Source organism: Rhizobium centroccidentale (assembly GCF_030182565.1).
In the GTDB taxonomy this organism is placed as follows: domain Bacteria; phylum Pseudomonadota; class Alphaproteobacteria; order Rhizobiales; family Rhizobiaceae; genus Rhizobium.
This window is the reverse complement of the sequence record NZ_JAQJCG010000006.1, coordinates 57,027-110,886: the sequence shown is the minus strand read 5'-3', so window position 1 is coordinate 110,886 and position 53,860 is coordinate 57,027. Positions and strand designations below refer to the sequence as shown.

The window sequence follows — 53,860 nt, the reverse complement described above, 5'->3', positions numbered from 1 at the left end:
GAGGATCGGCGCCAGGACGGCTATGGCGGCATTGATGGCTCCGAGCCCTGCGGTTCCGGGCATCGCCGCCTGTGCCGAGACGGCAGAGACGAAGGTGATGCTGCCTTGCTTCGAAAGATGCGGAAGGCAAGCCTGGGCGCAGGCGAAATGCGCCATCGTTTTCTGCTCGAAGCCTTTCCTGAGATCGGCGAGGTCGATCGTGGCGAAAGGGCCGGCGCCATTGCCGCCGCCCAATGCCAGGACGAGATGATCGACCGGTCCGAGTGCCTGGAAGGCCTCGGCAAGGCCGGCAAAGTCGGCAGCATCCATGGTCACGGCGGCAATATCGCCGTCGAGGCTCTGCTCAGCTGCCTGGAGCTTGGCGGCATCGCGACCCGTGATGGTAACGCGATAGCCTTTTTCGAGAAGATGGCCGGCGGTCGCAAGACCGATGCCGGAGGAGCCGCCGATAATGGCGACGTGTTGAGACGACATAGGTGTCTCCTTTCTGGGGTAGGGGAGTGTTGGGAGATGTGGTTCAGGCGAGGCCGGCAAGGCTCTGGCTGAGTGTCCGCAGGCGCTGTCGCGCCGTCGCGTCATAGGCTTGAGCAGAGGCGCGGGATGGGCGCAGTCCGTCGTAATAGAGGCCGGTGTGTCCTTCCAGAGCGGTGTCGGCGGCCAGATTGAGGATGGCATCGGCCCCTTGCTCGACAGAGCTTAGCGGTGCAACGCCTGCCTGACGCACCATGGTCGTATCCATATAGGTCGCCGGATGCAGGCAGTTGGCGGTGATGCCGGAGCCGGCAAGCTCCTCGGCGAGATCGAAGGTGAACATGATCTGCGCCAGCTTGCTCTGGCAGTAGGCGCGCACGCCGCTATAGCCGCGCGTCAGCATGACATCGGAGAAGTCGATGGCTTGCTGGCCGACGGAAGACACATTGACGATGCGGGCGGGAGTGCTTGCCTTCAACAGAGGCAGGAGCCGGCGCGTCAGCAGGAAGCCGGCGAGATAATTCACCGCAAAGCGCAGCTCGTATCCGTCTCGGCTTACCTGGCGCCCGGCGTCGCTGCCACTGGTGCCGATGCCGGCATTGTTGATCAGGACATCAAGGCGACCGTAGTCGCGCTCGATGGCGTCGGCCAGAGTGCGGACCTCTTCCAGCGAGGAAAGGTCGGCGAGATAATAGGCCGCTTTGCCGCCCGTATCCTGGATGCGGGAGATCAGTTCTTCCGCGCGGGTCTTGTCGCGACCATGAACGATCCCCGTCGCACCTGCTGCTGCCAGTCGTTCCGCAACTCGGCGCCCGACACCATCCGTCGAGCCTGTAATCAGGACCGTCTTGCCGCTCATATCCATAGCAACCGCCTTCTCGTTATCTGCATGATGGATATTTGGCAGCTTGTGAACGCGGCAAACAGTTCTGACTTTATCCTAGTATTGATCCTGCTATGATAAAGCATGACCATCAACCAGAGCCAGACCATTCTTGAAGCCAGGCGTCGCGAGTTCGGCGCCTTTCTGCGCTCCCGCCGGGAAAAACTGACGCCCGCAGGCGTCGGGCTTCCGGAAGGGTTTCGGCGGCGCACGCCGGGGCTCAGGCGCGAGGAAGTGGCGCTTCTCGCCGGTGTCGGCACCACTTGGTACACATGGCTGGAACAGGGCCGGGATGTCCGCCCCTCCACGGAGGTTCTGTCGGCGCTGGCCGACGCGCTACGCCTCGATCCGGCCGAGCGGCGGCATCTCTTTACGCTGAGTGATCGGCCGTCTGCGGAAGCTCCTTCGCGCGGTCCTGAGGATGTACCAGACGCTCTGCGGCGCATGCTTGCGAGCCTTAGGGGCCAACCGGCCTATGTTCTCGGCCGGCGTTGGGATGTGCTGGCCTGGAATGCCGCCGCAGTCGCACTTTTCGGCGATTACGCCCTGCTGCAGGGGGACGCGCGCAACAGCGTCCATCGGGTGTTTACCGATCCTGCGCATCGGCAGCTTCTTGTCGATTGGGAGATCGTGGCCGCGAATTCGTTGGCGATGTTCCGTGCCGATAGTGCCCGTTATGCCGGCGATCCCGACTTCGAGCGGCTGATCGCCACGTTGACGCAGGCGAGCCCCGAATTTCGCGCCTGGTGGCCGAGACAGGATGTGCTGCGACCGCTGACAGGTCACAAGCGTCTGCGCCATCCGGAGGGCGGCTTGATGACATTCGAATATACCGCGCTTGCCGTCATGGACCGTGCCGACATGAAGCTGGTCGTCTATACGCCGCTCGAAGAGGACGGGACGAGCGACAGGCTGAAACGGTTGTTGGGCCGCGCCGGCGCAGCCTAAATCCGGCTTTCTCCGAACCCCAACCATCTTTTTTAGCCCTCCAGATCGTTCTTCAGCTGATCGAGGATGGAGAGGGCATGGCCGGCATAGGCGCTGATCCAGCGATCATGGATTTGCTTGATCGGCAAGCTGTTCAGGTGGTTCCAGCGCTCGCGTCCTTCTTTCCTGGCGATCACTAGGTCTGCATCTTCAAGCACTTTCAGGTGCTGCATCACGGTGCAGCGGTCCATATCCGTGAAAGCCTCGCAGAGCGAGCCCGTCGTGCGCGGTGCATCCTTGAGCATGTCCAGGATTTCGCGCCGCCGACGATGCGCAAGGGCCTTGAAAATGAGATCGCTATCCGATTCGTTTGACATGTTATGTTTTTATAACATAATGAGGTCATTCGCAATGGAGCGATAACGACAAACAAATGATGGAGGAGATGCCATGACATTGAATGTTCGGATTTCAGGACGGATCGGCCGCAAGGTGGATGAAGTCTTCGATGCTGTCGTCAACCCGAAGAAGCTTTCGAGCTACTTCACCACTGTCGGCGGGGCGAGCGCGCCCCTAGTGGCGGGAACGACCGTCATCTGGTGGAAGAACGCCCCCGTCGAGGTCGATGAAGTGGAGACCAACAAGCGCATCGTCCTTCACTGGGAAGGCGGCACCGGCGAGGACGGCGTCCGTTACAGAACCAAAGTGGAGATGACTTTCGATGCGCTGGAGGATGGCGGCACGCTTGTCATCATCGAGGAATCGGGCTGGCGCGAGGACGAGGCCGGCCGCCGCAGCACCTATCTGAACTGCGAGGGCTGGACCCAGATGCTCTGCTGCATGAAAGCCTTCGTCGAATACGGTATCAATCTGCGTGAAGGGTTCTTCCTGAGTGAAATGCGCGGCGAACCGGCGGAAGCGCCGGATCGCTGAGTTCCGGCAAACCCGTATCGACGGTTGCTACCGCCCCGATCCCTTTCCTGGCTATCAGTCAGTGGCTCGGTGCCGATTGCGGCGCCGGGCCTATCTCTTTCCGGATTCAGCCACTCGGAAGTGCGGTTGATACCGTGCGATGGATATCCATCGCACGTTGTAGTAGGCTTCGGACAATCGGAAGAAGAGTAGCGTTGGTAGTGAGGGCGCTCAGGATGGGATGGGAAGATCACTTTTGTGTGTGGATAAGCTCAAAAGCCGGGTGAATGACAAAATCCTTTAAATAATAACAGATTCATTGCTGGCGGGACGGGGCCTGCGCCAAAATTGCCTAAATTTAGAATGATGGGAGCGCGCGTCACAACGGGCTTGTCGAAAGAAGTGTATACGGCAACTCGAGACGGGTCGTCGATATTACTGAATAAATACCCGAACAGTCGGAACCGGCGAAGATCACTATAAACAGGTAGAGCATGTCGAGCCCAATCGATCTGGAAAATGCCGATGAGGAATTGGAAGAACGTGGCGGTATCGTCGGTTTGTTGAACCGCTTCCGGGCGCTGATCGTCGCTTTCCTCACCGTCGCCGTCTTCTGCATCGCCGCCTATGCGATCTACGACCTGACGACCGAGGTGCGCTATGACGACGTCGTCCACGCCCTGACGACGACGAAGATCTCCTCGGTGCTGCTGGCGCTGTTGTTTACCGGCCTGAGCTTCGCCTCCCTGATCTTCTATGACCAGAATGCGCTCGAATATATCGGCAAGCGGTTGCCGTTTCCGCATGTGGCGCTGACCTCCTTCAGCGCCTATGCGGTCGGCAACACGGCGGGTTTCGGCGCGCTCAGCGCCGGCGCGATCCGCTATCGTGCTTATACCCGGCTCGGGCTGTCGCCCGACGACATCACCCGCGTCATCGCTTTCGTAACGCTCGCCTTCGGTCTCGGCCTGGCCGCCGTCGGTGCTATCGCGCTTCTGGTCATCGCCGATGAGATCGGCCCGCTGATCGGCGTCGATGGCTTGTGGCTGCGGCTGATCGCCATCGCCATTCTTGCGGCGCTTGCCTTCGTGGTCTATGCCGGCCGCAACGGCCGCGAGGTGCGCATCGGGCCGGTCGAGGTCCGGCTGCCGGATTCGCGCACATGGTCGCGGCAGTTCCTGGTCACCGCATTCGATATCGCAGCCTCGGCCACCGTGCTCTATGTGCTGCTGCCGGAAACCTCCATCGGTTGGCCGGGCTTCTTCGCCATCTACGCCATTGCTGTCGGTCTCGGCGTGCTCAGCCATGTTCCGGCCGGCTTCGGTGTTTTCGAGACGATTATTATCGCTTGGCTCGGCAGTTCCGTGAATGAAGACGCCGTTCTGAGCTCGCTGGTTCTTTATCGCGTCATCTACAACGTCATCCCGCTTGTCATCGCGATCGCCGCGATCTCGGTGGCGGAGCTGCGCCGTTTCGTCGATCATCCGGTGGCTTCCAGCATGCGCCGCATCGGCGCCCGCGTCATGCCGCAGCTCTTGTCTGCCTTTGCGCTATTGCTCGGCATGATGCTGGTCTTCTCGAGCGTCACGCCGACGCCGGATCAGAACCTGATCGTGCTGTCCGACTATCTGCCGCTATCGCTGGTCGAAAGTGCGCATTTTCTTTCGAGCCTTCTTGGGCTGGCAATCATCGTGGCTGCGCGCGGCCTCAGCCAGCGCCTGGACGGCGCCTGGTGGGTATCGAGCTTTTCGGCGCTGCTTGCCCTGTTCCTGTCGCTGCTGAAGGCCATCGCCATCGTCGAAGCCGGATTGCTGGCCTTCTTCGTCTTCAGCCTCGTCGTCAGCCGCCGCCTATTCAAGCGGCCGGCCTCGCTGCTCAACCAGACGCTGACGGCCGGATGGCTGACGGCCATTGCCGTCATCTGCATCGGCGCGATCGTGGTGCTGTTCTTCGTCTATCGCGATGTCGGGTACAGCAATCAGCTCTGGTGGCAATTCGAATTCGCCGACGAGGCGCCGCGCGGGCTTCGCGCGGCCCTCGGCATTTCCATCCTGTCCTCGGCGATCGCGATCTTCAGCCTTCTGCGCCCGGCGACGAAGCGCCTGGAGCCCGTGACCGACGATGCGGTGACGCGTGCCGTCGAAATCGTCCGCAAGCAAGGCGTGGCCGATGCCAATCTGGTGCGCATGGGCGACAAGAACATCATGTTCTCGGAAAAGGGCGATGCCTTCATCATGTACGGCAAGCAGGGCCGCTCGTGGATCGCGCTTTTCGATCCAGTCGGTCCGCGTCAGGCGCTGCCCGATCTGATCTGGCGTTTCGTCGAGACTGCGCGCGCGGCGGGTTGCCGCTCGGTGTTCTACCAGATCTCGCCCGCACTTCTGTCCTATTGCGCCGATGCGGGCCTGCGTGCCTATAAGCTCGGTGAATTGGCCGTGGTCAATCTTGCCAATTTCGAGCTCAAGGGTGGTAAATGGGCCAATCTCAGGCAGACGGCCAGCCGCGCGGTGCGCGATGGACTAGAATTTGCCGTTATCGAACCTCAAGATATACCTGAAGTCATGGATCAGCTTGCCCATGTGTCCGATACATGGCTGGCCGATCACAATGCCAAGGAAAAGAGCTTCTCGCTTGGCGCGTTCGATCCGGACTACGTGTGCTCGCAGCCGATCGGCGTGTTGAAAAAGGATGGTAATATCGTCGCTTTTGCGAATATCCTGATGACGGAGACCAAGGAGGAGGGGTCCGTCGACCTGATGCGTTTTTCGCCCGATGCCCCGAAGGGTTCGATGGATTTCCTGTTCGTGCAGATCCTCGAATACCTCAAAGGCCAGGGCTTTCAGCGTTTCAACCTCGGCATGGCACCGCTATCGGGCATGTCGAGACGGGAATCGGCGCCGGTTTGGGACAGGGTCGGTGGGACTGTCTTCGAGCATGGCGAGCGCTTCTATAACTTCAAAGGGCTTCGTGCCTTCAAATCCAAGTTCCATCCCGAATGGCAGCCACGCTACCTGGCTGTTTCGGGAGGTGTAAGTCCAATGATCGCGTTGATGGATGCCACATTCCTCATCGGGGGCGGACTTAAGGGGGTCGTGAGGAAATGATCTTGAAATACGCAATGTCATTGGCTTTCGCATGTATGGTGTCGATGGGCCTGCTGGTGTCGGGTCCGGCACGGGCGGAAGCCGACGATGCCAAATATGATCTGGGTATGATCCCGGCGCCGCACATCATGCGCCCACAGGGCAAGGTTTCGAACGAAGTCGTACTGATTTCCGATCTCGCCGGCTGGGGCGACAAGGAAAAGGCGGTTGCCGACAAGCTGGTCGCCAACGGTTCGCTCGTGATCGGTATCGATTATCCGTCCTTCCTGGCTTCGCTCAACAAATACGATGTCAGCCAGAATGATGGCTGCATCTACATCGTCTCGGATCTGGAGTCGCTCAGCCAGCAGGTGCAGCGTTCCTTTGCCGACAGCACCTATCAGCTGCCCATCATCGCCGGCGTCGGTGCCGGGGGCGCCATGGCGCTGACGATCGCCGCGCAGACCCCGGATGCGACGGTTGCCGGTACGCTGGCTGTCGATCCGACCGCGGGCATCGGCCTGAAGCAGGAGCTTTGCACGCCGGCCGAGAAGAAGACCGATGGCGACATGGTGTCCTTCGGCCTGCAGGAAGGTGCCTTGCCGAACCCGATCCTCGTGACGTTCACAGCCAATGCGCCGAAGGACGGGCGCGACCACGTCGAGGATATCCAGAAGGACCATCCCGAAGTCCAAACCACGGATTCGGACAATGCAGACACCTATGCGACGCTTGAGGCATCGCTCGCCGATCTGATGAAGACGATCGACAGCTCCAAGTCGCCTCTCGGCCTGCCCCTCGATGTCATGGAAACGACGCCGACCGAGGATACGCTCGCGATCGTCTATTCCGGCGACGGCGGCTGGCGCGACATCGACAAGGAAGTCGGCAGCTATCTGCAGGATCAGGGTATTCCGGTCGTGGGCGTCGATACCCTGCATTATTTCTGGACCGAGAAGGATCCGCAGCAGACTGCGAACGACCTCGGCCGGATCATCGACTTCTACACCAAGCGCTTCAAGGTCAAGCATGTGGTGCTGGTTGGCTATTCCTTCGGCGCCGACGTGCTGCCGGCGAGCTACAATCGCCTGCCTCAGGCCGAAAAGGACAAGATCGTCCAGATGTCGCTATTGTCCTTGTCGCAGAAGGTCGACTATGTGATTTCGGTCATGGGCTGGCTAGGCGCTTCGAGCGAGGGCAAGGGCGGCGATCCCGTCAACGATCTGAAGTCGATCAATCCGAAGATGGTGCAATGCGTCTACGGCAAGGACGATGACGAGGATGTCGCATGCCCGTTGCTGAAGAGCACTGGCGCCGAAGTGATCGCCATGGATGGCGGTCACCATTTCGATGACGACTATGAGGCACTGGCGAACTACATCATCAAGGGTCTGAAGAGCCGCCTCGGCGAATAATGCTCATGGCGCGCGGCATCTCTTGCTGCCGCGCGCCCTCTCCGTCTTTCTCTACTCATTGTCTCCAGCTGATTTTTCCCGAGCGTCCTGCCCAGCATTTATTTGCTTCTTTCGACGGCTGCCGTTAGTCGGGAAGGGCATATCATGAGCGCCGCGTTTGCGCGCAGGCGCTCAACGTCTTATCCAGAAAGGTCCGCTCTTGTCCGCTGCAACGAATTCCGCCTTCTCCAAGACCTATTCCGGCTTCCTGTTCGACATGGACGGCACGATCATCAATTCGATCGCCACTGCCGAACGTGTCTGGGGCAACTGGGCGCGCGCCCAGGGTCTTGATGTCGAGAAGTTCATGCCGACCATGCACGGCAAGCGCGGCGTCGATACGATCGGCCAGTTGAATCTGCCGGGCGTCGATCCGATTGCAGAGGCGCTGAAGATCACCGAAGCCGAGATTGCGGATGTCGAGGGTGTGATTGCGCTGCCGGGCGCCGTCGATTTCCTTGCATCGTTGCCGCCGGAGCGCTGGGCGATCGTCACCTCGTCGCCCTATCGGCTGGCGCTGGCGCGGCTGGATGCTGCCGGCATCCCGGTTCCGCGCTTTATGGTCACCGCCGAAGACGTGAAAGTGGGCAAGCCTGATCCGCAGGGCTATATCCTCGGCGCGCAGCGCCTCGGCCTCAGCCCATCGGAATGCCTGGTGTTTGAAGACGTCTTGGCCGGCGTCAAGGCGGGTGAGGCGGCCGGTGCGGATGTGGTGGTTATCACCGCGACGCATTCGCATCCGATCGAAACCGATCACACGATGCTGCGAAATTACGAAAATGTTCGTGCGCATGTGGATGGCGACGGAAAATTGTCGATCATCCGCAAGGACTGAAAGAGCGGACCTCTTTCTGCTAGGGCTGGATGTCGTTTTCGCGCTTTGCAACGGGCGGCCGGCTCATTATGTTTTCGTGATATCATAGATATTTGCGAAGATCCGATGAGCCTCAAAGAACTGAAAGCCCGATATCGCAGCGAGCGTCTCGCGGCGCGCGACGCTATTCCAACGGAAGATCGTATCGAAAAAGCCCTCGCCATGGCGGTGCATGGCGGACAGGCAATCGATGTCGGGCCAGGGGAGATCATCTCCGGTTTCCTGCCGATCCGCTCCGAAGTGGATATAAGGCCGTTGATGGCGCGGTTGCGGGAGCGCGGCGCGCGGCTTTGCGTGCCTGTCATTCTTGATCGCAACACCATCGTCTTTCGCGAGCTTGTCGCAGGCGCGCCCTTGGTTCCGGTCGGATTCGGAACCTTCGGACCGGGACCTGATGCGGCGGTGCTGGACCCGGACGTCATGCTCGTACCGCTTTCGGCCTTCGACAGAAGCGGCCATCGCATAGGCTACGGAGCGGGCCACTACGACCGCGCTATCGAGCGTTTGCATCAAAAAGGCTTGAATCCGCGGCTGATCGGCATTGCATTCGATTGCCAAGAAGTGCCATCAGTACCGGCTGAGCCGCATGATGTCCGTCTTGACGCGATTTTGACCGAGAGCGGACTCAATTTCGTTTCGGAAGTGATTGGATAGTGAATGCGGCTGCTTTTTCTGGGTGACATGGTTGGCAAGACGGGACGGACTGCGGTGTGGGACCGCCTGCCGGGCCTCGTATCCGACCTGAAGCTCGATTTCGTCATCGTCAACGGCGAGAATGCCGCCGGCGGCTTCGGCATTACCGAGGACATCTTCCTCGAGACGATCAACGCCGGCGCTGATGTCGTGACGACGGGCAACCATGTCTGGGACCAGAAGGAAGCCGTTATTTTCTGCGAGCGCCACGACCAGTTCCTGCGCCCCGCCAACTATCCGGTCGGCACGCCCGGCCGCGGCTCCGGCCTCTATTACGCCCGCAACGGCGCCCGCGTCCTCGTCGCCAACATCATGGGCCGCGTTTTCATGCATCCGGAGCTGGATGATCCCTTCAAGTCGGCAGAAGCCATTCTCGATGCCTGCCCGCTGAAAGAGCAGGCGGATGCCATCGTCTTCGATTTCCATGCGGAGGCGACGAGCGAAAAGCAGTGTTTCGGTCACTTCGTCGACGGCCGCGCGAGCTTCGTCGTCGGCACGCACACACATGTGCCGACCGCGGACGCGCAGATCCTGAATGGCGGCACGGCCTATATGTCGGATGCCGGCATGTGCGGCGATTATGATTCCTCGCTCGGCATGGAAAAGGAAGAGCCGCTCAACCGCTTCATCTCGAAGATGCCGAAGGGACGTTTCGAGGCGGCTTCGGGGCCAGCTACCATCTGCGGCGTCGGCGTCGAGATTTCCGATGCCACGGGCCTGGCCGAAAAGATCGCACCGCTGCGGCTTGGACCGCGCCTCGCGGAGACCATTCCTGACTTCTGGCGCTGATCGCTGCACTAAAGCGCGTCGCGATCTTTCAGATTCGCTTCTCACGCTTTAGGTCTTTGATTTTGTGCATGTCGTCGTCGCAAAACCGCTGCACACTTTTCCGCGACATGCTCTAGAGTCGGACGATTTTAGGTCGAATCGACCTAAAATCTGAATCCGTTCTAGACTCAAAGAAGCAGAGCGTGATGTCGTCCGAATCCGCCTACACTTTTCCGCATCACGCTCTATAATTCAGCATCACCATATGATGACGCGATTGTGAGCAATCGTGCCTGAATGTTGCTGGACCTGTTTCGGGTCGTGCTGCATCCTTCGGCCACTATCTGGCTTGGGGGGATGGCATGTTACAGCGATTTCCTGTCTTTGCCGTGTTTTTCCTGGTGATCGTCCTTAGCTGGAGTGTGGCCGACGCCCAGCAGAGTCCGGTTCGTCCGCAGCCCAGCCAGTGCCAGGCGATTGCGCAATCCCTGCCCAAGGCAACATTCGCCAGCTTTTCTTCTCGCGGCCCGACGCTTGCCAATGACCTGGTTAATGGCGACGTGAAGATCACCTTCCTCGGCCATGCCACGCTTTTCATCGAAACGCCGGGTGGCGTTTCCATCGCCACGGATTATAGCGGCGCTTATCCGCCACCTTACACGCCTGAGGTCGTGACGATGAACAAGGCGCATCCGAGCCACTACACGCTGACGCCGGACCCGGCGATCAAATATGTGCTGCATGGATGGAGCGACGTGCCCGGAGAGCCGGCAAAGATCCGCATGACCGTCGGTGACACGTTGATCCGCAATGTCGTCACCGATATTCGCTCCTGGGGCGGTGGCATCGAGGCCAACGGCAATTCGATCTTCATCTTCGAGGTGGCGGGCCTCTGCATCGGCCATCTGGGGCATCTGCATTTCGAGCTTACCGACCAGCAATATGCCGAAATCGGTCGGCTCGATGTGGTGATGGTGCCGGTCGACGGTGGCCTGACCATGGGCGCCGACAGCATGAGCCGCGTGGTCAAAAGGCTGCGCTCGTCGCTCATCCTGCCCATGCACCGTTGGGGTCCGCCGGTCGATCAGTTCCTGGCCCTGTTCGGTCCCGACTTCGACGTCGCCTATGCGCCGACACCGAGTGTCACGGTGTCGGTGAAGACCTTGCCGCGCAAGCCGCTGATCTATGTGCTCAAGGGGCTGTGACCATCGCGATCACCTTTGAGACCTTCTCGATCGCGACCGCTCTCCATCCCCATTATCCGGCTTTTTACTTGAATGAAGGCCGCTTCGCTCTTATAAGGCGGCCATTCCCAACAAAAGACGTGAACAGGGGTGCCATGGCTGGCCATTCACAGTTTAAAAACATCATGCACCGCAAGGGTCGTCAGGACTCGGTGCGTTCGAAAATGTTCTCGAAGCTGGCGCGCGAAATCACCGTCGCTGCCAAATCGGGCCTGCCCGACCCGACGATGAACGCGAGCCTGCGTCTGGCGATCCAGAATGCCAAGGCGCAGTCGATGCCGAAGGACAATATCGACCGTGCCATCAAGAAGGCTTCTGGTGCCGACACTGAGAACTACGACGCGATCCGCTACGAGGGCTACGGTCCGGGCGGCACGGCGATCATCGTCGAAGCGCTGACCGACAACCGCAACCGCACGGCGTCCAACGTTCGCTCGATCTTCACGAAGGCCGGCGGTGCGCTCGGCGAAACCGGTTCGGTGTCCTTCTCCTTCGATCACGTCGGTGAAATCACCTACAAGCCTTCCGCCGGCGATGCCGACAAGGTCATGGAAGCGGCGATCGAAGCCGGTGCCGATGACGTCGAAAGCGATGAAGAGGGCCATGTGATCATCTGTGCCTTCGAATCCCTCGGCGAAGTCGCCAAGGCGCTCGAAGCGACGCTCGGCGAAGCCGAAACCGTCAAGGCGATCTGGCGCGCGCAGAACAACGTGCCCGTCGACGAAGAAAAGGCCCAGTCGCTGATGAAGCTCATCGAAAACCTTGAAGACGATGACGACGTCCAGAACGTCTATTCGAATTTCGAAGTTTCGGAAGAAGTTCTGGCCAAGCTCTCGGCTTGACCCCGTTCGATCATTCAGAAAAGCCGGCTGCAGCAATGCGGGCGGCTTTTTTTGCTTGAGAGCATTTCCGCTTTTCTCCGAAATGCGAAAACACTCTATCGCGTTGTTTCTTTGCGCAATTCCGGGCGGAAAACCGCTGCGCACTTTTCCTGGAATTGCTTTATGGCGCAGTCGCGCGGATAAAATCGTCGCGGAAGGTGGCGAGATCCGGTGCGGCGACATCGGAGACAGCCCAAAAGACCAGCCCATCCGCGTGCCATTCGACGAAATTATAACCCTCCTTCTCGGCATTGGTTTTAGCTCCCGCAGCGCCCGGCCAGATGAAGAGATTGATGACATGGCCGTGCCGGCGATAGATCAGCGCCGCCACCACCCGACCATCGAGATAATCCACCCTGCCGCCGACCAAGGGGAAGCCCTGGGCTGCCAGATCGACTACGGGCGGTGAGAAATCGATCTTGCCGTTGAACCATGGTTTGACCGTGTGCTGGTCTGAGGTCAGCACGTCGGTCAGGTGATCGGCGAGCATCGAGCGCACATGGCTGGCAAGAAGCTGATCCTCGATCGTCTGGCTCTGCTGCTGCACATTCAGCACCAGCATGAGGCTGGCGGCGAGAACGGCAAGCGAGGGCACGAAGCTCCATTCGCGCACGAGCCGCCAGACACGCTGCCACGGGCCCTCCGTGTGGCTCGCGGCTGTGCGCCTCATCATGGATTGCTCCAGCGTGAGTGCCGCCTGCACGCGGGCATGGACGGTATCAGGCGCGAGCCATTTCACACCCTCGCGTGCGGAAAGACGCTTGACCATCAGGGCATTCTCCATCTCGCCGGCGCAGTCCCGGCAGGTGGCCAGATGTGCCTCGAAGCGCGCGGCAGTGGCTGCGTCCAGTTCGCCGTCGATGAAGCCGTGCAGCAGGTCGTTCCATTCACCGTGATCATTCTCTTCAGCGCCGCTCATGGTGCCGCCCCTTTTCCTTCGAGGCTGCGCCAGACTTCGCCGAAATCGCGGCGGGCGCGGGCGAGGCGCGACATGACGGTGCCGATCGGCGCATCGATGATCTCGGCGATTTCCTTGTAAGAGAGATCCTCGAGTTCACGCAGGACCAGGACCTCGCGCATGGCATCGGGCAACCGGTTGATGACTTCGCGCACCCGCTGCGTTTCCGACTTGCGGATGAAGGCTGCCTCCGGCGTATCCTCCTCGGAGGCGGGATCAGGGGAGGGCGAGCCTTCATCCGAATCCCGTTCGTCCGTCATCGGCTGCTCATAGCGGGTCTTGCGCCGGCCCTCCTGCAACCACGCGTGATAGCAGTTGCGGACGATGGTGAAGGTCCATGCGCGGGCATCGCCGTCGCGAAAGCCGCCGAAGCCGCGATAGGCGCGCAGATAGGCTTCCTGCACGATATCCTGGGCTGCATCGGCATCACGGCTCAGGAACCGCGCGAAATTATAGGCGGCGTCCAAATGCGGGATGATCGTTTGCTGGAAGCGGCGCATGCTCTCGTCGAGCTTCAATGGCTCCGCCCCGGCAGCGGATTGAGCGACCACCATCTGGATGGCGTGATTGCCGGGCTTCGCCTCGGCAATGAAATTACGCAGGCGAGCCAGAAATCGCGCAAACCTGCTGATCGCGGTGTTTTGCGGCGAGTGCCATGTCCATGGGGGGAGCTGGCCGCCGAGCGTCGTCGAACTCACAAGTCGGGCGTCTGTCATCATGATCCCCGCAAAACGCCTATGCCGACTGTAAGCTTCGGATAGGGCGCTTGCAATGTTGCCTGAGAGGCTAGATCGCGCTTGCGCGGGTTTTATTCCCCGTCGGATGAAAAAATCAAAGGCGAGGGAATGCGAAATGTCCGCCATCCCATCCGTTCAATCTCTCGTCGCTAAAATAATCCACTGAATTTCAATGGCTTGTAAGAAATCTCCGGTCGACGGGGAATAAGCACCCATGACCGTCGATCTTCTTCCTCAGTGGATGGCCGCAATCGCTTGCGACCTCCGCCTGGCCCGAAAAGCCATAACCCTGAGGAGATATTGCGATGTTTGATATGACCCGCCGCGCCGTCCTCGGCACGGCCGCAGCTGCGGCAGTCTTCGGGCTGTCGTCGAAGCTCGAATTCATCCCGCAAGCCTTTGCCGCCACACCGTTGGAGCCGGCAGTCGGCTTCTACAAATACAAGGTCGGTTCGATCGAGGTCACGGCCATTTATGACGGCATCTGGCGCAAGCCGCACGATCCGGCCTTCATCAAAAATGCTTCCGTCGACGATACCAAGGAAGCGCTCTCCAAGGCTGGTCTGACGACAGATTTCATGCCCATTCCGCTGACCGTCGTCGTTCTCGATATCGGCGGGCGCAAGATCATGATGGATGCCGGCTCGGGTGTCGGGCAATGGCAGACCAACGCTACGCACCTGCCTGCCAACATGGCGGCCGCCGGCATCGACTACAAGAAGATCGATACGGTCATGATCTCGCATTTCCATCCGGACCACGTCTGGGGCCTGATGGAAAAGGGAACGAACGCAGCCGTCTTCCCGAATGCCGAGCTGATCGTCAACGCGGCCGAATACAAGTGGTGGACCGACCCCGGCCGCGTCGACAAGTTGGCGGAGGGTCGCAAGGAAGCTGGCCGGCGCATCGCCTCCGTCTTCCCGACATGGAAGAACTGGAAGCTGGCCGAGGATAATGCCGAGGTGGCGCCCGGCGTGCATATGCTGGCCGCATACGGCCATACGCCCGGCCATTCCGTCTTCCTCATCGACGGCGGCAGCGAGCAGCTGATGGTCTCGGCCGACATCATGTATGTGCCGGCGCTGCTCGCCCCCCATCCGGAATGGCAAGGCGCCTACGACCAGGATGGCCCGATGGCCGTCGCCACCCGCCGCAGGCTGATCGATCGCGTCATTGCCGACAAGATCAGGATCTGCGGCTCGCATTTCCCATTCCCGGGCTCCGGCACCTTCATCAAGGACGGCAACGCCTACGGATTCACCCCCACCATCCAGGCCTGAGCGGCCAAAAACAGGAGCAACTACCATGTTCAGACATGCCATTTTCGGGATCGCCGGCCTGTGCGCCGTCGCCATCCTGCCCGCTGCCACGGCAGGCATCGCCTTCGCCGTCGACAATATGGAATCGACCGAGGCGCCGGACCTGACCTCCGTCCGCTCCAAGATCGATGCGAAGGACTATGCCGGCGCGCTCACCGAGCTTCGCGATATCGCCGAGGAGCACCAGCAGGCCGATGTCTACAATCTGATGGGCTTCACTCTGCGCAAGACCGGCGACTTCAAGACGTCGCTGACCTACTACACCAAGGCGCTGGAACTGCAGCCGGACCACAAGGGTGCACACGAATATCTCGGCGAACTCTATGTCGAAACCGGCGACATGCCCAAGGCCCGCGAGCAGCTGGCAGCACTCACCAAGCTCTGCCCGGCGGGATGCGAGGAGCTTGAAGATTTGACCAAGGCGATTGCCGCTAAGAGTACCAACTAAGACCTAGCTGCAACCGATCCGGCGGCATTCCATCTGATCAGGTCGTGGGGATGCCGCTGGGGATGATTGGAGCTTCGGTGAACTTATCACGGGAAGGAGAAAGACCATGGAATTCGAAGAGGAGAATGTCATTCTGGTCAACTTCGCCGATATGGCGCTGCTGTTCGGCCGCATCCTCTTGTCGCTGCTCTTTCTGGAAGAGGGTATCGAACTTGCCAGCAATTTCGACACTGCGTTGGAGGCCATGGCCAAGCTTGGCGTCACCACTCCCATCGCGATCGCAACCATCGTCCTGCAGATCGCCGCCGGCTTTGCCATCGCGTTCGGGCTGATGACCCGCCTGGCGGCATTCGGCTTGGGCCTGTTCTGCTTGTTGACGGCAATGCTCTTTCACACGAACTTCGCCAGCCACAACGAATTGCTGCATTTCGAAAAGGACCTGGCGATCGCGGGCGGTATGTTTGCCCTGATCGTCGCCGGCGCCGGCAAGCTGTCGCTCGACATGCTCATCCGGCGTCATTGGAAGACGAGGCTCGTAGCTTGAGCCCGTCGATTGTCCGGTGAGCCGCGCAAAGGGGTCGGCTCACCGGTTGAATTGTTTTTCCGAGAATCAGGATACCTTTTGGAAGCTCGGAAGCGTTGCGAACAGCTCCACGGACTTCAAGCGCGCTTCGATGTCATGGATCGGCATCGAAATGATCACTTCGTCGGCCTCCGTATCCTGGATGAACTGCGAAATCTTCTTTTCGGCCGTCTCAGGCGAGCCGACCACGGCATAGCGCAGCGTGTTTTCCACGTTTAGCTTTTCCATTGGCGTCCAGAAACCGTCCATGTCGCTGCGCGGGCGCGGGAAGGGGCCGCGCACGTTACGGCGGAGATTGACGAATTGCTGCTGTGCTGAGGTGAAGTGATACTGCGCTTCTTCATCCGTATCGGCCACCGCTCCCATGGCGCCGACCATGACATAAGGCTTGTCGAGCGTGGCCGAAGGCGTGAAGCGCTCGCGATAGATGGCGATGGCATCCATCAGGGCTTCCGGCGCGAAATGCGAGGCGAAGGCATAGGGCAAGCCCAGCATGGCGGCGAGGTGGGCGCTGTAGAGGCTGGAGCCGAGCAGCCAGATAGGAATGTTGGCGCCATGGCCGGGAACGGCGAGGATGATCTGATTGTCGTCCGCGGGGCTGAAGAGGTGTTGCAGTTCGACGATATCTTGAGGGAAGCTCTGCGCGCCGGCATCTATATTGCGCCGCAGGGCCTGCGCCGTGCGCATGTCGGTGCCCGGCGCGCGGCCGAGGCCGAGATCGACGCGGCCGGGAAACAGTGCTTCCAGCGTGCCGAACTGCTCGGCAATGACCAGCGGTGAGTGGTTCGGCAGCATGACACCGCCTGAACCGATGCGGATGCGCGAGGTTGCCGCGCCGACATGGCCGATGACGACCGACGTCGCGGCGCTGGCGACACCCGGCATGCCATGGTGCTCTGCGAGCCAGAATCGGTTGTAGCCCAGTTCTTCCGCCTTCTGCGCCATGCGCTTCGAACTGTCGAAGGATTGGCTGATGGTGCTGCCTTCGGCAACGGGCGAAAGATCGAGGATGGAAAAGGGGACCATGGCAAGAAACCTGCGTGGTGGAAGGGAGGGTTGCTTGCACATGTAGGAGCGCCGCTTCGTCATTCCAAACCCCATCGCCGCAATTTCGTCACGATGTTTTCAGCGTGGCTGGCAATCGCAATCTGTGCCTTGTTTTTGTTTTGTTCACATTTTGCTGGCACATGTCGGGCCTGAAAGATAGGTTGGCTTATGCAGAATACGATTCGCATCATCGGCATCGATCCGGGCTTGCGCCGCACCGGCTGGGGTATCATCGACACCCTTGGCAATTCGCTGCGCTTCGTCGCCTCGGGAACCGTGACATCGGACGGCGACATGGATTTGGCATCCCGTCTTTGCCAGCTTCATGACGGTCTTGCCGAGATCGTTCATAGCTACAAGCCGGATGAGGCGGCGGTCGAGCAGACCTTCGTCAACAAGGATGCGGTGGCGACGCTGAAGCTTGGCCAGGCGCGCGGCGTCGTCATGCTGGTGCCGGCCCGCGCCGGTCTGCCGGTGTCGGAATATGCGCCGAATGCGGTCAAAAAGGCCGTCATCGGCGTCGGCCACGGCGAGAAGCAGCAGATCCACGTGATGCTGAAGATCCTGATGCCCAAGGTCGAATTCAAGGGCAACGACGCCGCCGACGCGCTCGCCATCGCCATATGCCATGCCCATAACCGCGGCGCCAGCCGGCTACGGCAGGCGGCGCTGGCGGGATAGTTTGTTCTTGACTTGTTCTTGTAGTAATGTTAATTCTTACTTTGTGATCGGAGAGTAAGAATGCGCGTGACATCCAAAGGACAGGTGACCATCCCCCGCGACTTGCGCGAGTTGGCTGGTATAGAGCTCAACAGCGAAGTCATATTTTCCGTCGAGGATGGAAAGCTGGTCGTTTCGCCCAAGAATGGCAAGCGGGACATCGAAGATCGGCAGCGGCTCGATCGGTTTATGGCCACTCTCAAGCGGTTGGAAGGCACCGGCGATCAGGAGATCGATGCCGAAGCACTGATGTCGATGACTCGTGACCGGTAATCATGGTCACTATCGTCGACACGAATGTGTTGGTTGACTTGGCCATACCTGGTTCGGCTTGGCATGGTTGGTCCAGCGCGCAGATTGTTTCCGCTTTCAAGCGAGGAGCAGTCGTTATCAACCCCATCATCTATGCGGAATTCTCGGTGCGATACAGCGGTATGGATCAAGTCGATGAACTGCTGCCGCAAAGCGAATTCCGCCGTGAAAGCCTTCCGTGGTCAGCGGCATTTGCCGCAGCGGCGGCTTTCAGGGTTTATCGTCAGGCTGGCGGCGGGAGAGAGCGCATTCTTCCTGATTTTATGATCGGCGCACACGCTGCGGTGCGTGGCTATTCCCTATTGACACGAGACCCCAAGGGCTATCGCTCCTACTTTCCCTCGCTCGACCTCATCACCCCCGAAACCCATCCCTGACGGACATCATCCATGATCGGCAAGCTGAAAGGCACAATCGAAGAAATCGGGGAAGACTATGTGCTCGTGGATGTGCACGGCGTTTGCTACGTCGCCTATTGTTCCGCCCGCACACTCTCGAAGCTCGGCTCGGTCGGCGAGGCCTGCATTCTCTTCATCGAGACCTACGTTCGCGAAGACCAGATCCGGCTCTTCGGCTTCATGACGGCGCTGGAACGCGAGTGGTTCAACATCGTGCAGACGGTTCAGGGGGTGGGCGCGAAGGTGGCGCTGGCGCTGCTGTCGACGCTGACGCCGGCCGAGCTTGCCAATGCGATCGCCTTGCAGGATCGCGCCGCCGTCTCGCGGGCGCCCGGTGTCGGCCCGAAGGTTGCCATGCGCATCGTGACGGAACTGAAGAACAAGGCTCCGGCTTTTGCCGGTGACGCCGCAAACATTCAGCTCAAGCAGGAGTTGGGGGAAGGAGTCGCATCGGCACCTGTAGCAGATGCGGTTTCGGCGCTGACCAATCTAGGCTACTCCCGTGATCAGGCGGCCAATGCCGTTGCCGCGGCTATAAAGGCGGCGGGCGAGGATGCGGATAGCGCCAAGCTGATCCGTTTCGGCTTGAAGGAACTCTCGCGGTGAGGCTTTGCACCTTCCGTAATCCTGACTATTGTCGCAAAGTCGACGGAGCGAGCTTCGGCGCAGGAGCCGCAAAACGCATACCGGGAATGGAACTTCTGACATGAGTGAAGCCGCACGTCTTATATCGCCGGAAAAGCGGGGCGAAGACATCGATGCGACGCTCAGGCCGCAATCGCTGGACGAATTTACCGGCCAGGCGGAAGCGCGCGCCAATCTGAAGGTCTTCATCGAGGCGGCCAAGGGGCGCGGCGAGGCGCTGGACCATGTGCTGTTTGTCGGTCCGCCCGGCCTCGGCAAGACAACGCTGGCGCAGATCATGGCGAAGGAGCTCGGCGTCAATTTCCGCTCGACCTCCGGCCCGGTCATCGCCAAGGCGGGCGATCTTGCGGCGCTGCTCACCAATCTCGAGGAGCGCGACGTGCTTTTCATCGACGAAATCCACCGTCTCAATCCGGCTGTCGAGGAAATCCTCTATCCGGCCATGGAGGATTTCCAGCTCGATCTCATCATTGGCGAAGGTCCCGCCGCTCGTTCGGTAAAGATAGATCTCGCCAAGTTCACGCTTGTTGCCGCGACGACCCGTCTCGGTCTGCTGACGACGCCGCTGCGCGACCGTTTCGGCATTCCGGTGCGCCTGAGTTTCTATACGGTCGAAGAACTTGAACTGATCGTCCGGCGTGGTGCGAGGCTGATGGGTCTCGGCATGACCGACGAGGGGGCGCGAGAAATCGCGCGCCGTGCCCGCGGTACGCCACGCATTGCTGGCCGACTGCTGCGGCGCGTACGCGATTTCGCCGAGGTCGCCAAGGTCGAAGCGGTGACGCGCGAGATTGCCGACGAGGCGCTGACACGGCTTCTCGTCGACAATGTCGGCTTCGACCAGCTCGACAAGCGCTATCTGAACATGATCGCGGTCAATTTCGGCGGCGGCCCTGTTGGCATCGAAACCATAGCCGCCGGGCTTTCGGAGCCGCGCGACGCGATCGAGGATATTATCGAGCCCTATATGATCCAGCAGGGCTTCATTCAGCGCACGCCGCGCGGCCGTGTTTTGACCGCGATCGCCTGGAAACATCTTGGCATGCAGCCGCCCAAAGATCTGGAGGCCGCGCAGTTCGGGTTGTTCCGGGAGGACGATTGAATGCTTGGCCGTCGTGCCTTCCTGAAGCTTTTCGGCGGCAGCATATTTGGTTTGATGGCACTTGGCGGATATGCTCTCGGCTACGAGCCGGTTGTTCGGCTGAATGTTACCCGTTACGCGCTGACCCCACCAGGATGGACGCCTGGGCTCAAGCTCAGGATCGTCGCGCTTGCCGATTTCCATGCCTGTGAGCCGTGGATGAATGCCGAGCGCATTGCATCGATCTGTGCCCATGCCAATGAGCTTGGTGGCGACATCATCGTGCTGCTTGGCGATTATACATCGGGAACCGATCTCATTACCAACCGTGTCGATCATCGCATCTGGGCGGCAGAGCTGGCAAAGCTGGAAGCGCCGCTTGGCATCCACGCCATCATCGGCAATCACGACTGGTGGCATGATTCCACGGCACAGAGAACCGGCCACGGACCGACCTTCAGTCACCGGGCACTGGCAGCCGTCGGCATAGAGGTCTATTCCAACCGCGCGGCGCGTCTGGAAAAGGACGGGCAAGGCTTCTGGCTTGCCGGCGTCGAGGATCAACTCGCCTTGCGCCGGAGCATGCGCTGGAAGCGTCCCTTCACGAAGGGCCTCGACGATCTCGGTGGCACAATGGCGCAAGTGAGCGACGATGCGCCGGTGATCCTTCTCGCCCATGAGCCCGATATCTTTCCCGCTGTTCCCGAGCGTGTGTCGCTCACCCTGTCGGGACACACCCATGGCGGGCAGGTAAGAATTTTCGGCTGGTCGCCTTATTCGCCCTCGCGCTATGGCGACCGGTATGTCTATGGCCATATCGTCGAGGAGGAGCGCCATATCATCGTATCCGGCGGCCTCGGCTGCTCCATTGCGCCGGTCCGCCTCGGCGTTCCGCCTGAAATCGTCGTGATCGACGTGGGATAGGGGATCATGTCGAAACGCAAGCTCATCAGATTGAATGCCGGTTCTCAGCGCTTTCAGATGCGCGTCGCGGGGCTCGGATTTCGCGACGGCCATGTCCTAGTGCATCGCGCCGTGCATGAGACGTTCTGGACTTTTCCGGGCGGTCGGGCGGAGATCGGCGAGACCTCAGAGGAGACGTTACGGCGGGAAATGGTTGAGGAGCTTGGCGTCGAGGTTACGGTCGGGCGCCTGCTCTGGTCGGTCGAGAATTTCTTCCATTACGAAAAGATGGACTGGCATGAGCTGGGCCTCTATTACCTGATGGAAATTCCAGCCGGCTTTCCTTTCGATCCCGCGAAGATCGTGCATCGTATCCAGGATGGCGGTGATGAGCTGGAGTTCAAATGGGTGCGGGCGACGCGCGAGGCGCTGGTGGCGCTCGACATCCCGCCCTATTTCATCGCCGAGGAAATCGAAAACCTGCCGCCGACGTCCCGTCATCTCGTCTGGCGGGATGGTGATCTCGACAAGGCTTGAGGAGGAGGCTTATGTCCGCTTTCGATCCGGTTCGCAGCTTTCGCAAGCTTGCCTATAACAACGCATTGGCGAATGTCCGGCTGCATCGTGCCTGTGCGGCGCTGCGGTCCGGCGAATTCGAGGCCAAGCGCGTCAGCTTCTTTCCGTCGATCAAGGCAACCCTCAATCATATCCTGACGGTGGACTGGTTCTATGTCGATGCGTTGGAGGGCGGGACTCTGGGTCTGAAGGCCTTCGACATAGAGGAGCCCCATGATCGGCTGGACGAGTTGAGCCGGGAACAGGCGAATGTCGATCGTCGGCTGGTCGCGTTCTGCGAGGCGCTGACGCCGGAGACCGCGATGCGGATCATCGATATCCAACGCGATGGACGCATCCAGCGGGAGAGGGCAGACGATGTGCTGAACCATCTGTTCCAGCATCAGACGCATCATCGCGGGCAGGTGCATGCCATGCTGGCCGGAACCAGCGTCGCGCCGCCGCAGCTCGACGAGTTCATCGTTTCCGACGATGCACGCTTCAGGGACGCGGAATTAATGGCGCTCGATTGGGACGAGACAAAGCTGATGCGCTGATACCCGCCTTTGGGTACGTCGATTTAGCCAGTGTCTCTATCGTTCGCTTGAGCAAGGGTTTTCCGCCAGCTTGCCAGCCAAGCGCACCGATTTTTGCCGTATCCATGACAGAGACCGCGCCGAGCTCCGCAGGCTGCGGCAGCGCGTGCGGACAGCCTGTCGCGCTCTGGAGGTGACTAAGGACCTCGTGTGTGTCGGTCAGAATATCCGACAGATTGAAGGCTTCACCATCTATCCGGCCGGCTTCCGTTTCCAGCAGAAGACGAACCGCACGACCGACGTCCCGGCCGTGAATTTCGGTTCCTGCCCGGGAAGGAATTGGTTTGCCGCTTAGATAGTCGCCGAACAGGCCATCCCATTTATTGGGACGAAGGTCGCCATAAACGCCGGTTGCCCTGAGGCTCGCGGTGGCAAAGCCCGGCATGGACAGAGAGAACAGCGCCTGCTCGGCATCACGTTTGATTTCGCCATAGAGCGTGTTCGGCTTCGGCGTGCTCCCCTCGGTCAGCTCCTCTCCGGCAATGCCATCGCCATAGACGGCGCGCGAGGAAAGAAAGATGCAGCGCCGGATGCCGGCCTTTCTGGCCGTCTCGAAAAGCTTCACCGTGCCGTCGAGGTTGAGGCGGCGAAAGCCTTCCGGATCATCCCCTTCGCCGCCGCGATATTTGCCGGCGGCATGGCTGAACGCGGCGTGCACGAAGAAATAGGCATCGTCGAAAGCGCCGCTCTGATTTCCTTTTGGATCAAGGCTCAAGGGGACAAAAGAGACGGGCTGCGAAAAGAGGCCCGATGGAGGCGGATTGCGCCCGCCGATCGCAATCTTGTATCCGGCTGACAGCAGCTCTTCGGCGATGTATCGGCCGACGAGGCCTGTTCCGCCCGAGATGAGGACCTTCATGCCGCAGCTCTCGGGTTTGCGAGCGCGGCGATGTCGGGCATGTTTCCGCCGGTATGGAAGCTGCGCCAAAGGTCGATCAGCGGTTTCAACTGTTCCGCCTTGGGATGGTTTTCCTCCCAAGGTTTTTCATACTGGTAGTGCAGGATCGAGATGCTCTTCCAATCCCAGAGCGCGGGCATGCTGAACCAGACATATTGCAGCATGTTCATGAATACAGGCAGGCCATGCCAATCCGGGAAGAAGGCTTCGAGAAAGGTCTGGTCCGTGCGCCGCCAGAAGACGTCGGGACGGTCGAGGCTCTCCAGCATATGCCGGAAGGTCGCAAGCGACGGCTTGGCGACGAAGACGCCCGAATTCAGCCGGTGGAAATCGGCAAGGCTTTCGTAGACGTTCGGCGCTGCCGAAAATTCCGGATAGTCGAAGAGCCTGTCGATGTTTCTCAACACGAGCGCATCCGCATCGATGAAGACGCAGGTGTCGTATTCGATCAGCTGCCAGAGCCTGAGCTTGCAGAAATTGTCGAGCGGCGTGTGGAAGGAGGGCTTGCGGCCCTTGGTGAAGGGAGCTGCAGTGTGCAGATTGCCGCGGGCATGCCGCTCGTTGAAGGCATCCGAAAGCGGAAGATGCTCCACTTCCACCAGCCGGCAGTCGAGCGCTGACAGCGGGGCGAGGTCGTTTTCGTCGACCCCTTCCGTATGCAGCACGACGATGTCGGCTTTCGTGCCGCTGCGCACGATCGAGCGAGCAAGCGCCAGCGCACCCATGGCATAATCGGCATTCGTGACGAGCGTCACGAATGCCTGCCCGGCACGAGGGCGGCTGTGAGGCCGCAAGCCTTGCAGCATTTCGCTTCCAAGCATCATGATACGGACTTCAGCCTCTTGCCCTCGGGATCATGGTTGACCGTCGCGGCGAGATCCTTGGTCCAGGCCGAGACGGCTGGGACGCGCGACCGATCGACGCGGTAGGCATATTTCCTGGCGACATCGACGATTTCGCCGAGGAGCCCGGCTTCGAGCGTGATCGGCGCCAGGCCGAGATCGAGGAACTTGTCGTTCTTGACAATCAGCTCGTTCTCCGGGGCTTCCTTGCGCGGGTTCGGCAGGCGGACCACCTCAGCGCCACTCATCCTGGCGATCATCTCGGCAAGATCGCGCACGCGATGCGTTTCCGTCATCTGATTGAAGATTTCGACGCGCGCGCCGCGTGCCGGCGGGTTCTTCAGTGCCAGCTCGATGCAGCGGACCGAATCCTGGATATGGATGAAGGCGCGGGTCTGGCCGCCGGTGCCGTGTACGGTCAGGGGATAGCCGATCGCCGCCTGGATGAGGAAGCGGTTGAGCACTGTGCCATAGTCGCCGTCATAATCGAAACGGTTGATCAGCTGCTCATGCCGGCGCGTTTGCTCGGTATGCGTGCCCCAGACGATGCCCTGATGCAGGTCGGTGATCCTCAGCCCATCGTTCTTGGCGTAGAATTGAAAGAGCAGCTGATCGAGGCATTTCGTCATGTGGTAGATCGAGCCGGGATTGGCGGGGTAGAGGATTTCCTGGCTGACGGTACGGCCGTCCGTCGTATCGATGCCAACGGGCAGGTAGCCCTCTGGAATCGCTGCGCCGATCGTCGAATAGCCGTAGACGCCCATGGTGCCGAGATGCACGAGGTGGGCGTCGAGATTGAGGTCTACCAGCGCGTTAAGGAGATTATGTGTGGCGTTGACGTTGTTGTTGACCGTGTAGTTCTTGTGGCGGTCGCTTTTCATCGAATAGGGGGCGGCGCGCTGCTCGGCAAAATGCACAATGGCGTCGGGGCGATGCTCGGCCAGCCACTTCTTCAGGAGCTCATAGTCCTTGGCGAGATCGATCAGGTGGAAATGGATGCGGCGGCCAGTTTCGGCGTGCCATATGCGGGTGCGTTCCTGGATCGAATCCATCGGCGTCAATGATTGCACGCCGAGTTCGGTATCGATCCATCGGCGGGAAAGATTGTCGAGGATGTGGATCTCATGTCCGGCGTCGGAGAGATGGAGCGAGGTTGGCCAACCGATGAATCCGTCGCCGCCCATAACCGCTATTTTCATGAGATTTTTCCTTCTGCGCCGATCCGCGATCCGGCACCATTCCGGATAGTCGGAGTTTATGACAATTGTTCAAAGCTTGCTTGATGGCAGAACTTCGGCCAAAGAGATGCCGGACATTCAAGGAGATGCGGCAACGATGAACAGCCCCTTTCTGATTGCTGGGGAACTGGAAGCCGGAAGCCACCGGCTGGTGCAGCGAGTCTACTATGAGGATACGGATTTTTCCGGGCTCGTCTATCACGCGCGCTATCTGCATTTCCTCGAGCGGGGACGCACCGACTATCTGCGTTGTCTCGGAGTGGAACAGCGCGAACTCTTGAATGCCGATGAAGAGGGGCTGGTTTTCGTCGTCCATCGCATGGAGATCGACTTCAAGGGGCCGGCGCGCATGGATGACGTGCTGACGATCCGCACAGTTACCGAAAAGGCTGGCGGCGCCAAGATGGTGCTGTCCCAGGAGATCCGGCGCGACGATATGCTGCTGATCGCTGCGAAGGTCATCATTGCCGTGATCAATGCCAAGGGGCGCCCCCGCCGCCTGCCAGAAAAGCTCGCAGCACAGATGCTGACCGCATCGGAAAGTGCCGGTTGAGCCAAGTTCCCCTCGCTCTCCTTGACTGACGGTTTCGTCGAGGCGACGGTGACTGGCAACAGGCAGCTTGCAATAACTTGAGTTTTATGTGAAGGAATTCGCCGCGCAAGCTTTGTCTGCGTTTGCCGCCGGTTTCGTCCGGTCAGTTCTTCCCTGGAGCTAGAATAACCTTCGCTGCCGTTAAATCCTTCATGTTTCGACGCTAACATTCTTTTAACCATAATAGTGTCTTACTGGTTATGTCGGAGTTTGTGCGGTGCACGCCTTCCTTTGACCAAATTTGACGGCAAGAAGGCAGTTGTAAGCTTGGAAGGCTTGACCAGGGCGTTCAGCGGCGGCTGCCAAACAATTCTTGTGAGATCACTTTTAGCCGCCCGGTCTAGCGCCGGGCGTTTGGATTCGGGGATTTTGGATCAATGGAACAAGTAGCATTGGCAGCGGCCACCACACCGGACATCACCCTCTGGTCGCTCTTCATGCAGGCAGGCCTGGTGGTCAAGCTCGTCATGATCGGCCTGCTGGCGGCGTCCGTATGGACCTGGGCGATCGTCATCGACAAATATCTGAGCTACGCTCGGGCGCGGCGGCAGTTCGATCACTTCGAGCAGGTCTTCTGGTCCGGCCAGTCGCTCGAAGAGCTGTACCGGACGCTTTCGGAGCGTAACAATACCGGCCTCAGCGCCATCTTCGTCGCAGCCATGCGCGAATGGAAGAAGTCCTTCGAGCGCGGTGCCCGTTCGCCGATCGGCCTGCAGATGCGCATCGACCGCGCCATGGACGTGACGCTGGCGCGTGAATCGGAACATCTGGTCGCCCGCCTGGGTTCGCTTGCCACCATCGGTTCGGCCGGCCCGTTCATCGGTCTCTTCGGTACCGTCGTCGGCATCATGACCTCTTTCCAGGCGATCGCCGGTTCGAAGTCGACCAACCTTGCCGTCGTTGCGCCGGGTATCGCCGAAGCGCTGCTCGCGACCGCCATCGGTCTGGTCGCCGCTATTCCCGCGGTTATCGCCTACAACAAGTTCTCGGCCGATGCCGGCAAGCTCTCGGGTCGCATGGAAGGTTTCGCGGATGAATTCTCCGCCATCCTTTCGCGCCAGATCGATGAAAAGCTGCAGCCGCGCCAGGCAGCGCAGTAAGTAGCGGACAGAACCGGAGTAATTCACATGGCAATGTCTGTTGGAGGCAAGGGTGGTGGCGGTGGCCGCCGAGGCGGTCGTCGCGGCGGCGGCCGGGGCGGCCCGATCGCGGATATCAACGTGACACCGCTGGTCGACGTCATGCTCGTGCTGCTGATCATCTTCATGGTGGCGGCGCCGATGATGACGTCGGGCGTGCCGATCGACCTGCCGCAAACGCAGGCCGGCGCGCTGAACGCCCAGACCCAGCCGATCACCATCTCGATCAAGGCCGATGGCCAGGTGTTCCTGCAGGAAACGCAGATCGACGTCGCCGAAATCGCCGCGAAGCTGCAGGCGATCGCGACCACGGGCTACAACGAACGCATTTTCGTGCGTGGCGACGGCAAGGCGCCTTACGGCGTGATTGCCGACGTCATGTCGCGTATCCAGGAAGCCGGTTACAAGAATATCGGCCTGGTTACGCAGCAGATAACGGATCACTGACGAACCGACATGAAGCGCAGTCTCGCCACTTCTGCTGTCATTCACATCCTGGTGCTGATCGGCGCCATGGTGACGCTGAGTGCGCCGGCGCCGCTTGAGACGCCGGAAAGCACGGCGATGGATGTCGATATCGTGACGGCGGATCAGCTGCAGCAGGGCGAGAAGAAGGCGCCGGTCACAGACCACGCCGCGCGCAAGCCGACGACCAAGCAGGACCAGGTCGCCAACGCCCAGAATACCGGCGAGAACAAAGTCGACATCAAGAACCCGGTCGTGCCGACGCAACGGCCGGAGAGCGAGACTGCGGCCCTGGCGCCGAAGAAGGTGGATGCGCCCGTTCCGCAGGACGATCCGAGGCCGAACGACGTCAAGACGATCGAGCAGAAGGAAACGGAAGCCGCCCCCAAGGAAGTGGCCGCCATTCCGCAGCAAAAACCTGACGTGACGCCGACCCCGAAGCCGGATCCCACGCCGCCGACTCCGAAGGCCGATGCAACGCCGACCCCGCCGACGCCACAGCCGACCGAGCAGGCTGAAATCCAGCTGCCGAACAACGTCCCCGTGCCGGATGTGAAGCCGCAGCCGACGCCGCCGAAGGCTGCCGAGCAGAAGCCGGAGGTTAAGCCGACGCCGAAGCCGGACGTGAAGGTCGCCGACGCCAAGCCGACGGACAAGACGACGACGCAAAGCACGAGCAAGAATACCTCGGCCGACGATGGCAAGAAGGACGCCGACAAGAAGCGCCAGACTCCAAAGGCCTCCAGCAAGGGCCTCGACGATGGTCTCGCCGATCAGATCAACGATCTCCTCAACAACACCTCATCGAAAGGCGGCGCGAAGCGCTCATCGCAGCAGGCTTCCGCAGGTGCTGATACCCAGGTCGCTTCGCTTGGCGGCAAGAAGTCGCTTGGCGCCGGCAAGCTCAGCCAGAGCCAACAGGACGGCCTGCGTGATCTGATCCAGAAATACTGGAACCTCCCGCCTGGTCTTGAAGGCGCCGGCGACGTGCGAATCAAGGTGCACTTCAAGCTCGACAAATCCGGGCAGATCGTCGGTCAGCCGGAAGCGACGACCAACGGTGGACCGGCTTCGACACAAGGTGCCATGCAATCTGCCGCTGTACGCGCGGTCCTTCGCGCGCAATCGGAGTTTATGACGATTCTTCCGGCGGACAAATATGAGGACTGGCAGGAAGTCGTCGTCAACTTCAGTGCAGCGGATCTGGGGATGTGATGCGGGGAGTGCGGCGTTTGACAAATCACTGTCCCCGTCTCGGCATGAGCTTGCTTGTGGCCTTGGGGATGATGTTAGCTGGTTCCGTGTCGGTGCAGGCTGCAAGCGCTAAGCAGCAGCCTGGAAGCTCAGCTGGGGATTACCTCCGCGAGGACGTCGCGAAGTATTGGAACTTTCCTCCGGGGCTCGATGGATCGAAGCATGTCCGCGTCCGGGTGCATCTCAAGCTCAGCCGAAGCGGAGAAATCGTGGGCGAACCAAAGGTTACCGTAACCGGTGGTCCCAAGGCCACGCAGCAAGCCATGGCGGTAAGCGCGACGCGAGCCGTACTCCGGGCTGCTCCATTCAAGAATCTGCCAACAGATCAATATGACGACTGGAAAGAAGTCACCCTCAACTTCGAACCGGCTCTCTGACGAATAATGCTGAAAGGCTTGGCACATATGATCAGAAAATCCTTCGTCCGCCTCCTGCTGGTGCTAGCAGGCCTGATAGCTGTGGCATCCACTCCGGCCTATGCCGTGGTCGAGCTCAACATCAACAAGGGCAATGTCCAGCCCATGCCGATCGCTATCACCGATCTTCTGTCGAATGATACGCTCGGCCCGCAGATCTCGAGCGTGATCGCCGCCGATCTGCAGCGCTCCGGATTGTTCGCTCCGATCAACAAGCAGGCCTTCATCGAGAAGATCACCAATCCGGATTCGACCCCGCGCTTCCAGGACTGGACCTCGATCAACGCGCAGGCTCTCGTGACTGGCCGCGTGACGCAGGAAGGCGGCCGCCTTCGCGCCGAATTCCGCCTCTGGGATACGTTCGGCAACAGCCAGATGATCGGCCAGCAGTTCTTCGCTCAGCCGGATAACTGGCGCCGTGTCGCGCACATCATCGCCGATGCGATCTATCAGAAGATCACCGGCGAAAAGGGTTATTTCGATACCCGCGTCGTTTTCGTCGCCGAAAGCGGCCCGAAGACGGCCCGCAAGACTCAGCTCGGCATCATGGACCAGGACGGCGCCAACGCGCGCATGCTGACCGACGGCAGCGACCTGGTACTGACGCCGCGCTTCTCGCCCAACCGCCAGGAAGTGACCTACATGTCCTTCGCCAACCAGCAGCCGCGCGTCTATCTGCTGCAGCTGCAGACGGGCCAGCGCGAACTGGTCGGCAACTTCCCCGGCATGACCTTCTCGCCACGCTTCTCGCCGGACGGGCAGCGCGTGATCATGAGCCTGCAGCAGGAAGGCAACGCCAATATCTATACGATGGACCTGCGTTCGCGCACCACGACGCGCCTGACGTCTACGGCCGCGATCGATACCTCGCCGTCTTACTCGCCTGATGGTACGCAGGTTGCCTTCGAAAGCGACCGTGGCGGCCAGCCGCAGATCTACATCATGAATGCCGACGGTTCAAATCAGCGCCGCATCTCCTTCGGTAATGGCTCCTATTCCACGCCGGTCTGGTCGCCGCGTGGCGATCTGATCGCCTTCACCAAACGGGCCGGCGGCAACTTTTCCATCGGCGTCATGAAGCCGGATGGTTCCGGCGAACGAATCCTGACCTCGGGCTCTTACAGTGAGGGACCGACCTGGGCGCCGAACGGCCGCGTCATCATGTTCTTCCGTGCCCCGTCCGGCGCAAGCGGCCCGCAAATTTATTCGATCGACCTTACCGGCTATAACGAACAGAAGATCCCGACCCCGGGCTTTGCTTCGGACCCTGCATGGTCGCCGCTTCTCGAGTAATGAAAGGCTCGCCACTTTATCGCCGCAAAGTCCTGTGACTGGACCGTTTCGCGACAATTTTAGGACATCATTAACCATACTTGTTGGAATCGGATTAACCTACCCCGGTTACAGTCTGGCAACCCTGATAGAGACTTATAGGAGAGACCGGCCATGAGCCGTACCGCAACCCAGGCCGCTGGCCACATGCAAAACCTCGCACGCAACCCGATCATGATCGCGCTTTTCGTTGGCCTTTCTCTGGCCGGCTGCGCTTCCAAGAAGGGTCTGCCGAACGATGCCAACGGTCTTGGCCTGAACGGTGCCGGCAATGCTACTCCGGGCTCGCCGCAGGACTTCACGGTTAATGTCGGCGATCGCGTTTTCTTCGTTGTTGATAGTTCTTCCATCAGCTCCGAGGCTGCCCAGACGCTCGATCGTCAGGCTCAGTGGCTCGCTCGCTATCCGAACTACTCCATCACGGTCGAAGGTCACGCCGACGAGACCGGTACTCGCGAGTACAACCTTGCTCTTGGCGCACGCCGCGCTGCAGCTGCAAAAAGTTACCTCGCTTCGCGCGGTGTTCCCGCGAACCGCATGAAGACGATTTCCTACGGCAAGGAACGTCCGGTCGCTACCTGCGACAACGAATCCTGCTGGTCGCAGAACCGCCGCGCCGTCACCGTGCTCAACGGCGCCGGCTCCTGATAAGCGAACAAAGACCGATCGAAATGCAAAAGGCGGCTTCTTGGCCGCCTTTACTTTTTTGACCACACTTTGGCCGAACTCCGTTGCTTTTTGAGAGTAATTGTAAAAATCTCCTGTTCGAGCCCTCCGGCCCGAAGAATCAATAGGACAGGAAGATCCATATGAAAAAACTTGTCGTGGCGAGCATGCTTTGTCTCGCTGCCGTCATGGGTAGCGAACGCGATGCTTCTGCCTTGTCGTTGTTCGGAATCCATCTCGGGGGCCGTGAGGCTTCTGCGCAATCGGCTTCCGGCAATTCCCAAAGACAAGCACAATACGGCCAGGCACCGGTCATCAACGTTCAAAACAGCGATGCCGAAGTTCGCCTGCAACAGCTTGAGGACCAGATGCGCCAGCTGAATGGCCGTGTCGAGGAAATGAGCTATCAGCTGCTGCAGATGCAGGAGACGATCCGCAAGGCGCAGGAAGACAACGAATTCCGCTTCCAGCAGCTTGAAAAGCGCGGTGGCGGCGGTGCTGCCGCGCCCGCTGCCGGCGGTACGATGAAGAAGAGCGAAGCCGATGTGCCCGCGCAGACTGGCGGCGGTCAGCAGGACGATATTGCCGGCGTTATCACCGATTCGCAGAACGGCAGCGCCGCTCCGCGCGGCGCCGGCGGTGGCAAGCCGCCGAGCCAGCTTGGCTCCATCCAGTTCGATCAGGGCGGCGACCAGATCGGTTCCTCGATGACGGGAGCCAACAATGGTTCGGGTGCGCCGCCAAGTGCGGGCTCCGGCTCGCAGACGGCTTCGCTCGGCAGCGAGAACGACCAATACAAGGCTGCTTACGGCCATGTTCTGTCCGGCGACTATAGCGTCGCCGAACAGGAGTTCCGCCAGTATCTGAACAGCTACCCGAGCAGCTCTCGGTCTGCGGATGCGAATTTCTGGCTCGGTGAAGCGCTTTATTCGCAAGGCAAGTATAACGAGGCTGCCAAGACCTTTCTGAATGCGCATCAGAAATATAGCACGTCAGAAAAGGCGCCCGAAATGCTGCTGAAACTCGGGATGTCGCTTGCGGCGCTCGACAACAAGGATACGGCCTGCGCCACGCTTCGCGAAGTGAACAAGCGTTATCCCAAGGCCTCCAAGGCTGTGACTGGCAAGGTTGCCAGCGAAGAGAAGCGGCTTGCCTGCTGATTGCCATGCCCATTGACGCTGTGACCGGCGGCGCCACAGTCCTGATGCCCGAAGCCGCCGCGGCGGAATTTCTTCAATCTCTTTCGAAGCCTGCTCACATTCTGGTCGCCGTTTCCGGCGGCAGCGATTCCACCGGGCTTCTGATTGCCCTTGCCGAGCGGCTGAAATCCCATCCTCGCAAAGATATTACTCTGAGTGCTGCGACCATCGATCATGGTCTGCGCGCCGCAGCAGCAGATGAAGCGCGCGAGGTCGCCGCACTCTGCGCCTCGCGCGGCATTTCCCATTTCGTCCGCCGCTGGGAGGGCGAGAAGCCTCCGACCGGCATCATGGCCGCAGCGCGTGAGGCGCGCTACGCACTGCTCGCAGACCTGGCCTCCGACGTTTCGGCCAATGTGATCGTAACAGCCCATACGCTCGACGATCAGCGCGAGACGATGGCTATGCGTCGCGTGCGCCGCGGGCAGGTCGGCCATGGTACAGGCATTGCCGATGCGGTCTTGTTCGATCGGCGCATCTGGATCGTAAGGCCGCTTCTCGCGTGTCGGCGGGCAGATATCAGGGCTTTTCTCAAGGCGCATGGCTTATCCTGGTTCGACGATCCGAGCAATGAGGATACAAGATACGAGCGTGTGCGTACGCGCAGAGATCTACAAGCAGAGCCGATGTCGGGCGGCCGTGTGGATGGCGGCGCCGATCGCGCCGCTCTTTCCGGGAGGGCGGCTGCATGGCTGGATGATTGGGTCAGAATTCATGCACAGGCGTTTTGTGTCATCGACCGAGCCGGACTTTCGGCGGATCGGGCTGCTGTCGCCTATGCGCTACCTCATCTTGCTGCCATCTTCGGCGGTAGGGCGTTTGCGCCCGGACGTATGCAAATGGAGCGCGTTCTCGAATTTGTGAACGGTGCCAGCCCCGGTCGACGCACGGCCGGCGGCGTGGTCTTCGATCTCAGGCGCGACGGACTCTATCTTATGCGGGAAAGCCGCAATATCGCGCCGCTGTCGCTGTTGCCGGGTGCGAAAGGCATTTGGGACGGTCGTTTCGAGGTCAGCAATTCGGGCAAGGCCCCGGTTCGCGTCATCGCTGCAGGCACGGAAAATATGACGATTTTTCCGGCGACTATGCCGAAAGGCGTGGTGCTGCGCGCTCGGGCGGCGATGCCGCTCGCGGTGACGGAAGGGGAGGCAAAGGCGGCAGCGGTGACCGTCGTGCCATATCTTGCGCCCTTCGACCGCTTTTTGACACGATTCGACCTCACATTCGCCAATCGCCTTTCCGCGGCTTTTGGCCGCGAAGCCTATATGCGGCTGCCGCTTTCGGTCCTATAGACGGAAAAAACATGCGGCGATGCGGTTTGCCTTGGCAAGGGCTTGGCGCAACCCTATGTTAGGGATCAAGTAATGCCGTCGCTTAAGCGGCGGAAGTTTCAGTGCTGGGGAGTTCGATGAACCCTAATTTTCGTAATTTCGCTCTGTGGGCAATCATAGCTCTACTGTTGATTGCCCTGTTCAGCATGTTTCAGAACGCGCCGGCACAAACAGGCTCCAGGGAAATACCGTATTCGCAGTTCCTTCGGGAAGTTGATTCCGGCCGCGTTCGTGACGTGACTGTCACGGGCAACCGCGTCGTCGGCAGCTATGTCGAAAACGGCACGCCCTTCCAGACCTATGCACCGGTCGTAGATGACAGCCTGCTTGAACGCCTGCAAAGCAAGAACGTCAACATCGTCGGCCGTCCGGAATCGGATGGCTCCTCGAGCTTCCTGAGCTATCTCGGCACGCTTCTGCCGATGCTCCTGATCCTCGGCGTCTGGCTGTTCTTCATGCGTCAAATGCAGGGCGGCTCGCGCGGCGCCATGGGCTTCGGCAAGTCGAAGGCCAAGCTTCTGACGGAAGCGCATGGCCGCGTTACCTTCGACGACGTCGCCGGTGTCGACGAAGCCAAGCAGGACTTGGAAGAAATCGTCGAATTCCTGCGTGATCCGCAGAAGTTCCAGCGTCTTGGTGGCCGTATCCCGCGTGGCGTTCTGCTCGTCGGACCTCCCGGTACCGGTAAGACGCTGCTCGCGCGCGCCATCGCCGGCGAAGCCAATGTGCCGTTCTTCACCATTTCCGGTTCCGACTTCGTCGAAATGTTCGTCGGTGTCGGTGCAAGCCGTGTCCGTGACATGTTCGAGCAGGCGAAGAAGAATGCACCTTGCATTATCTTCATCGACGAAATCGACGCCGTCGGCCGCCATCGTGGTGCCGGTCTTGGCGGCGGTAACGATGAGCGCGAACAGACGCTCAACCAGCTGCTGGTCGAGATGGACGGCTTCGAGGCCAATGAAGGCATCATCCTGATCGCGGCGACCAACCGTCCCGATGTTCTCGACCCCGCTCTGCTGCGTCCGGGCCGTTTCGACCGTCAGGTCGTGGTGCCGAACCCGGATATCGTCGGCCGCGAACGCATCCTCAAGGTTCACGCCCGCAACGTGCCGCTGGCTCCCAATGTCGATCTGAAGACGCTTGCACGCGGTACGCCCGGTTTCTCCGGTGCCGACCTCATGAACCTCGTCAACGAAGCCGCCCTCATGGCCGCCCGCCGCAACAAGCGACTGGTGACGATGCAGGAATTCGAGGACGCCAAGGACAAGATCATGATGGGCGCCGAGCGCCGCTCTTCGGCCATGACCGAAGCGGAAAAGAAGCTCACCGCATATCACGAAGCCGGTCACGCCATTACGGCGCTCAACGTCGCCGTTGCCGATCCGCTGCACAAGGCGACCATCATTCCGCGCGGCCGTGCTCTCGGCATGGTCATGCAGCTCCCCGAGGGCGACCGTTACTCGATGAGCTACAAGTGGATGGTCTCGCGCCTCTGCATCATGATGGGCGGCCGTGTTGCCGAGGAACTGACCTTCGGCAAGGAGAACATCACGTCAGGCGCATCCTCCGATATCGAGCAGGCCACCAAGCTTGCCCGTGCGATGGTCACGCAATGGGGCTTCTCTGACGAACTCGGCCAGGTCGCCTATGGTGAGAACCAACAGGAGGTTTTCCTGGGCCACTCGGTATCGCAATCGAAGAATGTCTCCGAGGCGACAGCTCAGAAGATCGATAATGAGGTTCGCCGTCTGATCGACGAAGCCTATCGTCAGGCCAAGGACATCCTTACCTCCAAGCACGACGAGTTCGTTGCGCTGGCGGAAGGCCTGCTCGAATACGAGACGTTGACCGGCGAGGAAATCAAGGCGCTGATCCGTGGCGAGAAGCCAGCACGCGACCTTGGTGACGATACGCCGCCGAGCCGTGGTTCGGCCGTGCCGAAGACCGGCGCCAAGAAGGACGGTTCACTCGGCGCCAAGGGCGATGAACCCGAAGGCGGTTTCGAGCCGCAGCCGCGCTAAGGGCGCGAGGCGTTCAAATCTCGGTTGAGAGGCCAGCCACCTGTTTCAGGTGACTGGCCTTTTGTTTAGGAAATGACAGAAGGAGGTAACGCTTCTGATGTTGATCGGCGCCTGTGGCAACCAGCGGGTGGGGCAAAGTAATGCGGACGCAGTAGGCTGTGAATTGGACTATTGTCGGTCTCGACCTGGTGCAGTTTTTTAGTGCTTATTAATGGTAACGCGTTGTAATAGGCGTTCTCGGTAATTTAAGTGCCGATTTTTACAATCTGTGGCATGAGCCACAAGCATCGATGTTCGCAGTGTCGCTTGCATTGGAGCGGCGATATCGATGCCGCTGCAGTCCCGGTGAGGATGCGGCAACGACAGGAGTGCATATGAAACGTCGTTATTTCGGAACTGACGGAATTCGCGGTCAATCCAATATCTATCCGATGACGCCGGATCTTGCCATGCGCGTAGGTATCGCTGCCGGCACGATTTTCCATCGAGGCACCCATCGTCATCGCGTCGTTATCGGCAAGGACACGCGCCTTTCCGGCTATATGCTGGAAAATGCCATGGTGGCGGGATTTACCGCGGCCGGTGTCGATGCCTTCGTTCTCGGCCCTATTCCGACGCCGGCTGTCGCCATGCTGACGCGCTCGCTGCGCGCCGATATCGGCGTGATGATCTCTGCCTCGCACAATCCCTATGAGGATAACGGCATCAAGCTTTTCGGCCCGGATGGCTACAAGCTCTCCGACGATCTGGAAATGAGAATCGAGGACATGCTCGACAAGGACATGTCGGAGCATCTTGCCAAGTCGGAGAATATCGGCCGCGCCAAGCGTATCGACGGTGTGCATGACCGCTATATAGAACATGCCAAGCGCACGCTGCCGCGCGATGTGACGCTGCAGGGGCTGCGTATCGCCATCGACTGCGCCAATGGCGCCGCCTACAAGGTCGCTCCGGCAGCCCTTTGGGAACTCGGCGCCGAGGTCGTGACCATCGGCAACGAGCCGAACGGCATGAACATCAACTTGAATTGCGGTTCCACCAGCCCCGTCGCCCTGCAGAAGAAGGTGGACGAAGTGCGCGCCGATATCGGTATCGCGCTGGATGGGGATGCCGACCGTGTCATCATCGTCGATGAGACCGGCACGATCATCGATGGCGACCAGCTGATGGCGGTCATTGCCGAAAGCTGGGCCGAGAGCCAAACGCTGCGCGGCAATGGTATCGTCGCAACCGTGATGTCCAATCTCGGCCTCGAGCGCTTCCTGGACGATCGTGGCATGTCGCTTGCCCGCACGGCCGTCGGTGACCGCTATGTCGTCGAGCATATGCGCCAGCACAATTACAATGTCGGTGGCGAGCAGTCCGGCCACATCGTCTTGTCCGACTATGGCACGACAGGCGACGGTCTTGTGGCTGCACTGCAGATCCTTGCTGCGGTGAAGCGCACGGGCAAGCCGGTCAGCGAAGTCTGTCGCCGTTTCGAGCCGGTGCCGCAATTGCTGCGCAATGTCCGTATTTCCGGCGGTAAGCCGCTGGAGGATATTCACGTGCGCCAGGCGATCGCCGATGCGGAAAGCGAGCTGTCCCGCAATGGCCGGCTGGTGATCCGCCCGTCCGGCACCGAGCCCTTGATCCGCGTCATGGCGGAAGGCGACGATCGCGGCCAGATCGAGCGCATCGTCGGCGGACTGATCGACGTGATATCGAGTGTGCGTTCGGCGGCCTGAGCAAACGAAAGAAGTAATTCCAGAATAATACTATGGCCGCCTTGTCGAGGCCGCCATAGTATTTTCAGTTTCGGCATGATGGTAGCCTACTGGAACATTTCTCCGGGATAGGCGCCCCAAAGCTTGTCCTGCCTGACATAGCCTCTGGCGGAGTGATCCCGGAGCGAAACACGGCACCATGTTCCGGTGCAGGATTGCAGCGAGACCAGTACGCGCGGCTGCAGCTCCGCGATTGCGCTGGCGGCGGGATTGGGATCGGCGCGCAGCATGGCATTCTTCGTCAGCCACGGGGCGATTATGGCCGTCCGTGTTCCGGAGAGCAGGGCGCTGTGCATCCAGCCGGTCACTCCGGTATCATCGCGGACCTGTCGCCAATGGCCGTATTCGTCGATGATTTCCAAGGGAAGACCCGGCTTCATATAGATCCATTTCGTGGCATAGATCGTCGAGGGCCCGACGCGCATGCGTGCCTTATGGGCTCGGAGCGAAACGTAGCGCGGGATCGGCAAGCCCGTCTCGCGCCCCTTGTTCCAAGCAGTGGCAGTGGCCATGGCTGCTGCCGGCTTGACCGGCATCGCGCCTGCCAGTGTGACGGAGCTCAGGAAAAAAAGAGCAAAGCCCAGGCTGGCCCATATTGTTCGACAGTAAGTCAGCGACTTCCTCCTGAGTTATCTCCCGGCCGAAGCACTGTAATGGTTTGTTTCTTGCCAATTGGTTTAGAGGGTCGGGCCTCGGTTTGTGCCCAGGCACAGCGCTCCTGTGAGGAAATAAAGGAAGTGGGTAGTCGTATCCCATTCTCTTTATTTGAAAATCAACGTTCTCTAATATATAAAATAAAGTATAATTCTGAATAAACAGGGTAAATATTCGTAGTTAATCAGGTTTTAACTCCTTTTCATCATTATCCCTGTCATGTCTTTTCAATTGGCAAGCATTTGCTGTGCCAAGGGCAAGAAATTTGGAGCCAAAAGTCATGATGAAAACCCTGATAGGAGCGCTTGCCACTTTGCTTGTTGGCACGTCGGCCTTTTCTGCTGATCTCTATACACCGGAACCGGTTCAACCGGCGCCGGAAGTGACCGTCGCCCAATCCAGCGGCTGGTATCTGCGCGGCGATGTCGGTTATGCCTTCACGAACCTGCGCGGCGCGAACTACTTCCAAGGCTCCAATTCCAGCCTGGTCGATTTCGATCGCGCGAAGCTGGACGGCAATGTCACGCTCGGCGGCGGTGTCGGTTACCAGATCAACAATTACCTGCGCACGGACTTGACGCTCGACTATCTCTTCAAGTCCGACTTCAAGGGCTCCACGAAGGGCGATTGCGGTGCCTGCGGCCCGGGCTTTACTCCGACCGCGGCGACCTCTCGCGATCTCGCTTCGCTGACGGCCTATAGCTTGCTTGCCAACGCTTATGTCGATCTCGGCACTTACGGCATCTTCACCCCCTACGTCGGTGGCGGTCTCGGCGGCACCTATGTCAAGTGGAGCAATCTGAAGAACACGTCCTGCTCGGACGCCAACCCGGATTCCTGCGACGGGTCGGTCACGCATAACGGCCGCGGCAGCTGGCGCTTCACCTATGCGCTGATGGCCGGTACGTCCATCGACCTGAGCTGCAATCTCAAGGCCGACGTCGGCTATCGCTACCGTCACGTTCAGGGCGGCGACATGTTTGGTTACAACGAGAATGGCGGCCCTGGCTACGACAAGGGTCTGAACCTGCACGAAGCCCGCATCGGTGCCCGCTATACCTTCGGCGGCTGCCAGACCGCAAGCTATATGCCGCCGGCCGATATCCCGGTCCAGCCGTCGGTCTACAAGTAAGCAATATCCATTCCGCGTTATTGCAAAGCCGCCTGGTTTCTTCCGGGCGGCTTTTTCTTTTTCCCCTTCCGTTAAGTAATTCCCTGCTGCTTTAAAGCTTCATTAACCATGAATTCCCTATGGTTAATGAAATGAGAATGGCCGCTTTTCCGCATGGGATCCTCTTTTAAGGAAATCACGAGGAAGCACAGGCCAGCCGATTCGACGCGTGAGCGTCGGCCCGAGGATGGAAGGCGAGGGGTAATGATCCGTTTTGAGGCTTTGGCGCTGGCCGCGGCGATGGCGAGCGCATCGGCAGGCATTGCCTTTGCGGCAGATGCGACGCCGCCGGAGATCAAAATGTCCGAAGTCAGCGTCCAGGATGCCAAGGGTTGGTATGTTCGTGGCGATGTTGGTTATGCGGTCAACGCCAGCCGCACCGACACGAGGTTTCGAGCCTATGATCCGGCCCGCGGCGACTACAGTTCGAATAGTTTTGATTCGACCCGCTTCGGCGGCGATTTTTCCGGTGGCCTCGGGGTAGGCTATCAGTTCAACGATCTCTTCCGCGCGGATGTGACGGGCGATTTCTTCACCGGCGACTTCAATGGCCGCATTTCAAGCGATTCGCCTTGTTCCGGCGGGGTCGGCGGCGCGGGATGCTCCACGAAGGCCCGTTCCTCCTTCAGGGCCGGCAGCCTGATGGTCAACGGCTACGTTGATCTCGGCACGCTGGCTGGCTTCACGCCTTATGTCGGTGCAGGGCTCGGGGCGACTCGGGTCTCCTGGAGCAGCGTCAATGCCACCGGTTCCTGTGTCGATGGCACGTCCAGCTGTGGCGGTGCTGCTTCGATCAGTGCGCGCTACCCCGGCGACAGCGACTGGCGCCTGACTTATGCCCTGATGGCGGGTGTTGCCTATGAGGTCGCTCCGAACGTCAAGGTCGATCTCGGCTATCGCTTCTCCCATATCGCCGGCGGCGACATGTTTGGCGATTCTGCGGCCAGCGCCACCGCAGGCCGCGACGGGGCATTGTCGCGCCACGAAATTCGCGTCGGCCTGCGGATCACCACATGGTAGGCTCGTCGTCTATGGCGTCGTCAGCACATAGGCGATGCGCCGAAAGAAATCCAAGGTTCGAAAAATGTGTGCTGGAAAACGCCGCAGGGCAGAAGATTTGGCCGCACGATAATCGCGGCGCCAGCCGATCATGGTCGTTCTCTGCAGCCGGCTGAAACCGGCAATATTCGCGCGCGTGCTGACGATGGATATATGCATGTCCCAGCCGCGCTCGACGGCCACATCCCAGGGCAGCGACATCACCGACAGCGATTTCACGATCTTCTCGGCGCCGCGGCGCGTGACGAGATAGCAGGCGGTGGAACCCTGTGGGCCGAACAGGCAACGCCCGACGATATCTCCCTTGAGGCTGCGCGCCATGGCGCGAAAGCCGTTCCAACGGTGATTGACAAGCTTGATGAGATCGGCGGCCGGCGCGGCTTCCCTGGCTGCCGCGGCACGTGCCAGAAACTCGGCATCCAAGGCGACATCGTCTTCGATGATGATCGCCATTTCGCCGTCATTTGCCAGAAACTGGCGCAGCGCCATCAAGTGGCTGCGGTAGCAGCCATATTCGCCGGGCAGAATGGTCCGGCCATGTCGGCGCTGGAAACGAACATGGTCGACATCGATCCATTCGTCGCGCGGGACGAGCGCGCCATCGACGCCATCGATGCGTTCGAATCGGAAGCCGAATTCATCGCTTTGCCGCTGGATCTCCGCCAGCCGCTCTGCCGCGCGATCGATATTGATCAAATAGACCGGCATGGCCTGTATGGGCATCAAAGGGTTTTCGGCGAGTGCAGTTAGCGACATCGGGCACACTTGTTATTTCTATCGGCGCATAATTGGCGCGCGCACTGTCTTATATGATTGCGCGTCTGCACGGAATCCAGCTTTTATGGAGCCAAATTTGGCTTATTTCCATTGCGCGTAACTTGCACGTCATCACACTTTCTGCACGACTTCGTGAGGGAGCGCCATCCGCAATTTTTGCTATTGCGCTTGCGGGCGGCTTCCAATATATCCGGCGGCGGGACACTCCTCCCCAACGAGGAGCTTTCTATCTGAGAGGATAGCATCATGACTAAGCTCGCCAAGCCGGACGTCCGTCCGAATAATACCCATTTCTCTTCTGGTCCATGCTCGAAGCGTCCCGGTTGGACGCTTAACGCCCTTTCTGACGCGGCTCTAGGCCGTTCGCACCGCGCGAAGGTCGGTAAGGCCAAGCTGAAGCAGGCCATTGATCTCACTCGCGAAATTCTGGAAGTGCCAGCGGATTACCGAATCGGTATCGTTCCGGCTTCCGACACCGGCGCCGTCGAAATGGCGCTCTGGTCGCTGCTCGGCGAACGCGGTGTCGACATGCTCGCCTGGGAAAGCTTTGGTGCCGGCTGGATCACCGACGTCGTCAAGCAGCTGAAGCTCAAGGACGTCCGCAAGCTCGAAGCCGGCTACGGCGAGCTGCCCGATCTTTCCGCTGTCGATTTCGACCGCGACGTGGTCTTCACCTGGAACGGCACCACCTCGGGTGTTCGCGTTCCGAACGGCGATTTCATCCCGGCCGACCGCAAGGGCCTGACGATCTGCGATGCCACCTCGGCCGCATTCGCTCAGAACCTCGATTTTGCCAAGCTCGATGTCGTCACCTTCTCCTGGCAGAAGGTTCTGGGCGGCGAGGGCGCACATGGCGTCATCATCCTGTCGCCGCGCGCCGTCGAACGCCTGACAACCTATGTGCCCGCCTGGCCGCTGCCGAAGATCTTCCGCATGACTAGCGGCGGTAAGCTGATCGAAGGCATCTTCACCGGCGAGACGATCAACACGCCTTCGATGCTCTGCGTCGAAGACTATATCGACGCTCTCCTCTGGGCGAAGGATCTCGGTGGCCTGAAGGCGCTGATCGGCCGTGCCGATGCCAATGCCAAGGTCATCCATGACTTCGTCGCCGCCAACGACTGGATCGCCAATCTCGCCGTCAAGGCAGAGACCGCGTCCAACACCTCCGTCTGCCTGAAGATCGTCGACAAGGATGTCGTCGCTCTCGATGCCGATGGCCAGGCGAATTTCGCCAAGGGCCTGGTTGCGCTTCTCGAAAAGGAAGGTGTGGCCTATGACGTCGGCCATTACCGCGACGCACCATCGGGCCTGCGTATCTGGGCTGGCGCGACGATCGAAGCTTCCGACATGCAGAAGCTGATGCCCTGGCTCGCCTGGGCTTTCGAAACGCAGAAGGCGACGCTCTCCCAGGCTGCTGCCTGAGGTTTGAGGCGTTTACGGCTCCGCCACGACAGGCGGAGCCCAGCATCCCGAAATTCTCGTTGTTTTCATGCAATTCCACACGGAAAGCCGTTTTCGTATCTTTCCCGGATTGCGCGTCTTAGCTGACCCTTTTCAGGAGGCCTCCATGGCACCTCGCGTTCTCGTATCCGACGAACTGTCGGAAACCGCCGTCCAGATCTTCCGTGACCGCGGCGTCGAAGTCGATTTCCAGCCGCAGCTTGGCAAGGACAAGGACAGGCTGTTCGAAAACATCGGCAATTACGATGGTCTTGCCATCCGTTCCGCCACCAAGGTGACGGAGAAGATCATCGAAGCGGCCAAGAATCTCAAGGTCGTCGGCCGCGCCGGCATCGGCGTCGACAATGTCGATATTCCGGCCGCCTCGCGGCGCGGTATCATCGTCATGAACACGCCGTTCGGCAATTCGATCACGACCGCCGAACACGCTATCGCGCTGATGTTTGCCGTTGCCCGTCAGCTTCCGGCGGCCGATGCCTCGACGCAGGCCGGCAAGTGGGAAAAGTCCAAGTTCATGGGTGTCGAAATCACCGGCAAGACGCTCGGCATCATCGGCGCTGGCAATATCGGCTCCATCGTCATTGCCCGCGCCCTCGGCTTGAAAATGCATGTTCTTGCCTATGACCCGTTCCTGTCCAAGGAGCGCGCCGAGGAAATGGGCGTCACCAAGGTCGAGCTCGACAAGCTCTTCGCCGGCGCCGACTTCATCACGCTGCATGTGCCGCTGACCGACAAAACCCGCAACATCATCGACGCCTCTGCGATCGCCAAGATGAAGCAGGGCGTGCGTATCATCAACTGCGCCCGTGGTGGTCTGGTCGATGAGGCGGCCCTTGCTGCTGCCATCAAGTCAGGCCATGTCGCCGGCGCCGCCTTCGACGTCTTCGAAGTCGAGCCAGCCAAGGAAAGCCCGCTCTTTGGTCTGCCGAACGTCGTCTGCACGCCGCATCTCGGTGCCTCCACGACGGAAGCGCAGGAAAACGTCGCTCTTCAGGTCGCGGAGCAGATGGCCGACTACCTCGTTAAGGGCGCTGTCTCCAACGCCATCAACATGCCCTCGATCACGGCTGAAGAAGCGCCGATCCTCAAGCCGTTCATCAAGCTTGCCGATGTTCTCGGCGCCTTCGTCGGCCAGGTCACGGACGATCCGATCAAGGAAATCGAGATCCTCTATGACGGCGTCACCGCCAACATGAACACCAAGGCCCTGACGAGCGCATTGCTCGCTGGCCTGATCCGCAATCAGGTTGCCGACGTCAACATGGTTTCGGCGCCGATCATGATCAAGGAAAAGGGCATCGTGCTCGCCGAGGTCAAGCGCGACAAGACCGGTGTCTATGACGGCTATATCAAGCTGACCGTCACGACTGACAGCATGACGCGCTCCGTCGCCGGCACCGTCTTTTCGGATGGCAAGCCGCGCTTCATCCAGATCAAGGGCATTAATCTCGATGCGGATGTCGGCAACCATATGGTCTATATCGCCAATACCGACGTCCCCGGCATGATCGGCTTCATCGGCACGACGCTCGGCTCTGCCGGCGTCAATATCGCCAATTTCCAGCTCGGCCGTGACAAGCAGGGCGGCGATGCCATCGCGCTTCTCTATGTCGACGGTCCGATCAGTGATGAGGTGCTCGGCAAGCTGACGGCGCATCAGGCGATCCGTCAGGCAAAGCCGCTGGTGTTCAACGTCGACTGAGCCTGTCCGCCCTGAAGAAGGGCGGCAGCCACAGAGTTCGCTCCCAAGAGCCAATCCGAAAGCCCGGCGCGAGGTGAGTTGCGCCGGGCTTTCTTCATGGTTGTGAGGGTTGTGGATAAGCTCGGCCCGCAGACTATCGGGAGCCGCGAAAGGCGCCTATCTCTATGTCATGGAGGCTTTACGGAAGAACATTTTCGGGGAAGGAATGGGCACGCCGATCGAGTGGCTGGCAAAGCCGGTCTCGGTGGCGATCGTGCTCTTTGCACGGGCCATTACCGCCGTTCGGGCGATCTGGCCGGACAGCGGCATACAAACCCGCCGATGCGTCTATTTCGCCAATCATTCCAGCCATGGCGATTTCATCCTGATCTGGACTGTCCTGCCGCCACGATTGCGCCGACGCGTGCGCCCGGTGGCGGGCGCGGATTATTGGCTGAAATCGCCGCTGAACAGCTTCGTCGGTAGAGATGTTTTCAACGCCGTGCTGATCGAGCGGGATCGCGAGGCACGCAAGGAAGATCCGGTCACGCAGATGACGCAGGTGCTCGATGCCGGCTCCTCGCTGATCCTGTTTCCAGAGGGCACCCGTAATCTCACCGAGCAGCCGCTGCAGCCTTTCAAGAGCGGGCTTTTCCATCTTGCGCAGGCTCGCCCTGATATCGATCTCGTGCCCGTCTGGATCGACAACCTCAATCGCGTCATGCCCAAGGGCGAGTTCGTACCCATTCCGCTGATCTGCACGGTCACCTTCGGCGAGGCGCTGCATATCGGGGAGACCGAAGAGAAGGCGGAGTTTCTGGCGCGAACCGAAGCCGCGCTGCTGGCGCTGGCGCCCAAGCGGGCGGGAGACTGAGCATGGGCGCGGCAAGTGCCGATCTGATCCACCTCGTTCTTGGCATTTTCGGCGTCCTGATCGTCGCCTCGGTCATCGGCTACGTGCTGGAACAGCGCCTTTCGCCGGACGGATCGAATGCCGCGATCGAAAATCTGAATGCGCGCATCAAGGCCTGGTGGGTGATGGTGGTGCTGATCGGCATCGCCTTCATTGCAGGGCGCGCCGGCGTCATCCTGCTCTTCGCCTTCTGCTCCTTTGCGGCGCTGCGCGAATTCATGACACTGATCAACACGAAGCGGGCGGACCACTGGGCGCTGGCCGCCGCCTTCTTCGTGGCCTTGCCGGTGCAATATTATCTGCTCTGGGCCGAGCAATACGGCATCTATTCGATTTTCATCCCCGTCTACGCCTTCCTTTTCATGCCGATCATCGCGGTGCTGCGCGGCGATACCGAGCGGTTTCTGGTGCGTATCGCCGAGGTGCAATGGGCGCTGATGATCTGCGTCTTTTGCGCCTCGCATGTGCCGGCACTGCTGACGCTGCACATTCCGGGCTATGAAGGCCGCAACGTGCTGCTGATCGCTTTTCTGGTGATCGTCGTGCAGCTCAGCGACGTCCTGCAATATGTCTGGGGCAAGTTGTTCGGGAAAACGAAGATCGCGCCGCGGCTGTCGCCATCGAAAACGCTGGAGGGCTTCGTCGGTGGCGTCATCAGCGCTTCTCTGATCGGGGCAGCGCTCTGGTGGGTGACGCCGTTCACGCCGCTGCAGGCCGGGCTTCTCGCCTTCGTCATCACCATCATGGGCTTCTTCGGCGGGCTCGTGATGTCGGCGATCAAGCGGGATCGCGGCGTCAAGGATTGGGGCCATCTCATCGAGGGCCATGGTGGGTTGATCGACCGTCTGGACTCGGTCGTCTTTTCCGCGCCGATCTTCTTCCATCTCGTGCGCTACTGGTGGTCGCTGTCATGACAGGAAAGCTGAAAGCGCTTGCCGGCAGCAGCATCGTGCATGTGCTTTTCGCCTTCCTCGCCATGGGCGGCTGGGCTTTCTTCGCCAACCGCATGCACCCGATGCCGCGGCCGCTAATCGCGGGCTGCGTGCAGGGCGTGCTTTCGGGCTGCCTGACGCTGTTCCTGAAATCCGTGGTCGAAGCTTTATCGCGGCGGTTCGCCGGCTCTACGCGGCTTTGGGCGCCGCCGCTGATCGCCTGCTTCGGTTCGGCAACGATCCTGGTCGCCATCCACGCGCTGAGCGGCACACCGGAGATCCTGAAGACCATCGCCGTGCCGCTGCTGGTCTCTTCCAGCTATGCGGCGATCTACAATTATTCGATATCGGGCGGAAGGCTGCGAAATCATGAGGGGTGAGGGCGTATGACCGGCGAGGGAACAGGCGACAGGCGGCCGCTGGCGAGCCGCAACACGCGGTGGGCACAGGCACTGGCGCGGCGCATGACTGCGCTTTCAGTGACGCCGAACCAGATATCGCAGGCAAGCATGGTCATGGCAGCACTGGCCGGGGCTTCGTTTTGGCTCTCTGGCGTTGCCAGCGGTATCGGAATGCGGGTGTTCTTGCTGATCCTTGCCGCCTTGTTCTGCCAGTTGCGCCTGCTCTGCAATCTGCTTGATGGCATGGTGGCGGTCGAGGGCGGGAAGGGTGAGGCCGATGGGCCGTTCTGGAACGAGTTTCCGGACCGCATCGCCGATATCCTCATCTTTGCCGGCATCGGCTATGGCATGGCAGCACCGGGACTTGGCTGGGCTGCTGCCGCCCTTGCTGTGCTGACGGCCTATGTTCGCGAACTCGGACGTGCTACGGGCAATCCGAGCGATTTCAGTGGCCCGATGGCCAAGCAGCATCGCATGGCGGTTGCGACGGCGGGGGCTTTGCTTTCGATTATCGAGGCGTTATGGAGCGGCGGCAGCTGGGTTTTGACCATCGCGCTTTGGGTCGTTGCCGTCGGATCGGCGGTTACGGTATTGAGGCGCAGCCGCAATCTGATCCGGCATTTGAGGGCGAAGGGCTGATCCGCACTTTTGCCGCCCCCTTGCGCCGGATAGCGATCCTTTCTATATCCCTCCAGAATTAGGCGGGCTGCGAAGAGCGCGGCCCATTGCCCGCATGAAAATTCGCCGCTTTTGCATGGCATCCGGCGGCAGGAAGCATGATTCCGAAAAGTGTGCAGCGGTTTTTGGATCAGATCATGCGAAATGAAATCGTGAGAGCGTGACGACGTTTCGAAGAAACGTCTCCCGCTCGGCAGCATCGAAGATCGTTCAAGACTGGCGGCAACGACCGTGAATACACTGGATTTTGACAAGAGGCCGGAAGATACCCGCGTCGTCGTCGCCATGTCGGGCGGTGTCGACAGTTCCGTCGTTGCCGGCATTTTGAAGCGGCAGGGCTATGATGTGCTCGGGATCACGCTGCAACTCTATGATCATGGCGCCGCGGTGCATCGCGCCGGCTCCTGTTGCGCCGGTCAGGATATCGACGATGCGCGCCGCGTCTGCGAGACGCTCGGCATCCCGCATTACGTGCTCGACTACGAAAAGCGCTTCCGCGAGACTGTCATCAATCCCTTCGCCGAGAGTTATGTCGCCGGCGAAACGCCGATCCCCTGCGTGGCCTGCAACCAAACGGTCAAGTTCGCCGATCTTCTGCTGACTGCCAAGGAACTCGGCGCCGATGCGCTGGCGACCGGCCATTACATTCGCTCGCGCCCGAATCCCTCCGCTGAACATCCGCATCGTCGTGCGCTCTATCGCCCGGCCGATGCCGATCGCGACCAGAGCTATTTCCTCTTTGCGACCACGCAGGAGCAGATTGACTATCTACGCTTTCCGCTCGGCGGCATGCCCAAGGCTGAGACGCGCGCGCTCGCCGAAGAGATGGGCCTCGTCGTTGCCAAGAAGGCCGACAGCCAAGACATCTGTTTCGTGCCGCAGGGCAAATATTCCGATGTCATCGCCAAGCTGAAGCCGAATGCGGCGCTTGCCGGCGAGATCGTCCACCTCGACGGCCGCGTGCTTGGCCAGCATGAGGGCATCCTGCATTACACGATCGGCCAACGCCGCGGCATCGGTGTTGCCACAGGCGAGCCGCTCTACGTCGTCTATCTCGACGCCCGCTCGCGCCGCGTCATCGTCGGCCCCAAGGAAGCGCTGGAAACGCATCGCGTCTATCTGCGCGATGTCAACTGGCTCGGCGATGAGCCGCTGGAGCAAGCCGCTTCCGGCGAGGGCTTTGCCTGTTTCGCCAAGGTGCGGTCCACCCGCGCACCGTCCCCGGCTGTGCTGCATGCCGATGCCAGCGGCATCTATGTCGACCTCACAGTCGGCGAAGCCGGCGTGGCTCCCGGCCAGGCTTGCGCGCTCTATTCAGCACCCGGCGACGACGCGCGCGTCTACGGCGGCGGCTTCATCGAACGCTCGGAGCGTGAGCCGATGGCGGAAGCTTCCTTGAAGGCACTGCTGGCAAGCCCGGTTGCGGCTTGAAAGATAGATAAGGTCGGTTTGTAGAAACCACTGATTTTTCCAAATCATCCGCTTGACACCAAGCCGAGCCGCACCTTATAAGCCGCTCAACCGACGAGCCAGCGCTTTTCGAGCGGGCGGTTCGTTTGACCTTTGTGTTTGCTGCTAAACAGCAAACACGGCGTGGCGGAGTAGCTCAGTAGGTCAGAGCAGAGGAATCATAATCCTTGTGTCGGGGGTTCAAATCCCTCCTCCGCTACCATACGTCCCTCCAACAATTCTGCACGGTTGCCTAAAAGAGTGCTCGTTTGCTAGGGGCACGGAAGCTAAACCCCTTCTACATTTGCAAGGGCCGAATTCAAGAACCGGCCGCGCCGATTCCTTTGGGGCCATCGAGACGAGCGACGTCATCATCTAAGGTTCGTACTGCCGCTGCCAAGGTTGCTAGTGCCGACATCATGAGAGCATGGTCCTGGCCTTCCTGGGATTGCGACTGGGCCAGAGCAAGAGCTCGATCATGAAGCTGCTGGCTGATGGTATCGAGCCGATCGATAGTGTCTTGATTCATAGCCGTCTCCTTCACAAACCCATTCGGCAGAGCGCCATATGTTTGGGAATGCATGGTGCGGCTTATTTGTTCCGGGCGAACCTGATCGGCAGGGCGGCAACTGCGATCCGGGATATTGTTGGCAACTCCATATCGATCAGATTTGGCTGATAGCTCTTCCGGTACCATGTGTTGCAAGGCGGCCCTAGGCATTAGCCGGCGAGGGACGGCCTCATATAAATTCGACGCCCATGCTGTTGATTTTTCGCCAGCGCACCGCGCAGGCCAACAGTCTCTCATCCGAAAGTTGCAGTTTGAAGGCGTTGGGTGCGGCGAGTGGGTTTTCGATTTGGATCATGGCGCCGGTATCGGACAGATTTCGGATGAGGCAATCGAAGACCGAGTGGCCGTCATTAAATATGATTTTCGCGCCGAGAAGCGTTCGCTTTCGGGTGGTTACCCGGCCTTCAGGTGAGAATGCCGTCATCGCGCTGACTCCTACGTTCCTATTTTTACTAATATGGCATGTTCTAATATCGAAGATATTAACGGGAAGTGGCGAATTGAACGCTTTCCGTCTGTCAGAGGCAGCGAAGGGGAGTGGCGGGTATCGCAAGATGTCGGCTGGACGGAGGCAGGCCCAGGCCGGAGCATCGGCACTGCCATATCTTCGAAAAACTATCTCTCCGGCTTGATCGCAAGCGGAATATCTCAGCAGAGTCGGATGAAGGTGGCCACCGGCGAACAAGTCGCCGACAATTGCGTTGTATTTTCAAATGGCCATGAAAATCCACGCGACATATCTTGCAAGACGAAATCTGCTCTGGCACCGTGCTGCCATAGGGGATCGGGGTTCTCAATGAGATTGTTTTTGGCAGCGGCCACCATGCTGGTGATCGCCAATTCCGCGATGGCTGCAGACGATGCCGTGGGCAATGCGTTCCGGGTCTGCAAGATGATCGACAATACCGGCTTGTTTACCGCGCCGTGCCAGGTTTCCAGCCGAAGGTACGCCGTCATGGCGACCATAGATCTGCCGAGTGCCGATGCCAGAAAGGCCTGCGCGCAGATCACGGGCGTGGCTTCGTCGAAGGGGCTCCATTTTCCCGGAGGAGAATGGACCGTGCAGATCAAGTCACCGACCAGCGGCGATAAATCCATCGCATTTTGTAGATTGCCGAAATAAACAATCCTAAGAAAACTGCGTAGCGGCTTTCCGTCCGGAACTGCAAAAAAAAAGGGATGGAGCGTTCTCGCGATTCAAGGAGAACCGGAGGGTTCTAACGCCGTTAGGCCGAGGCGTTCAGTTCCTCTTCGGCATAGGCAAGCTGCAGTTCCATCTGGACCGCATGCATGAAGAGGCCGGCTTGCCGCGAGATTTCGCCGTCTTCCACTCCCTGTTCGCGCAAGGCGTTGGCAAAGAGTGCCATTTCCGAGCGCCAGAAGCGGTTTGCTGCCTCGCCATGTAGCTGCTGAAGGGCTGTGGCACACCGCCTGACATCACTGGTACGCCTGTCGGCAGGGAATGGTAGAAGCGACATATTCTCTCCGTCATCGGCAGGAGCGAATCGCCTGCCTCTGTTGGCAAGATCGCCGGCACTCGTTCATAAAAAGTGAATAATGTCAGAGAGATCCCGCCTGTGGCGGGAAGGGAGGGGAATTTCATTGCATTACGGATATGCCTGCTTCTCGGGCAGCCTTGATCAAGGCCTCTCTCACGGCTTCGGCAGGGACGGCGCCAAGCATCGCTTCGAGGCAGATCCGTACCGCTGCGACATAGTCTTCCCCATTTGCCACCGGCCAATGTTCCAGCAGCAGCTCTGCAACCTGATGTACCGAATTGACGCGGCGGGTTCCGCCGTTCTCTCCCATGACAAGCGTGACAGCTGGAAATGGTCGTAAAGTGTTTCGTTTCAAAACGCATTACCTCCGAAACGTTCATGCTTCGGTAACACAGCAAGAAGCGTTCCGATTCGAACGCTTTCCGGCTGATGTCAGTGAAACAGGTTCCGCTCCCTGCTGCTTACGAGCAAATTCACCTCGTGAATACCCGCGATAGTTGTAAAATGCGAGGGCGTCGTACATTTCCCGCAGAATTGAATGGGTCTTGAGGGAGCTTGTGATCATGCAAGCGCGGTGGCTTTGACGGTACTGTGCCGAGACGCCGCATGCACAGCACGAAAGCTTGCGTATTCAAACAAGAATCGGCCACAGGTTCAATATCGCTATCTAGTCGAGCACACCGGCTTCGATGCAGGCCTTGATGAACACCTTCCTGGCGTACTCACAAAGAAAGGGGTCGGTCTCGGCTTCAAGGCAGAGGCTTCTGGCCGAATCGTATTTTTCGCCTCTGACGGTTGGCCAGCGGAGAAGAAGGTGATTGTGGGCTTCCTTCGGGCTCCGGATTGCTTCCGGCATGCCGTGGCCGATGCGCAGATATACGGGCTCAGGCCAGCGGCTTGCGCCGGCCTTAAAGGTCATTTTCATTTCGATGATGCTCCGACATTGCGAGTGAAACTCCCGCCACGGCAAAAAGTTTCGCAATTTCCGGAAATCGGTCCGCACCATTTTTGTAAGAGCGGTGCGGTGCCAAACAGTGTGGCAGCCTACCGGACTATGCGCAATCAAGCCTTGTGAAAACAGTGCGCAGCAGGTCTCGAAACAGGCAGCAATCTTACTGAATCACCGGCATCTCAAGGGGGACGCCAGCCTCCGATGCTGCAGCGACAAAGCTGTTGCGAGCTTCCAGCGGTTGTCCCTGGCCTCGTTCGACATCGGCACAGACCTGTAGAGCCATCATGAAAGCTTTACCCTCTGCGACAGGCCATGCGTTCAGCAGCATGTCCAGAGCCTCCTTCGTGTTCGCGACCGTATAGACTTTTCCGGTGCGCTTGCAGATGACCATGATGGGATAATTCCAGTCTTTATTGTTCATGGCAGGAGGCTCCGATCCGACGCCGCCGAAATTAACGCTACGGTGTGCGAAATCTCAAGTTAATTTCAAGACGATATCTGGAGCAGTTCGGAACTGTTTCAATCGTCGGGAAATCAATTCGAATGCCGGCGTGATCAACTTTCGAGTCATAACTTTCTACGTCGTGTTTTTCACAGCAAATCATTGCATGGAGATTGCTTGCACTGGGCGATAAGATCGTAAAAGACTTGTCGTTACAGCGTGGCCGATGGGAGCGGGTGATGGGAAGCTTTGCCGAGATCAGAAAGCGGGCCGAGAAGCGCAAGGGAGGCGCCGACGGGTTAAAGGCGCTGATGCCCAAGGCGCCGAACCATGAGGTGCTGCGTGCTCTGCCCGATGATCGGATCTTGTCGGAGATGACGCGCTACATCTTTTATGCTGGTTTCGTGCGTAACGTCATCGATTCGAAATGGGCTGGTTTCGAAACGGCATTCTCCGGCTTTGACCCCGCCTTTCTCAATCTGGCGCCGGATGATTACTGGCATGATCTGACTTCGGACGCACGGGTCATCCGCAACGGCGCCAAGATCATGTCGGTGCGGGACAATGCGCAGTTCATCCGCCAGCTTGCCGACACGTATGGCAGCGCCGGCCGCTTCTTCGCCGACTGGCCGCTGGAGGATCAGATCGGCCTGCTTGCGGTTCTGGACAAGCAGGCAAACCGGCTCGGCGGCATGACCGGCCAATATCTCCTGCGGGCGATCGGCCGCGACAGCTTCGTCATGAGCCATGACGTTCTCGTCTGTCTGCGGCTTTCCGGCGTGCCGATTTCTGAAAGCAAACCGACGAAGAAAGACCTGCGTCTGATCCAGGATCAGTTCAATGCCTGGCATGCCGAGACGAGTCTGCCGCTCACCCATCTCTTGCGCATCTGCGCTTTCTCCGTCGGAATGCCAGGGGAAGAGGACGAGGCCTGATTGATCTGGTCCCTGGAATGCTATTGGATCGCCTCGCCAGACAGGGAGGAATAGAATGACCGCCGATAGCAGACCCTTGGCCATCAGCGCGCCAGAGCCGCGCTCGCTCGAGCTTATCTTCACCAGGGACGCTCTGTCGCTCCTTCATTCGAAATATCGCATCGTCGAGGCGGATCCGGACAATATCGCCGGACTGGGCGACGAGGTGCTCGTCGAGGCGCGCTACATCATCGGCCAGCCGCCGCTATCGAGGGAAACGCTGGATCGCATGCCGCAACTGCGTTGTATCCTGAATGTCGAGAGCAATCTCATCAACAACATGCCCTATGAAGTGCTTTTCGAGCGCGGCATCCACGTCGTGACCACTGGCCTCGTTTTTGCCGAACCGGTCGCCGAGATCGGCCTTGGGTTTGCTCTGAGCCTGGCGCGCGGGATCGTCGATGCCGATGTCGATTTCCGCGAGGGCAGGGAACTCTGGGGTGGCGATGGCAATGCGAAGGCACGGCTCGTTGGCGGCAGCGATATTGGCATTGTCGGCTTCGGTGATCTCGGCAAGGCGCTGAACCGCGTGCTGTCCGGCTTCCGCGCCAATATCAGGGTCTTCGATCCCTGGATGCCGCCGTCGATCCTC

The 53,860-nt window shown here is 59.8% G+C and carries 60 protein-coding genes and 1 tRNA gene (2 of these 61 only partly in view); 44 read left to right on the top strand and 17 right to left on the bottom strand.

Annotation, left to right across the window (positions count from 1 at the left end; genetic code table 11):
- Both PH562_RS10565 and PH562_RS10560 read right to left on the bottom strand, forming a co-directional pair.
- Positions 1–474 carry the 5' portion of an SDR family oxidoreductase gene (locus PH562_RS10565; RefSeq protein ID WP_285172920.1) on the bottom strand. It extends 237 nt beyond the left edge of the window, so 474 of the gene's 711 nt are visible here — the first part of the coding sequence; it begins with the start codon at positions 472–474; the stop codon falls past the left edge of the window.
- A 43-nt stretch (positions 475–517) separates the two neighbouring features.
- Positions 518–1,336 carry an SDR family NAD(P)-dependent oxidoreductase gene (locus tag PH562_RS10560; protein ID WP_285172919.1) on the bottom strand — a complete coding sequence of 273 codons (819 nt, stop codon included), beginning with the start codon at positions 1,334–1,336 and terminating at the stop codon, positions 518–520.
- Between the two features lie 102 nt (positions 1,337–1,438).
- Between PH562_RS10560 and PH562_RS10555 the strand changes: the two genes are divergently transcribed.
- On the top strand, positions 1,439–2,302 hold the full coding sequence (locus tag PH562_RS10555) for a helix-turn-helix transcriptional regulator (RefSeq protein WP_285172918.1): 864 nt from the start codon (positions 1,439–1,441) through the stop codon (positions 2,300–2,302).
- Positions 2,303–2,334: 32 nt separating this feature from the next.
- On the opposite strand, the gene PH562_RS10550 is transcribed toward PH562_RS10555, so the two are convergent.
- Entirely contained in the window at positions 2,335–2,658 is a 324-nt protein-coding gene (locus PH562_RS10550; protein ID WP_285172917.1) for an ArsR/SmtB family transcription factor, read from the bottom strand.
- A 73-nt stretch (positions 2,659–2,731) separates the two neighbouring features.
- On the opposite strand from PH562_RS10550, the gene PH562_RS10545 reads away from it, so the two are divergent.
- From PH562_RS10545 to PH562_RS10510, 8 genes are all read left to right on the top strand, one after another.
- Complete coding sequence (locus tag PH562_RS10545; RefSeq protein WP_285172916.1) at positions 2,732–3,214, top strand: SRPBCC domain-containing protein; 483 nt, start codon at positions 2,732–2,734, stop codon at positions 3,212–3,214.
- 473 nt (positions 3,215–3,687) lie between these two features.
- Entirely contained in the window at positions 3,688–6,297 is a 2,610-nt protein-coding gene (gene mprF, locus PH562_RS10540; protein ID WP_285172915.1) for a bifunctional lysylphosphatidylglycerol flippase/synthetase MprF, read from the top strand.
- Positions 6,294–7,691 carry a virulence factor gene (locus tag PH562_RS10535; protein WP_113231680.1) on the top strand — a complete coding sequence of 466 codons (1,398 nt, stop codon included), beginning with the start codon at positions 6,294–6,296 and terminating at the stop codon, positions 7,689–7,691. The genes mprF and PH562_RS10535 overlap by 4 nt, the downstream gene beginning before the upstream one ends.
- 199 nt (positions 7,692–7,890) lie before the next feature.
- Positions 7,891–8,565 (top strand): HAD family hydrolase, encoded by a 675-nt coding sequence (locus PH562_RS10530; protein WP_285172914.1) that lies wholly within the window; start codon positions 7,891–7,893, stop codon positions 8,563–8,565.
- A gap of 105 nt (positions 8,566–8,670) precedes the next feature.
- Entirely contained in the window at positions 8,671–9,258 is a 588-nt protein-coding gene (locus tag PH562_RS10525; protein ID WP_113231681.1) for a 5-formyltetrahydrofolate cyclo-ligase, read from the top strand.
- A 3-nt stretch (positions 9,259–9,261) separates the two neighbouring features.
- A complete protein-coding gene (locus PH562_RS10520; RefSeq protein WP_285172913.1) occupies positions 9,262–10,086 on the top strand; it encodes a TIGR00282 family metallophosphoesterase in 825 nt (274 codons plus the stop codon).
- Between the two features lie 341 nt (positions 10,087–10,427).
- Complete coding sequence (locus PH562_RS10515) at positions 10,428–11,270, top strand: MBL fold metallo-hydrolase (RefSeq protein WP_285172912.1); 843 nt, start codon at positions 10,428–10,430, stop codon at positions 11,268–11,270.
- Between the two features lie 134 nt (positions 11,271–11,404).
- Entirely contained in the window at positions 11,405–12,151 is a 747-nt protein-coding gene (locus PH562_RS10510) for a YebC/PmpR family DNA-binding transcriptional regulator (protein WP_285172911.1), read from the top strand.
- Positions 12,152–12,311: 160 nt separating this feature from the next.
- On the opposite strand, the gene PH562_RS10505 is transcribed toward PH562_RS10510, so the two are convergent.
- Together PH562_RS10505 and PH562_RS10500 are read right to left on the bottom strand one after the other, a co-directional pair.
- On the bottom strand, positions 12,312–13,109 hold the full coding sequence (locus PH562_RS10505) for an anti-sigma factor family protein (protein ID WP_285172910.1): 798 nt from the start codon (positions 13,107–13,109) through the stop codon (positions 12,312–12,314).
- Positions 13,106–13,864, bottom strand: a complete 759-nt coding sequence (locus PH562_RS10500; protein WP_285172909.1) for a sigma-70 family RNA polymerase sigma factor — start codon at positions 13,862–13,864, stop codon at positions 13,106–13,108. Before PH562_RS10500 ends, PH562_RS10505 begins: the two co-directional genes overlap by 4 nt.
- A gap of 326 nt (positions 13,865–14,190) precedes the next feature.
- On the opposite strand from PH562_RS10500, the gene PH562_RS10495 reads away from it, so the two are divergent.
- The 3 genes from PH562_RS10495 to PH562_RS10485 all read left to right on the top strand — a co-directional run bounded on the left by PH562_RS10495 (position 14,191) and on the right by PH562_RS10485 (position 16,196).
- Complete coding sequence (locus tag PH562_RS10495) at positions 14,191–15,165, top strand: MBL fold metallo-hydrolase (RefSeq protein ID WP_285172908.1); 975 nt, start codon at positions 14,191–14,193, stop codon at positions 15,163–15,165.
- A 25-nt stretch (positions 15,166–15,190) separates the two neighbouring features.
- A complete protein-coding gene (locus PH562_RS10490) occupies positions 15,191–15,652 on the top strand; it encodes a tetratricopeptide repeat protein (RefSeq protein ID WP_285172907.1) in 462 nt (153 codons plus the stop codon).
- 106 nt (positions 15,653–15,758) lie between these two features.
- Positions 15,759–16,196 (top strand): DoxX family protein, encoded by a 438-nt coding sequence (locus PH562_RS10485; RefSeq protein ID WP_285172906.1) that lies wholly within the window; start codon positions 15,759–15,761, stop codon positions 16,194–16,196.
- Between the two features lie 66 nt (positions 16,197–16,262).
- Here PH562_RS10485 and PH562_RS10480 read toward each other — a convergent pair whose 3' ends face one another.
- Positions 16,263–17,261, bottom strand: a complete 999-nt coding sequence (locus tag PH562_RS10480) for an LLM class flavin-dependent oxidoreductase (protein ID WP_285172905.1) — start codon at positions 17,259–17,261, stop codon at positions 16,263–16,265.
- Between the two features lie 189 nt (positions 17,262–17,450).
- On the opposite strand from PH562_RS10480, the gene ruvC reads away from it, so the two are divergent.
- From ruvC to PH562_RS10440, 8 genes are all read left to right on the top strand, one after another.
- Positions 17,451–17,963, top strand: a complete 513-nt coding sequence (ruvC, locus tag PH562_RS10475; protein ID WP_113231690.1) for a crossover junction endodeoxyribonuclease RuvC — start codon at positions 17,451–17,453, stop codon at positions 17,961–17,963.
- Between the two features lie 60 nt (positions 17,964–18,023).
- Entirely contained in the window at positions 18,024–18,275 is a 252-nt protein-coding gene (locus tag PH562_RS10470) for an AbrB/MazE/SpoVT family DNA-binding domain-containing protein (RefSeq protein WP_112335060.1), read from the top strand.
- A 2-nt stretch (positions 18,276–18,277) separates the two neighbouring features.
- On the top strand, positions 18,278–18,691 hold the full coding sequence (locus tag PH562_RS10465) for a type II toxin-antitoxin system VapC family toxin (RefSeq protein ID WP_285172904.1): 414 nt from the start codon (positions 18,278–18,280) through the stop codon (positions 18,689–18,691).
- 12 nt (positions 18,692–18,703) lie between these two features.
- Positions 18,704–19,318 carry a Holliday junction branch migration protein RuvA gene (ruvA, locus tag PH562_RS10460; RefSeq protein WP_113231693.1) on the top strand — a complete coding sequence of 205 codons (615 nt, stop codon included), beginning with the start codon at positions 18,704–18,706 and terminating at the stop codon, positions 19,316–19,318.
- A 100-nt stretch (positions 19,319–19,418) separates the two neighbouring features.
- Entirely contained in the window at positions 19,419–20,459 is a 1,041-nt protein-coding gene (gene ruvB / locus PH562_RS10455; protein ID WP_112335057.1) for a Holliday junction branch migration DNA helicase RuvB, read from the top strand.
- Positions 20,460–21,362 carry a metallophosphoesterase gene (locus PH562_RS10450; RefSeq protein WP_285172903.1) on the top strand — a complete coding sequence of 301 codons (903 nt, stop codon included), beginning with the start codon at positions 20,460–20,462 and terminating at the stop codon, positions 21,360–21,362. It abuts the gene before it with no gap.
- 6 nt (positions 21,363–21,368) lie between these two features.
- The gene (locus PH562_RS10445) at positions 21,369–21,878 is read left to right on the top strand and encodes an NUDIX hydrolase (protein WP_285172902.1); all 510 of its coding nucleotides are present in this window, start codon (positions 21,369–21,371) and stop codon (positions 21,876–21,878) included.
- A gap of 11 nt (positions 21,879–21,889) precedes the next feature.
- The gene (locus tag PH562_RS10440; RefSeq protein WP_285172901.1) at positions 21,890–22,453 is read left to right on the top strand and encodes a DinB family protein; all 564 of its coding nucleotides are present in this window, start codon (positions 21,890–21,892) and stop codon (positions 22,451–22,453) included.
- Here the strand turns inward: PH562_RS10440 and PH562_RS10435 are convergent.
- Genes PH562_RS10435 through PH562_RS10425 form a run of 3 tightly spaced genes read right to left on the bottom strand, consistent with a single transcriptional unit; the run spans position 22,398 to position 25,431 of the window.
- Entirely contained in the window at positions 22,398–23,351 is a 954-nt protein-coding gene (locus PH562_RS10435; RefSeq protein WP_285172900.1) for an NAD-dependent epimerase/dehydratase family protein, read from the bottom strand. The genes PH562_RS10440 and PH562_RS10435 overlap by 56 nt on opposite strands.
- Positions 23,348–24,211: a glycosyltransferase gene (locus PH562_RS10430; RefSeq protein ID WP_285173040.1), complete on the bottom strand. Its 864-nt coding sequence runs from the start codon at positions 24,209–24,211 to the stop codon at positions 23,348–23,350. The genes PH562_RS10435 and PH562_RS10430 overlap by 4 nt, the downstream gene beginning before the upstream one ends.
- The gene (locus PH562_RS10425; protein ID WP_285172899.1) at positions 24,211–25,431 is read right to left on the bottom strand and encodes an NAD-dependent epimerase/dehydratase family protein; all 1,221 of its coding nucleotides are present in this window, start codon (positions 25,429–25,431) and stop codon (positions 24,211–24,213) included. The genes PH562_RS10430 and PH562_RS10425 overlap by 1 nt, the downstream gene beginning before the upstream one ends.
- A gap of 136 nt (positions 25,432–25,567) precedes the next feature.
- Here PH562_RS10425 and ybgC point away from each other — a divergent pair, with 136 nt between their 5' ends.
- The 11 genes from ybgC (at position 25,568) to glmM (ending at position 37,612) form a co-directional block, all read left to right on the top strand.
- Entirely contained in the window at positions 25,568–26,023 is a 456-nt protein-coding gene (ybgC, locus tag PH562_RS10420; protein ID WP_069611881.1) for a tol-pal system-associated acyl-CoA thioesterase, read from the top strand.
- 416 nt (positions 26,024–26,439) lie between these two features.
- Positions 26,440–27,162 carry a protein TolQ gene (tolQ, locus tag PH562_RS10415; RefSeq protein ID WP_047629119.1) on the top strand — a complete coding sequence of 241 codons (723 nt, stop codon included), beginning with the start codon at positions 26,440–26,442 and terminating at the stop codon, positions 27,160–27,162.
- 27 nt (positions 27,163–27,189) lie between these two features.
- A complete protein-coding gene (gene tolR / locus PH562_RS10410) occupies positions 27,190–27,648 on the top strand; it encodes a protein TolR (RefSeq protein WP_069611827.1) in 459 nt (152 codons plus the stop codon).
- Positions 27,649–27,657: 9 nt separating this feature from the next.
- Positions 27,658–28,881 carry a hypothetical protein gene (locus PH562_RS10405; RefSeq protein WP_113231699.1) on the top strand — a complete coding sequence of 408 codons (1,224 nt, stop codon included), beginning with the start codon at positions 27,658–27,660 and terminating at the stop codon, positions 28,879–28,881.
- 248 nt (positions 28,882–29,129) lie between these two features.
- On the top strand, positions 29,130–29,297 hold the full coding sequence (locus PH562_RS10400; RefSeq protein WP_285172898.1) for a hypothetical protein: 168 nt from the start codon (positions 29,130–29,132) through the stop codon (positions 29,295–29,297).
- 6 nt (positions 29,298–29,303) lie between these two features.
- Entirely contained in the window at positions 29,304–30,629 is a 1,326-nt protein-coding gene (gene tolB, locus PH562_RS10395) for a Tol-Pal system beta propeller repeat protein TolB (RefSeq protein WP_374816365.1), read from the top strand.
- 153 nt (positions 30,630–30,782) lie between these two features.
- The gene (gene pal, locus PH562_RS10390) at positions 30,783–31,316 is read left to right on the top strand and encodes a peptidoglycan-associated lipoprotein Pal (protein WP_113231701.1); all 534 of its coding nucleotides are present in this window, start codon (positions 30,783–30,785) and stop codon (positions 31,314–31,316) included.
- A gap of 161 nt (positions 31,317–31,477) precedes the next feature.
- The gene (gene ybgF / locus PH562_RS10385) at positions 31,478–32,494 is read left to right on the top strand and encodes a tol-pal system protein YbgF (RefSeq protein WP_285172897.1); all 1,017 of its coding nucleotides are present in this window, start codon (positions 31,478–31,480) and stop codon (positions 32,492–32,494) included.
- A gap of 5 nt (positions 32,495–32,499) precedes the next feature.
- A complete protein-coding gene (gene tilS / locus PH562_RS10380; RefSeq protein ID WP_285172896.1) occupies positions 32,500–33,825 on the top strand; it encodes a tRNA lysidine(34) synthetase TilS in 1,326 nt (441 codons plus the stop codon).
- A gap of 116 nt (positions 33,826–33,941) precedes the next feature.
- Entirely contained in the window at positions 33,942–35,885 is a 1,944-nt protein-coding gene (ftsH, locus tag PH562_RS10375; protein ID WP_113231704.1) for an ATP-dependent zinc metalloprotease FtsH, read from the top strand.
- A gap of 374 nt (positions 35,886–36,259) precedes the next feature.
- Positions 36,260–37,612: a phosphoglucosamine mutase gene (glmM, locus tag PH562_RS10370; RefSeq protein WP_285172895.1), complete on the top strand. Its 1,353-nt coding sequence runs from the start codon at positions 36,260–36,262 to the stop codon at positions 37,610–37,612.
- Positions 37,613–37,698: 86 nt separating this feature from the next.
- On the opposite strand, the gene PH562_RS10365 is transcribed toward glmM, so the two are convergent.
- The gene (locus tag PH562_RS10365) at positions 37,699–38,163 is read right to left on the bottom strand and encodes an SH3 domain-containing protein (protein ID WP_285172894.1); all 465 of its coding nucleotides are present in this window, start codon (positions 38,161–38,163) and stop codon (positions 37,699–37,701) included.
- Between the two features lie 422 nt (positions 38,164–38,585).
- Here PH562_RS10365 and PH562_RS10360 point away from each other — a divergent pair, with 422 nt between their 5' ends.
- The gene (locus PH562_RS10360) at positions 38,586–39,437 is read left to right on the top strand and encodes an outer membrane protein (protein ID WP_069611818.1); all 852 of its coding nucleotides are present in this window, start codon (positions 38,586–38,588) and stop codon (positions 39,435–39,437) included.
- A 243-nt stretch (positions 39,438–39,680) separates the two neighbouring features.
- Entirely contained in the window at positions 39,681–40,496 is an 816-nt protein-coding gene (locus PH562_RS10355; RefSeq protein WP_285172893.1) for an outer membrane protein, read from the top strand.
- 9 nt (positions 40,497–40,505) lie between these two features.
- Here the strand turns inward: PH562_RS10355 and PH562_RS10350 are convergent, their stop codons facing one another.
- Positions 40,506–41,258, bottom strand: a complete 753-nt coding sequence (locus PH562_RS10350; RefSeq protein ID WP_285172892.1) for a glycosyltransferase family 25 protein — start codon at positions 41,256–41,258, stop codon at positions 40,506–40,508.
- 300 nt (positions 41,259–41,558) lie between these two features.
- On the opposite strand from PH562_RS10350, the gene PH562_RS10345 reads away from it, so the two are divergent.
- From PH562_RS10345 to PH562_RS10310, 8 genes are all read left to right on the top strand, one after another.
- Positions 41,559–42,737 (top strand): phosphoserine transaminase, encoded by a 1,179-nt coding sequence (locus PH562_RS10345; RefSeq protein ID WP_285172891.1) that lies wholly within the window; start codon positions 41,559–41,561, stop codon positions 42,735–42,737.
- A 145-nt stretch (positions 42,738–42,882) separates the two neighbouring features.
- Entirely contained in the window at positions 42,883–44,478 is a 1,596-nt protein-coding gene (serA, locus tag PH562_RS10340; RefSeq protein WP_285172890.1) for a phosphoglycerate dehydrogenase, read from the top strand.
- Between the two features lie 205 nt (positions 44,479–44,683).
- Positions 44,684–45,331 carry a lysophospholipid acyltransferase family protein gene (locus tag PH562_RS10335; protein ID WP_285172889.1) on the top strand — a complete coding sequence of 216 codons (648 nt, stop codon included), beginning with the start codon at positions 44,684–44,686 and terminating at the stop codon, positions 45,329–45,331.
- A 2-nt stretch (positions 45,332–45,333) separates the two neighbouring features.
- The gene (locus PH562_RS10330) at positions 45,334–46,284 is read left to right on the top strand and encodes a phosphatidate cytidylyltransferase (protein ID WP_285172888.1); all 951 of its coding nucleotides are present in this window, start codon (positions 45,334–45,336) and stop codon (positions 46,282–46,284) included.
- Positions 46,281–46,682, top strand: coding sequence for a hypothetical protein (locus PH562_RS10325; protein ID WP_285172887.1), 402 nt, complete (start codon positions 46,281–46,283; stop codon positions 46,680–46,682). The genes PH562_RS10330 and PH562_RS10325 overlap by 4 nt, the downstream gene beginning before the upstream one ends.
- Before the next feature lie 6 nt (positions 46,683–46,688).
- Complete coding sequence (locus tag PH562_RS10320) at positions 46,689–47,342, top strand: CDP-alcohol phosphatidyltransferase family protein (protein WP_285172886.1); 654 nt, start codon at positions 46,689–46,691, stop codon at positions 47,340–47,342.
- 270 nt (positions 47,343–47,612) lie between these two features.
- Entirely contained in the window at positions 47,613–48,812 is a 1,200-nt protein-coding gene (mnmA, locus tag PH562_RS10315; RefSeq protein ID WP_285172885.1) for a tRNA 2-thiouridine(34) synthase MnmA, read from the top strand.
- A 164-nt stretch (positions 48,813–48,976) separates the two neighbouring features.
- Positions 48,977–49,053, top strand: a tRNA-Met gene (locus tag PH562_RS10310).
- Positions 49,054–49,149: 96 nt separating this feature from the next.
- On the opposite strand, the gene PH562_RS10305 is transcribed toward PH562_RS10310, so the two are convergent.
- Positions 49,150–49,359 (bottom strand): hypothetical protein, encoded by a 210-nt coding sequence (locus tag PH562_RS10305; RefSeq protein ID WP_069611809.1) that lies wholly within the window; start codon positions 49,357–49,359, stop codon positions 49,150–49,152.
- A 211-nt stretch (positions 49,360–49,570) separates the two neighbouring features.
- A complete protein-coding gene (locus tag PH562_RS10300) occupies positions 49,571–49,825 on the bottom strand; it encodes a PilZ domain-containing protein (RefSeq protein WP_285172884.1) in 255 nt (84 codons plus the stop codon).
- Positions 49,826–50,062: 237 nt separating this feature from the next.
- Between PH562_RS10300 and PH562_RS10295 the strand changes: the two genes are divergently transcribed.
- Positions 50,063–50,524: a hypothetical protein gene (locus PH562_RS10295; RefSeq protein ID WP_285172883.1), complete on the top strand. Its 462-nt coding sequence runs from the start codon at positions 50,063–50,065 to the stop codon at positions 50,522–50,524.
- 103 nt (positions 50,525–50,627) lie between these two features.
- On the opposite strand, the gene PH562_RS10290 is transcribed toward PH562_RS10295, so the two are convergent.
- The 4 genes from PH562_RS10290 to PH562_RS10275 all read right to left on the bottom strand — a co-directional run bounded on the left by PH562_RS10290 (position 50,628) and on the right by PH562_RS10275 (position 52,273).
- The gene (locus PH562_RS10290; RefSeq protein ID WP_069611806.1) at positions 50,628–50,879 is read right to left on the bottom strand and encodes a DUF6074 family protein; all 252 of its coding nucleotides are present in this window, start codon (positions 50,877–50,879) and stop codon (positions 50,628–50,630) included.
- A 121-nt stretch (positions 50,880–51,000) separates the two neighbouring features.
- Complete coding sequence (locus PH562_RS10285) at positions 51,001–51,255, bottom strand: DUF982 domain-containing protein (protein WP_069611805.1); 255 nt, start codon at positions 51,253–51,255, stop codon at positions 51,001–51,003.
- Between the two features lie 312 nt (positions 51,256–51,567).
- Positions 51,568–51,756 carry a DUF982 domain-containing protein gene (locus PH562_RS30730; RefSeq protein WP_350223772.1) on the bottom strand — a complete coding sequence of 63 codons (189 nt, stop codon included), beginning with the start codon at positions 51,754–51,756 and terminating at the stop codon, positions 51,568–51,570.
- Positions 51,757–52,012: 256 nt separating this feature from the next.
- A complete protein-coding gene (locus tag PH562_RS10275; RefSeq protein WP_092712227.1) occupies positions 52,013–52,273 on the bottom strand; it encodes a DUF982 domain-containing protein in 261 nt (86 codons plus the stop codon).
- Between the two features lie 260 nt (positions 52,274–52,533).
- On the opposite strand from PH562_RS10275, the gene PH562_RS10270 reads away from it, so the two are divergent.
- Positions 52,534–53,229, top strand: coding sequence for a DNA-3-methyladenine glycosylase I (locus tag PH562_RS10270; protein WP_285172881.1), 696 nt, complete (start codon positions 52,534–52,536; stop codon positions 53,227–53,229).
- A gap of 55 nt (positions 53,230–53,284) precedes the next feature.
- Positions 53,285–53,860, top strand: partial view of a hydroxyacid dehydrogenase gene (locus PH562_RS10265; RefSeq protein WP_285172880.1) — the 5' portion only. The gene runs 456 nt beyond the window's last position; only the first 576 of its 1,032 coding nucleotides appear in the window; it begins with the start codon at positions 53,285–53,287; the stop codon falls past the right edge of the window.

What these genes read in the sequence shown, in the direction of transcription:
- PH562_RS10560 (WP_285172919.1), bottom strand. Translation starts at nt 1,336, where the DNA reads ATGGATATGAGCGGCAAGACGGTCCTGATTACAGGCTCGACGGATGGT.
- PH562_RS10555 (WP_285172918.1), top strand. Translation starts at nt 1,439, where the DNA reads ATGACCATCAACCAGAGCCAGACCATTCTTGAAGCCAGGCGTCGCGAG.
- PH562_RS10550 (WP_285172917.1), bottom strand. Translation starts at nt 2,658, where the DNA reads ATGTCAAACGAATCGGATAGCGATCTCATTTTCAAGGCCCTTGCGCAT.
- PH562_RS10545 (WP_285172916.1), top strand. Translation starts at nt 2,732, where the DNA reads ATGACATTGAATGTTCGGATTTCAGGACGGATCGGCCGCAAGGTGGAT.
- mprF (WP_285172915.1), top strand. Translation starts at nt 3,688, where the DNA reads ATGTCGAGCCCAATCGATCTGGAAAATGCCGATGAGGAATTGGAAGAA.
- PH562_RS10535 (WP_113231680.1), top strand. Translation starts at nt 6,294, where the DNA reads ATGATCTTGAAATACGCAATGTCATTGGCTTTCGCATGTATGGTGTCG.
- PH562_RS10525 (WP_113231681.1), top strand. Translation starts at nt 8,671, where the DNA reads ATGAGCCTCAAAGAACTGAAAGCCCGATATCGCAGCGAGCGTCTCGCG.
- PH562_RS10520 (WP_285172913.1), top strand. Translation starts at nt 9,262, where the DNA reads ATGCGGCTGCTTTTTCTGGGTGACATGGTTGGCAAGACGGGACGGACT.
- PH562_RS10515 (WP_285172912.1), top strand. Translation starts at nt 10,428, where the DNA reads ATGTTACAGCGATTTCCTGTCTTTGCCGTGTTTTTCCTGGTGATCGTC.
- PH562_RS10510 (WP_285172911.1), top strand. Translation starts at nt 11,405, where the DNA reads ATGGCTGGCCATTCACAGTTTAAAAACATCATGCACCGCAAGGGTCGT.
- PH562_RS10505 (WP_285172910.1), bottom strand. Translation starts at nt 13,109, where the DNA reads ATGAGCGGCGCTGAAGAGAATGATCACGGTGAATGGAACGACCTGCTG.
- PH562_RS10500 (WP_285172909.1), bottom strand. Translation starts at nt 13,864, where the DNA reads ATGACAGACGCCCGACTTGTGAGTTCGACGACGCTCGGCGGCCAGCTC.
- PH562_RS10495 (WP_285172908.1), top strand. Translation starts at nt 14,191, where the DNA reads ATGTTTGATATGACCCGCCGCGCCGTCCTCGGCACGGCCGCAGCTGCG.
- PH562_RS10490 (WP_285172907.1), top strand. Translation starts at nt 15,191, where the DNA reads ATGTTCAGACATGCCATTTTCGGGATCGCCGGCCTGTGCGCCGTCGCC.
- PH562_RS10485 (WP_285172906.1), top strand. Translation starts at nt 15,759, where the DNA reads ATGGAATTCGAAGAGGAGAATGTCATTCTGGTCAACTTCGCCGATATG.
- PH562_RS10480 (WP_285172905.1), bottom strand. Translation starts at nt 17,261, where the DNA reads ATGGTCCCCTTTTCCATCCTCGATCTTTCGCCCGTTGCCGAAGGCAGC.
- ruvC (WP_113231690.1), top strand. Translation starts at nt 17,451, where the DNA reads ATGCAGAATACGATTCGCATCATCGGCATCGATCCGGGCTTGCGCCGC.
- PH562_RS10470 (WP_112335060.1), top strand. Translation starts at nt 18,024, where the DNA reads ATGCGCGTGACATCCAAAGGACAGGTGACCATCCCCCGCGACTTGCGC.
- PH562_RS10465 (WP_285172904.1), top strand. Translation starts at nt 18,278, where the DNA reads ATGGTCACTATCGTCGACACGAATGTGTTGGTTGACTTGGCCATACCT.
- ruvA (WP_113231693.1), top strand. Translation starts at nt 18,704, where the DNA reads ATGATCGGCAAGCTGAAAGGCACAATCGAAGAAATCGGGGAAGACTAT.
- ruvB (WP_112335057.1), top strand. Translation starts at nt 19,419, where the DNA reads ATGAGTGAAGCCGCACGTCTTATATCGCCGGAAAAGCGGGGCGAAGAC.
- PH562_RS10450 (WP_285172903.1), top strand. Translation starts at nt 20,460, where the DNA reads ATGCTTGGCCGTCGTGCCTTCCTGAAGCTTTTCGGCGGCAGCATATTT.
- PH562_RS10445 (WP_285172902.1), top strand. Translation starts at nt 21,369, where the DNA reads ATGTCGAAACGCAAGCTCATCAGATTGAATGCCGGTTCTCAGCGCTTT.
- PH562_RS10440 (WP_285172901.1), top strand. Translation starts at nt 21,890, where the DNA reads ATGTCCGCTTTCGATCCGGTTCGCAGCTTTCGCAAGCTTGCCTATAAC.
- PH562_RS10435 (WP_285172900.1), bottom strand. Translation starts at nt 23,351, where the DNA reads ATGAAGGTCCTCATCTCGGGCGGAACAGGCCTCGTCGGCCGATACATC.
- PH562_RS10430 (WP_285173040.1), bottom strand. Translation starts at nt 24,211, where the DNA reads ATGCTTGGAAGCGAAATGCTGCAAGGCTTGCGGCCTCACAGCCGCCCT.
- PH562_RS10425 (WP_285172899.1), bottom strand. Translation starts at nt 25,431, where the DNA reads ATGAAAATAGCGGTTATGGGCGGCGACGGATTCATCGGTTGGCCAACC.
- ybgC (WP_069611881.1), top strand. Translation starts at nt 25,568, where the DNA reads ATGAACAGCCCCTTTCTGATTGCTGGGGAACTGGAAGCCGGAAGCCAC.
- tolQ (WP_047629119.1), top strand. Translation starts at nt 26,440, where the DNA reads ATGGAACAAGTAGCATTGGCAGCGGCCACCACACCGGACATCACCCTC.
- tolR (WP_069611827.1), top strand. Translation starts at nt 27,190, where the DNA reads ATGGCAATGTCTGTTGGAGGCAAGGGTGGTGGCGGTGGCCGCCGAGGC.
- PH562_RS10405 (WP_113231699.1), top strand. Translation starts at nt 27,658, where the DNA reads ATGAAGCGCAGTCTCGCCACTTCTGCTGTCATTCACATCCTGGTGCTG.
- tolB (WP_374816365.1), top strand. Translation starts at nt 29,304, where the DNA reads ATGCTGAAAGGCTTGGCACATATGATCAGAAAATCCTTCGTCCGCCTC.
- pal (WP_113231701.1), top strand. Translation starts at nt 30,783, where the DNA reads ATGAGCCGTACCGCAACCCAGGCCGCTGGCCACATGCAAAACCTCGCA.
- ybgF (WP_285172897.1), top strand. Translation starts at nt 31,478, where the DNA reads ATGAAAAAACTTGTCGTGGCGAGCATGCTTTGTCTCGCTGCCGTCATG.
- tilS (WP_285172896.1), top strand. Translation starts at nt 32,500, where the DNA reads ATGCCCATTGACGCTGTGACCGGCGGCGCCACAGTCCTGATGCCCGAA.
- ftsH (WP_113231704.1), top strand. Translation starts at nt 33,942, where the DNA reads ATGAACCCTAATTTTCGTAATTTCGCTCTGTGGGCAATCATAGCTCTA.
- glmM (WP_285172895.1), top strand. Translation starts at nt 36,260, where the DNA reads ATGAAACGTCGTTATTTCGGAACTGACGGAATTCGCGGTCAATCCAAT.
- PH562_RS10365 (WP_285172894.1), bottom strand. Translation starts at nt 38,163, where the DNA reads ATGGCCACTGCCACTGCTTGGAACAAGGGGCGCGAGACGGGCTTGCCG.
- PH562_RS10360 (WP_069611818.1), top strand. Translation starts at nt 38,586, where the DNA reads ATGATGAAAACCCTGATAGGAGCGCTTGCCACTTTGCTTGTTGGCACG.
- PH562_RS10355 (WP_285172893.1), top strand. Translation starts at nt 39,681, where the DNA reads ATGATCCGTTTTGAGGCTTTGGCGCTGGCCGCGGCGATGGCGAGCGCA.
- PH562_RS10350 (WP_285172892.1), bottom strand. Translation starts at nt 41,258, where the DNA reads ATGCCCATACAGGCCATGCCGGTCTATTTGATCAATATCGATCGCGCG.
- PH562_RS10345 (WP_285172891.1), top strand. Translation starts at nt 41,559, where the DNA reads ATGACTAAGCTCGCCAAGCCGGACGTCCGTCCGAATAATACCCATTTC.
- serA (WP_285172890.1), top strand. Translation starts at nt 42,883, where the DNA reads ATGGCACCTCGCGTTCTCGTATCCGACGAACTGTCGGAAACCGCCGTC.
- PH562_RS10335 (WP_285172889.1), top strand. Translation starts at nt 44,684, where the DNA reads ATGGGCACGCCGATCGAGTGGCTGGCAAAGCCGGTCTCGGTGGCGATC.
- PH562_RS10330 (WP_285172888.1), top strand. Translation starts at nt 45,334, where the DNA reads ATGGGCGCGGCAAGTGCCGATCTGATCCACCTCGTTCTTGGCATTTTC.
- PH562_RS10325 (WP_285172887.1), top strand. Translation starts at nt 46,281, where the DNA reads ATGACAGGAAAGCTGAAAGCGCTTGCCGGCAGCAGCATCGTGCATGTG.
- PH562_RS10320 (WP_285172886.1), top strand. Translation starts at nt 46,689, where the DNA reads ATGACCGGCGAGGGAACAGGCGACAGGCGGCCGCTGGCGAGCCGCAAC.
- PH562_RS10305 (WP_069611809.1), bottom strand. Translation starts at nt 49,359, where the DNA reads ATGAATCAAGACACTATCGATCGGCTCGATACCATCAGCCAGCAGCTT.
- PH562_RS10300 (WP_285172884.1), bottom strand. Translation starts at nt 49,825, where the DNA reads ATGACGGCATTCTCACCTGAAGGCCGGGTAACCACCCGAAAGCGAACG.
- PH562_RS10295 (WP_285172883.1), top strand. Translation starts at nt 50,063, where the DNA reads ATGAAGGTGGCCACCGGCGAACAAGTCGCCGACAATTGCGTTGTATTT.
- PH562_RS10290 (WP_069611806.1), bottom strand. Translation starts at nt 50,879, where the DNA reads ATGTCGCTTCTACCATTCCCTGCCGACAGGCGTACCAGTGATGTCAGG.
- PH562_RS30730 (WP_350223772.1), bottom strand. Translation starts at nt 51,756, where the DNA reads ATGCCGGAAGCAATCCGGAGCCCGAAGGAAGCCCACAATCACCTTCTT.
- PH562_RS10275 (WP_092712227.1), bottom strand. Translation starts at nt 52,273, where the DNA reads ATGAACAATAAAGACTGGAATTATCCCATCATGGTCATCTGCAAGCGC.
- PH562_RS10270 (WP_285172881.1), top strand. Translation starts at nt 52,534, where the DNA reads ATGGGAAGCTTTGCCGAGATCAGAAAGCGGGCCGAGAAGCGCAAGGGA.